The 43095-nt window shown below is 64.9% G+C and carries 47 protein-coding genes; 29 read left to right on the forward strand and 18 right to left on the reverse strand.

Features of this window, described 5'->3' with window-relative positions; genetic code table 11:
• Both AKL29_RS01425 and AKL29_RS01430 read left to right on the forward strand, forming a co-directional pair.
• Positions 1–1722, forward strand: a 1722-nt coding sequence (locus tag AKL29_RS01425; protein ID WP_152977385.1) for an acyl-CoA dehydrogenase family protein, incomplete at its 5' end; no start/stop codon positions are given.
• Between the two features lie 53 nt (positions 1723–1775).
• Positions 1776–2864, forward strand: coding sequence for a Zn-dependent alcohol dehydrogenase (locus AKL29_RS01430; RefSeq protein ID WP_018269116.1), 1089 nt, complete (start codon positions 1776–1778; stop codon positions 2862–2864).
• Between the two features lie 138 nt (positions 2865–3002).
• Here AKL29_RS01430 and AKL29_RS01435 read toward each other — a convergent pair whose 3' ends face one another.
• The 4 genes from AKL29_RS01435 to AKL29_RS01450 form a co-directional block, all read right to left on the reverse strand.
• Complete coding sequence (locus AKL29_RS01435; RefSeq protein ID WP_028336576.1) at positions 3003–3356, reverse strand: nuclear transport factor 2 family protein; 354 nt, start codon at positions 3354–3356, stop codon at positions 3003–3005.
• 118 nt (positions 3357–3474) lie between these two features.
• On the reverse strand, positions 3475–4947 hold the full coding sequence (locus AKL29_RS01440; protein WP_050382553.1) for an amidase: 1473 nt from the start codon (positions 4945–4947) through the stop codon (positions 3475–3477).
• Positions 4948–5046: 99 nt separating this feature from the next.
• Positions 5047–6018, reverse strand: coding sequence for an iron exporter MbfA (mbfA, locus tag AKL29_RS01445; protein ID WP_028336574.1), 972 nt, complete (start codon positions 6016–6018; stop codon positions 5047–5049).
• Between the two features lie 178 nt (positions 6019–6196).
• On the reverse strand, positions 6197–7351 hold the full coding sequence (locus AKL29_RS01450; protein ID WP_028336573.1) for an alpha/beta fold hydrolase: 1155 nt from the start codon (positions 7349–7351) through the stop codon (positions 6197–6199).
• 104 nt (positions 7352–7455) lie between these two features.
• Here AKL29_RS01450 and AKL29_RS01455 point away from each other — a divergent pair, with 104 nt between their 5' ends.
• Positions 7456–7962 (forward strand): hypothetical protein, encoded by a 507-nt coding sequence (locus AKL29_RS01455; protein ID WP_050382556.1) that lies wholly within the window; start codon positions 7456–7458, stop codon positions 7960–7962.
• 238 nt (positions 7963–8200) lie between these two features.
• Here AKL29_RS01455 and AKL29_RS01460 read toward each other — a convergent pair whose 3' ends face one another.
• Together AKL29_RS01460 and AKL29_RS01465 are read right to left on the reverse strand one after the other, a co-directional pair.
• Positions 8201–9745 (reverse strand): acyl-CoA synthetase, encoded by a 1545-nt coding sequence (locus AKL29_RS01460; RefSeq protein ID WP_050382559.1) that lies wholly within the window; start codon positions 9743–9745, stop codon positions 8201–8203.
• Between the two features lie 213 nt (positions 9746–9958).
• A complete protein-coding gene (locus AKL29_RS01465; protein WP_028336570.1) occupies positions 9959–11131 on the reverse strand; it encodes an acetyl-CoA C-acetyltransferase in 1173 nt (390 codons plus the stop codon).
• 174 nt (positions 11132–11305) lie between these two features.
• On the opposite strand from AKL29_RS01465, the gene AKL29_RS01470 reads away from it, so the two are divergent.
• The 9 genes from AKL29_RS01470 to AKL29_RS01510 all read left to right on the forward strand — a co-directional run bounded on the left by AKL29_RS01470 (position 11306) and on the right by AKL29_RS01510 (position 20859).
• Positions 11306–11971 (forward strand): TetR family transcriptional regulator, encoded by a 666-nt coding sequence (locus AKL29_RS01470; RefSeq protein ID WP_050382560.1) that lies wholly within the window; start codon positions 11306–11308, stop codon positions 11969–11971.
• Between the two features lie 46 nt (positions 11972–12017).
• Entirely contained in the window at positions 12018–12776 is a 759-nt protein-coding gene (locus AKL29_RS01475; protein ID WP_016847447.1) for an SDR family NAD(P)-dependent oxidoreductase, read from the forward strand.
• 182 nt (positions 12777–12958) lie between these two features.
• Positions 12959–13765: an enoyl-CoA hydratase/isomerase family protein gene (locus AKL29_RS01480; protein ID WP_050382707.1), complete on the forward strand. Its 807-nt coding sequence runs from the start codon at positions 12959–12961 to the stop codon at positions 13763–13765.
• A gap of 41 nt (positions 13766–13806) precedes the next feature.
• Positions 13807–15675 carry an AMP-binding protein gene (locus AKL29_RS01485; RefSeq protein WP_050382563.1) on the forward strand — a complete coding sequence of 623 codons (1869 nt, stop codon included), beginning with the start codon at positions 13807–13809 and terminating at the stop codon, positions 15673–15675.
• A 132-nt stretch (positions 15676–15807) separates the two neighbouring features.
• A complete protein-coding gene (locus AKL29_RS01490) occupies positions 15808–16935 on the forward strand; it encodes an acyl-CoA dehydrogenase family protein (RefSeq protein WP_050382565.1) in 1128 nt (375 codons plus the stop codon).
• A 117-nt stretch (positions 16936–17052) separates the two neighbouring features.
• A complete protein-coding gene (locus AKL29_RS01495; protein WP_050382567.1) occupies positions 17053–18300 on the forward strand; it encodes an acyl-CoA dehydrogenase in 1248 nt (415 codons plus the stop codon).
• A gap of 112 nt (positions 18301–18412) precedes the next feature.
• Positions 18413–19657, forward strand: coding sequence for an acyl-CoA dehydrogenase (locus AKL29_RS01500; protein ID WP_050382569.1), 1245 nt, complete (start codon positions 18413–18415; stop codon positions 19655–19657).
• A 2-nt stretch (positions 19658–19659) separates the two neighbouring features.
• A complete protein-coding gene (locus tag AKL29_RS01505) occupies positions 19660–20370 on the forward strand; it encodes a nitroreductase (protein WP_050382571.1) in 711 nt (236 codons plus the stop codon).
• A 78-nt stretch (positions 20371–20448) separates the two neighbouring features.
• Positions 20449–20859: a hypothetical protein gene (locus AKL29_RS01510; protein WP_050382573.1), complete on the forward strand. Its 411-nt coding sequence runs from the start codon at positions 20449–20451 to the stop codon at positions 20857–20859.
• On the opposite strand, the gene AKL29_RS01515 is transcribed toward AKL29_RS01510, so the two are convergent.
• A complete protein-coding gene (locus AKL29_RS01515) occupies positions 20856–21851 on the reverse strand; it encodes a helix-turn-helix transcriptional regulator (protein ID WP_050382576.1) in 996 nt (331 codons plus the stop codon). The genes AKL29_RS01510 and AKL29_RS01515 overlap by 4 nt on opposite strands.
• Before the next feature lie 84 nt (positions 21852–21935).
• Here AKL29_RS01515 and AKL29_RS01520 point away from each other — a divergent pair, with 84 nt between their 5' ends.
• Together AKL29_RS01520 and AKL29_RS01525 are read left to right on the forward strand one after the other, a co-directional pair.
• Positions 21936–22589, forward strand: a complete 654-nt coding sequence (locus tag AKL29_RS01520; RefSeq protein WP_050382578.1) for a glutathione S-transferase family protein — start codon at positions 21936–21938, stop codon at positions 22587–22589.
• Positions 22590–22603: 14 nt separating this feature from the next.
• Complete coding sequence (locus AKL29_RS01525; protein ID WP_028336559.1) at positions 22604–23038, forward strand: DUF6157 family protein; 435 nt, start codon at positions 22604–22606, stop codon at positions 23036–23038.
• 199 nt (positions 23039–23237) lie between these two features.
• Here the strand turns inward: AKL29_RS01525 and AKL29_RS01530 are convergent, their stop codons facing one another.
• Both AKL29_RS01530 and AKL29_RS01535 read right to left on the reverse strand, forming a co-directional pair.
• A complete protein-coding gene (locus tag AKL29_RS01530; RefSeq protein ID WP_050382708.1) occupies positions 23238–24023 on the reverse strand; it encodes an enoyl-CoA hydratase/isomerase family protein in 786 nt (261 codons plus the stop codon).
• Between the two features lie 14 nt (positions 24024–24037).
• Positions 24038–25150: a cyclic nucleotide-gated ion channel gene (locus tag AKL29_RS01535; RefSeq protein ID WP_050382580.1), complete on the reverse strand. Its 1113-nt coding sequence runs from the start codon at positions 25148–25150 to the stop codon at positions 24038–24040.
• 354 nt (positions 25151–25504) lie between these two features.
• Between AKL29_RS01535 and AKL29_RS01540 the strand changes: the two genes are divergently transcribed.
• Both AKL29_RS01540 and AKL29_RS01545 read left to right on the forward strand, forming a co-directional pair.
• Positions 25505–26173, forward strand: coding sequence for a Crp/Fnr family transcriptional regulator (locus tag AKL29_RS01540; RefSeq protein WP_028336556.1), 669 nt, complete (start codon positions 25505–25507; stop codon positions 26171–26173).
• 29 nt (positions 26174–26202) lie between these two features.
• Complete coding sequence (locus tag AKL29_RS01545; protein WP_082190437.1) at positions 26203–27078, forward strand: DUF6537 domain-containing protein; 876 nt, start codon at positions 26203–26205, stop codon at positions 27076–27078.
• Positions 27079–27314: 236 nt separating this feature from the next.
• Here AKL29_RS01545 and AKL29_RS01550 read toward each other — a convergent pair whose 3' ends face one another.
• From AKL29_RS01550 to AKL29_RS44125, 3 genes are read right to left on the reverse strand one after another with little or no spacing between them, the layout of a single operon-like run.
• The gene (locus tag AKL29_RS01550; protein ID WP_050382584.1) at positions 27315–27533 is read right to left on the reverse strand and encodes a hypothetical protein; all 219 of its coding nucleotides are present in this window, start codon (positions 27531–27533) and stop codon (positions 27315–27317) included.
• Between the two features lie 49 nt (positions 27534–27582).
• Positions 27583–27798: a hypothetical protein gene (locus AKL29_RS01555; RefSeq protein ID WP_050382586.1), complete on the reverse strand. Its 216-nt coding sequence runs from the start codon at positions 27796–27798 to the stop codon at positions 27583–27585.
• 25 nt (positions 27799–27823) lie between these two features.
• Entirely contained in the window at positions 27824–28336 is a 513-nt protein-coding gene (locus tag AKL29_RS44125; protein ID WP_244481668.1) for a hypothetical protein, read from the reverse strand.
• Between AKL29_RS44125 and AKL29_RS01565 the strand changes: the two genes are divergently transcribed.
• The 3 genes from AKL29_RS01565 (at position 28323) to AKL29_RS01575 (ending at position 29956) form a co-directional block, all read left to right on the forward strand.
• Positions 28323–28529: a hypothetical protein gene (locus AKL29_RS01565; protein ID WP_050382588.1), complete on the forward strand. Its 207-nt coding sequence runs from the start codon at positions 28323–28325 to the stop codon at positions 28527–28529. The genes AKL29_RS44125 and AKL29_RS01565 overlap by 14 nt on opposite strands.
• Positions 28530–28620: 91 nt before the next feature.
• Positions 28621–28983 (forward strand): PRC-barrel domain-containing protein, encoded by a 363-nt coding sequence (locus tag AKL29_RS01570; protein ID WP_016847466.1) that lies wholly within the window; start codon positions 28621–28623, stop codon positions 28981–28983.
• A 211-nt stretch (positions 28984–29194) separates the two neighbouring features.
• Positions 29195–29956 carry a Crp/Fnr family transcriptional regulator gene (locus tag AKL29_RS01575; protein ID WP_050382590.1) on the forward strand — a complete coding sequence of 254 codons (762 nt, stop codon included), beginning with the start codon at positions 29195–29197 and terminating at the stop codon, positions 29954–29956.
• Positions 29957–30115: 159 nt separating this feature from the next.
• Here AKL29_RS01575 and AKL29_RS01580 read toward each other — a convergent pair whose 3' ends face one another.
• Positions 30116–31522, reverse strand: coding sequence for a TAXI family TRAP transporter solute-binding subunit (locus tag AKL29_RS01580; protein WP_244481669.1), 1407 nt, complete (start codon positions 31520–31522; stop codon positions 30116–30118).
• A 425-nt stretch (positions 31523–31947) separates the two neighbouring features.
• On the opposite strand from AKL29_RS01580, the gene AKL29_RS01585 reads away from it, so the two are divergent.
• On the forward strand, positions 31948–32301 hold the full coding sequence (locus AKL29_RS01585) for a DUF3307 domain-containing protein (RefSeq protein WP_016847469.1): 354 nt from the start codon (positions 31948–31950) through the stop codon (positions 32299–32301).
• A gap of 173 nt (positions 32302–32474) precedes the next feature.
• Positions 32475–32876 carry a hypothetical protein gene (locus AKL29_RS01590; RefSeq protein WP_016847470.1) on the forward strand — a complete coding sequence of 134 codons (402 nt, stop codon included), beginning with the start codon at positions 32475–32477 and terminating at the stop codon, positions 32874–32876.
• 7 nt (positions 32877–32883) lie between these two features.
• Here AKL29_RS01590 and AKL29_RS01595 read toward each other — a convergent pair whose 3' ends face one another.
• Both AKL29_RS01595 and AKL29_RS01600 read right to left on the reverse strand, forming a co-directional pair.
• Positions 32884–33219: a YkgJ family cysteine cluster protein gene (locus AKL29_RS01595; RefSeq protein ID WP_028336550.1), complete on the reverse strand. Its 336-nt coding sequence runs from the start codon at positions 33217–33219 to the stop codon at positions 32884–32886.
• On the reverse strand, positions 33219–33917 hold the full coding sequence (locus tag AKL29_RS01600; RefSeq protein ID WP_028336549.1) for a helix-turn-helix transcriptional regulator: 699 nt from the start codon (positions 33915–33917) through the stop codon (positions 33219–33221). Before AKL29_RS01600 ends, AKL29_RS01595 begins: the two co-directional genes overlap by 1 nt.
• Before the next feature lie 206 nt (positions 33918–34123).
• Between AKL29_RS01600 and AKL29_RS01605 the strand changes: the two genes are divergently transcribed.
• Both AKL29_RS01605 and AKL29_RS01610 read left to right on the forward strand, forming a co-directional pair.
• Positions 34124–34357, forward strand: a complete 234-nt coding sequence (locus tag AKL29_RS01605) for a hypothetical protein (RefSeq protein ID WP_050382593.1) — start codon at positions 34124–34126, stop codon at positions 34355–34357.
• 64 nt (positions 34358–34421) lie between these two features.
• Positions 34422–35153 carry a glutathione S-transferase family protein gene (locus AKL29_RS01610; protein ID WP_028336547.1) on the forward strand — a complete coding sequence of 244 codons (732 nt, stop codon included), beginning with the start codon at positions 34422–34424 and terminating at the stop codon, positions 35151–35153.
• A 69-nt stretch (positions 35154–35222) separates the two neighbouring features.
• Here the strand turns inward: AKL29_RS01610 and AKL29_RS01615 are convergent, their stop codons facing one another.
• On the reverse strand, positions 35223–35864 hold the full coding sequence (locus AKL29_RS01615; protein ID WP_050382595.1) for a pyridoxamine 5'-phosphate oxidase family protein: 642 nt from the start codon (positions 35862–35864) through the stop codon (positions 35223–35225).
• A 119-nt stretch (positions 35865–35983) separates the two neighbouring features.
• On the opposite strand from AKL29_RS01615, the gene AKL29_RS01620 reads away from it, so the two are divergent.
• The gene (locus AKL29_RS01620) at positions 35984–36877 is read left to right on the forward strand and encodes a LysR family transcriptional regulator (RefSeq protein ID WP_050382597.1); all 894 of its coding nucleotides are present in this window, start codon (positions 35984–35986) and stop codon (positions 36875–36877) included.
• On the opposite strand, the gene AKL29_RS01625 is transcribed toward AKL29_RS01620, so the two are convergent.
• Positions 36874–37329 carry a PaaI family thioesterase gene (locus AKL29_RS01625; protein ID WP_050382599.1) on the reverse strand — a complete coding sequence of 152 codons (456 nt, stop codon included), beginning with the start codon at positions 37327–37329 and terminating at the stop codon, positions 36874–36876. The two genes, AKL29_RS01620 and AKL29_RS01625, sit on opposite strands and share 4 nt — an antisense overlap.
• Before the next feature lie 231 nt (positions 37330–37560).
• Between AKL29_RS01625 and AKL29_RS01630 the strand changes: the two genes are divergently transcribed.
• Positions 37561–37947: a DUF6632 domain-containing protein gene (locus tag AKL29_RS01630; protein WP_050382601.1), complete on the forward strand. Its 387-nt coding sequence runs from the start codon at positions 37561–37563 to the stop codon at positions 37945–37947.
• Positions 37948–38077: 130 nt separating this feature from the next.
• Here AKL29_RS01630 and pobA read toward each other — a convergent pair whose 3' ends face one another.
• On the reverse strand, positions 38078–39247 hold the full coding sequence (pobA, locus tag AKL29_RS01635) for a 4-hydroxybenzoate 3-monooxygenase (protein WP_050382604.1): 1170 nt from the start codon (positions 39245–39247) through the stop codon (positions 38078–38080).
• Between the two features lie 268 nt (positions 39248–39515).
• Between pobA and AKL29_RS01640 the strand changes: the two genes are divergently transcribed.
• The 4 genes from AKL29_RS01640 to AKL29_RS01655 all read left to right on the forward strand — a co-directional run bounded on the left by AKL29_RS01640 (position 39516) and on the right by AKL29_RS01655 (position 43025).
• Positions 39516–40538, forward strand: a complete 1023-nt coding sequence (locus AKL29_RS01640) for a TRAP transporter substrate-binding protein (RefSeq protein ID WP_050382605.1) — start codon at positions 39516–39518, stop codon at positions 40536–40538.
• Positions 40539–40669: 131 nt separating this feature from the next.
• Positions 40670–41236 (forward strand): TRAP transporter small permease, encoded by a 567-nt coding sequence (locus AKL29_RS01645; protein WP_050382608.1) that lies wholly within the window; start codon positions 40670–40672, stop codon positions 41234–41236.
• 6 nt (positions 41237–41242) lie between these two features.
• The gene (locus AKL29_RS01650; protein WP_028336540.1) at positions 41243–42559 is read left to right on the forward strand and encodes a TRAP transporter large permease; all 1317 of its coding nucleotides are present in this window, start codon (positions 41243–41245) and stop codon (positions 42557–42559) included.
• A 4-nt stretch (positions 42560–42563) separates the two neighbouring features.
• Positions 42564–43025: a DUF3237 domain-containing protein gene (locus tag AKL29_RS01655; RefSeq protein ID WP_050382610.1), complete on the forward strand. Its 462-nt coding sequence runs from the start codon at positions 42564–42566 to the stop codon at positions 43023–43025.
• Positions 43026–43095: the final 70 nt, after the last annotated feature.

Genomic DNA, 43095 nt, shown 5'->3' on the forward strand with positions numbered 1-43095 from the left:
CCCGATACGACGGGAATGAATTTCTACCGGGCCGATCCGGCGCTGACCGACCTTCTGAAGCTGCATCTGCCCGATGCATTGTTCCGCCATATCGAGCCGCACCTCGACCGCCTCGGTGGATTGGCCGGAGGCTATCTCGACGAATGCGCGCGGCTTGCCGACCGGCATACGCCGGTGTTGCACCAGCGCGACAAGTTCGGCCGCGACGTGCAGCACATCGAATATCATCCGGCCTATCGCGAGATCGAGAAGGCCGCGTTCGGCGAGTTCGGCATTCACGCGCTGTCGCTCCGCAAGGGCATCATGGGCTGGCCCGACAAATATCCTGTCGTCGCCAAGCACGCCTTCACCTTCCTGTTCAACCAGACCGAATTCGGCATGGGCTGCCCGATCAACGTCACCGACGGTTGCGCCAAGCTGCTGGCGAATTTCGGCAGCGAGGCGTTGAAGGCAAAATATCTCGACGGCCTGACCCAGACCGACATGAGCAAGCTGACACAGGGCGGCCAGTTCATGACCGAGAAGGAGGGCGGCTCTGATGTCGGCACGCTGACCACGCGCGCCGTGCAGGAGGGCGATCACTGGCGGCTCTACGGCGAGAAATGGTTCTGCTCGAACGCCGATGCCAAGGTGGTGATGCTGCTGGCGCGGCCGGAAGGCGCGGGGCCAGGCACCCGCGGCGTCGGCCTGTTCCTGATGCCGCGTTTCCTCGACGACGGCTCGCAGAACCATTACCGGATCGTGCGGCTGAAGGACAAGCTCGGCACCCGCTCGATGGCTTCGGGCGAGATCAAGTTCGATGGCGCGATCGCCTACGCCGTCGGCAAGCTCGACCGCGGCTTCGTGCAGATGGCCGAGATGGTGAACTCGTCGCGGCTCTCCAACGGCGTGAAGTCGACTGCGTTGATGCGCCGCGCCTGGCACGATGCAATGACAGTGGCGCGCGGCCGCGTGGTGTTCGGCCAGCGCATCATCGACCTGCCGCTGGCGCGGCGGCAGCTGATGAAGATCATGCTGCCGACCGAGCAGGCGCTGTCGATGAGCTTTCTGACCGCCGACGCGCTCGACCGCGCCGAGGCTGGCAGTCAAGACGCCGCGGCGCTGCTTCGCATCCTGACGCCGACCTTGAAATTCCGCGCCACCCGCGACGCCCGAAAAGTCTGCGGCGATGCGATGGAGATGCGGGGCGGCATCGGCTACATCGAGGAATTCGTCACGCCGCGGCTGCTGCGCGATGCGCATCTCGGCTCGATCTGGGAGGGCACCGGCAACATCGTCGCGATCGATGCGCTGAAGCGCGCGGTCGGTCGCCATGGCGCCGACAATGCGCTCGCCGCCGATCTGCATGCGCGGCTCGATGACAGCCCGAATGTTCCGCAAGCCTGGTGCAACCAGCTGCGCGACCTCAGCGACCGCGCGGTCGCGTTTGCGCGCGAGGTGGCGAGCCGCGTCGACAATGAGGGCGACGCGCGGCGCGCCACCAGCCTGCTCTATCATGTCGCAAGCGCGGTCGCGCTGGCGTGGGAGGGCGGGCGCATCCATGAGATGCGCGGCGATGCGCGCCGGCTGTTGCTGTCGCGAATGGTGGTCGATCACCGCGTGCTGCCGGGCGATCCGTTCCGGCTAACGGAAAATACCGTTCAGCGCAGGATGACCGGGCACCTGCTCGGCGATCGCGCGGTCGGCATGGCCGAGGTTGGCGAATTGCTTGACGCAGCGTAGGCTGCTGCGCGAGCGAACTTTTCAAACAATCAAAAACGTCAAGGGAGACCCCGATGAAGGCCGCCGTCCTGCATGAAGTCAATCAGCCGCTGGTGATCGAGGATGTCAGCGTGCCCAATCCGGGGCCGCGCGAGGTCCTGATCCGCACCGCGGTCGCGGGCCTCTGCCATTCCGATCTGCACTTCATGGAAGGCCTCTATCCGCACCCGCTGCCGGCGGTGCTCGGCCATGAATCGGCGGGCGTGGTTGAGAAGGTCGGCTCCGACGTCAATTACGTGAAGCCCGGCGATCACGTCGTCACCTGCCTCTCGGTGTTCTGCGGCACCTGCGACAATTGCACCACCGGCCGCACCGTGCTGTGCACCGACACCACGGTGAAGATGCTGCCCGGCGCCTCCAACCGCCTGTCATGGGGCAGGAAGGAGAAGCTCAACCAGTTCCTCAATCTGTCGTCGTTCGCCGAGCAGATGCTGGTGCACGAGAACGCCATCGTGAAGATCAAGAAAGAGATGCCGCTCGATCTCGCCGCGCTGATCGGCTGCGGCGTCATCACCGGTTATGGCGCCGTGGTGAACACCGCGAAGGTCACCGCCGGCGAGACGGTGGCTGTGATCGGCTGCGGCGGCGTCGGCATGGCGGCGATCAACGGCGCGCAGATCGCCGGCGCCGGCCGCATCATCGCGATCGATACAAATCCGGCCAAGCTGCAGCTTGCGACCAAGCTCGGCGCCACCGATATCGTCGATCCGGCCCGCGGCGACGTGGTCCAGCAGGTGCGCGAGCTCACCGGCGGCGGCGTGCAGCACTCCTTCGAGGTGCTCGGCCGCAAGGATACCGCCGAGCAGGCCTTTGCCATGCTGGCGGCGGGCGGCACCGCGACCATCGTCGGCATGATCCCGTTCGGCCAGAAGATCGAGCTGCACGGCTTCGACTTCCTGCGCGAGCGCCGCATCCAGGGCTCGTCGATGGGCTCCAACCACTTCCGCGTCGACATGCCGCGCCTCGTCGACTTCTACATGCGCGGCAAGCTGCATCTGGAAGACTGGATCTCGGCCAAGCTGAAGCTCTCCGAGATCAACGAGGGCTTTGCCAACATGAAAGCCGGCAAGACGCTGCGCAGCGTGATCATGTTCGACAGCTGAGCGTGTGTCGTTCCGGCGTGGGCCGGGACCCATACGCCGCGGCCTTGCTTTGGGCACGTGGGTGGACGACTTTCTTTACTCACCACAAGCTGCGGTGGTTATGGGTCCCGGCCTGCGCCGGGACGACACCTGAATCGCTCACCGCGCCACATGCGCGGACACCGCGAGCCATTTTCCGTTCTGCCGCGCCCAACAATCGGTATAGCGGCCGTGCGCCGGCTCGCCGTCCGCGTTGGTGTAGCTGGTCTGGGCGTGGATGATGGCGAAATCGCCGAGGATGCGGATTTTGACGTCTTCGGCCTTCAGCCCCTTGATCTTCACCGGGATCGCCGTCTGCTTCAGGAAGGCCGCGCGGTCGACCAGGCTCTTGTCGGGATTGGTGCAGTAGAAGTCCTGCGCCAGGATCTCATCGAAGCGCTTGACGTCGCAGTTCTGAACTGAATCGACGTAATCCTTGTTGAGCTTCGTCAGCTCCTCGAGGTCATTGCTCATTGGCTTTCTCCCGGTTTCCCCTCGTCACTGCGAGGAGCGAAGCGACGACGCAATCCACGCCTCCGCGCAGACGGATATATGGATTGCTTCGCTTCGCTCGCAATGATGATGGCAAGTATCAATCATCGAACATCTTCGGCGGCACGAAGCCGCCGAATTCGCGCTCGATCAGCTCGGCGAGCTTGAGCGGCGTGCGGTCCTCCAGCCAGGGACCGACGATCTGCACGCCGACCGGCAATCCGTCGGGCGCAAAGCCGGTCGGGATCGCAGTCGAAGGCAGGCCGGGCAGGGTCGCGATGCCTGGCCAGGCGAGCTGGTCGGTGTAGATGTGCGGCACACCGTCGATCAAAATCCGCCTCTGCTCCTGGTCGGGCGCATGATCGTGCGGATAGGCCGGCGTTGGCATGATCGGGCAGATCACCGCGTCGAACGAGTTGAACAGCTCGCGCCATTGCGCGCGCAACCGCGAGCGGGCGACCGTCGCCTGCACCCAGTCGCGGTGGCTGAGCGCGATGCCGCGCAGCCGCTCGGCCTGCAGGCTGGTGTCGCCGGCGGGCAGCGCGGCCGCCGCCGCGCAGGCGCCGGCATAGACCTCCGGCGGGAAGGTCGCGGCGAGGAACGACAGCAGCATCCGCATATAGAGCCGCGAGGACGCCGCGAAATCCGGTAGCAGCGGGCTCGAACGCGATATCTTCGCGCCGGCCTTGTCGAGATGGCTCGCGAGCTTGTCGATCCTGCCGCGCACCGCCTTGTCGGTCGGCAACACCGGATCGGTGTCGATGACGAGGATGCGGAAATCCTTCAGGCCGGCGTGGCGCGCCGCCGGCAGGTCGAGGCGATAGGCCTTGCCGGCATCGAGCGGATCGGGTGCAGCCATCACGTCGAGCAGCAGCGACAGGTCGGCCGCGCCGCGCGCCATCGGGCCGGTCACCGCAAGGTCGCGCTCATAGATGATGGGCGGCGCCGGCGGCGCGGTGTGGCCGCGCGACGGCAGCAGCGCGAAGGTCGGCTTGTGCGCATAGATGCCGCAATGAAACGCCGGGACGCGCAGCGAGCCGCCGATGTCTGAGCCGAGCGACAGCGCGCCATAGCCGGCGGCGAGCGCCGCCGACGATCCGCCGGAGGAGCCGCCCGGCGTGCGGCCGAGGTCGTAGGGGTTGTTGGTGGTGCCGTAGATCTCGTTGTAGCTCTGCCAGTCGGCGAGCCCGACCGGCACGTTGGTCTTGCCGAGGATGACGCCGCCGGCGTCCTTCACCCGCTGAATCGACAGCGCGTCCTCGGTCGGGACGAAGTCCTTTTGCGGCGGGAAGCCCCAGGTCGTCGGCAATCCCGCGACGTTGAAGGATTCCTTCACCGTCATGGGGATGCCGAGCAGCGGCCTGTGCTCGCCGCGCGCGATCGCGGCATCCGCGGCGCGGGCGGCGGCGAGGCCGCGCTCGAAATCGCGCACACAGACCGCGTTGACCTTGCCGTCGTGGCGCTCGATGCGGCCGATCGCGTCCTGTGCGAGCTCGACCGCCGAGACCTGCTTGTTGCGCAGCGCCTTCGACAGGTCGACGGCGGTCTTGAAGCTGTATTGCGATTTGGCCACGGCGTGCTCCCGGTTTGTTGTTGGCGCGATGATGGGCAGTTTGGTTGCCGCCCGCAAGCGCTGTAGCCGTGACGTTGTCGCCGTGTTTGATCGGAATTGCTACGCCGCGCCGATCAGTATGCCGACCGCGAGCACGATCGCGCCGCCGAGCACGATCTGGAACGCCGCCTGCAGGAACGGCGTGTCCATGTAGCGCGCGCGGATGAAGGCGATCGCCCACAATTCGAAGAACACCACGATGCCGGCGATCGCGGTCGCGATCCAGAATGCGTTCGGCCAGGCGTCGGGTACCAGATAGGGAATGGTGTGGCCGAGCCCGCCGAGCGTCGTCATCAATCCGCAGGTCAGGCCGCGCAGCCAGGGCGAGCCGCGGCCGGTCAGCGAGCCGTCGTCGGACAGCGCCTCGGCGAAGCCCATGCTGATGCCGGCGCCGATCGAGGCGGCAAGCCCGACCAGGAAGGTCTGCCAGTTGTGATGCGTGGCGAAGGCGGCGGCGAACAGCGGCGCCAGGGTCGAGACCGAGCCGTCCATCAATCCGGCGAGACCCGGCTGCACATATTGCAGCACGAACATCCGCCGCCGCGTGCGGTCTTCCTCGGCGCGCACGTCCGGCTTGAGGATCTCGCCGGTCAGCTTCACCGCGAGCTTCTCGTGGCCCTTCTCCTCCTCGGCGAGATCGCCGAGCAGCCGTCGCACGCCGACATCCTCGGCCTTCTCGGCGGCTTTGGCATAGAAGCGCTCGGCCTCCAGCTCCATGGTCTCGACTTCCTTGCGGATGGTGTCGAGCGGCAGGTTCTTGGTGAGCCAGATCGGGCGGCGGCGCAGGAAGCCTTTGACGTCCTCGCGCCGGATCGGCGGCAGATGCGCCCCGAAGCGCTGCTCGTAGGTTTCCAGCAGCCGGTGGCGATGGCCACGCTCCTCCTCGGCCATCTCCTCGAAAATCTTGGCGGTGTCGGGATAGCGCCCGGCGAGATCCTCCGCGAACGTCATGTAGATGCGGCTGTCCTCCTCCTCGGAGGCGATCGCGACCGCCAGCACCTCGCGCTCGGTCAGATCGGCAAAGTTCTTCACGGCAACGCCTTGTTCACGGAGTTTAGAATTAGAATAGTTCTAAACTATAGGGTTGCGGTGGCACCCGGTCAAATCCGGATCGGCCCGGATTCGCTGCTGCAGCACCGGCAAGCCGCGCGGATTGGGCGAGGAACACGCGTGAGATCAACGGGATGCGACGCGACGGCCGAATGGGCGTCTAGCGCTGCGCGCCGACCTCTCGCAGGAATGTGAGCAACAGGCGGCTCACCTCATCCGGCTGTTCCTGCTGCACCCAATGGCCGGCGCCGTCGACCAGATGGCAGCCGATCATGTTGATGCAGGCCTTGCGCTGCATCGCCTCGAACACGCCGGGCCGTTGATAGGTACCCCAATCCTGCTTGCCGGAAACGAAGGCGGACGGCTGGTCGATCGTGCGGTCGCTCCAGGTCTGTAGTTCCGGGACGAACGCCCCCGAGGTGCCGCAGCGATACCATTGCAGCCCGCCCTGGAATCCGGTCCGCTGATATTCGGCGCTGTAATAAGCGAGCTCGCTATCCGGCAGCCATGTGTTGGCGGCGATCGCCTCGCGTGACGGCATCTCCTCGGCGACGGTGGCGGCCATGTCCTTGGCGAGATCCATCACGTAATAGGTCGGCAGTTTTGCCAATTCGCCCGCCGACCAGGATTGCAGCGGATAAGGCTTGTTGTCTTTCCAGTCCGCGCTTTTGTGGTGGTAATAGGCGCGCAGGAAATCGTGCACGCCCTGCGGCGCGTGATGCATGTCGTCATTGGCCGGGCGCGTCGAATAGTACCATTGGTAATGCTTGCGCGGCTGCGGCAGCGCGGCGAGGTCGCGATGCACGGGGTCTTCGCTCGCGGGCTTTGCCGGCGCGCTCGCGGTGTTGAACGGCAGCGACGGCGGCCCCGAAAACGGCGCGCTCATCATCACGACCGCGCGGAACACGTCGGGCCGGATCAGCGCGCACCACGCCGCGACCGACGAGCCGAAATCGTGCCCGATCACGGCATCGACGTGCTTGTAGCCGAACGCTGCGACCAGCCCGAGCGCATCGCGCACCAGATTGGGCAGGCGGAATGACGCGAGATCGCCGTCATACTCCGCACTCCAGCCGGTGGTGCGGCCATAGCCCCGCTGGTCTGGCGCGATCACATGATAGCCGGCAGCGGCGAGCTTCGGCATCACCTTGCGCCAGGAAAATGCCAGCTCCGGAAAGCCGTGCAGCAGCAACAGACAGGGCCGGCCGGATGTTTCAAAGCCCGCTTCCAGCACATGCATGCGCAGGCCGTTGATCCCGTCGACATAACGCGAGCGGATGGTGGAGGGCAGCGGGACGTCGGGGAGCGTTTCCATCGTGCAGATCACCTGTTGGGCATCGCCGCAGAACCAGCGCATTTGGCTGTATGCTGGCGGCCATTGATTGACGATAGCAATTTTGCCCAGGGGATGCATACCGCATGCGCCACGCGAGGATTGCAGAGCTGCCCGGCTGGATGTCGCGTCTCGGCGTGATGATCGTGGCGGCAAGTCTGGTGCTGATGTCGGCGGTGCGTGCCGCCGACATCAAGCAGCTCACCGAGAAACTGCCGCGCGCCTATGTCGGCGAATTCCTGTGGGACGGCGACAACGCGGTGCAGAACGTCGTCATTACCTTCGACAAAGTGCAGGCCCTGAACGAGCAGAACGCGGAAGCGCGCGGCTGCGGTTCATATGAGGTCGGCCGCCACGTGACCAAGATCGGCGTGCAGATGTTCATCCGGCTGTCCGATCTCGAGGTCGAGATCTTCGAACGCTCGCCCGATGGCAACGGAGCGTTCGAAACCGACGGCAGCCATCGCGGCAAGCTGTCGGAAGATCTTCAGCAGATCGATGCGCAATGGACCACCACGGCATCAGGCAAGCACGGCCAGCTGCATCTGCGTGCCGTGGCATCGGTCGCGTGCGCACCGGCGGAGGATTTGTAGTGCTGCATAACGGCAGAATTGGAGACGGGGAAGCGTCGTCCGTCCTTCACCCTCCCCTGGAGGGGGAGGGTCGGCTCACGGCGAGCGCAGCGAGATGTGAGGCGGGGTGGGGTGATCTCTCAACACGGGCAGAGGCCGAGCCGACAGGCTGTCACCCCACCTCGGTTCGCATTTCATGCGAACCGATCCTCCCCCTCCAGGGGAGGATAAGAGGCACCTCCGGTGGAAGGTCGAAGATTCACGCCTTTGCTGCTGCCTTCGGCCAATAGCGGTCGCGCAGATGGCGCTTCACCAGCTTCCCGGTCGGCGTGCGCGGCAGCTCTTGTTCGAAGTCGATGCTCTTGGGGCATTTGATCGGCGACAGATGCTGCCGGCAGAAGGCGATCAGCTCGGCCTCGAGCTCCTTGCCGGCCCTGGCGATGTCGTGCGGCTGCACCACGGCCTTGACCTCTTCGCCCATCTCCTCGTTCGGCACGCCGAACACCGCGACGTCGGACACCGCGGGATGCGTGATCAGCACGTCCTCGGTCTCCTGCGGGTAGATGTTCACGCCGCCGGAGATGATCATGTAGCTCTTGCGGTCGGTGAGATAGAGGAAGCCCTCTTCGTCGAGGTAGCCGACATCGCCGAGCGTCGACCAGCCCTTGGCGTTGTAGGCCTTCTTCGTCTTCTCCGGATCGTTGTGGTAGCTGAACGCCGGCGCGTCGGCGAAATAGACCTGGCCGATCTGGCCGGTCGGCGCCTCCTCGTCGTTCTCGTCGAGGATCTTGACCTTGCCGACCACCGCGCGGCCGACCGTGCCGCGATGGGTCAGCCATTGCTGCGAGGTCGAGACGGTGACGCCGTTGCCTTCGGAGCCGGCGTAGTACTCGATCAGGATCGGTCCCCACCATTCGATCATCTTCGCCTTGACGTCGACCGGGCAGGGCGCCGCGGCGTGGATCGCGCCCTTCAGCGACGAGACCTTATAGCGGCTCCGCACCTCGTCGGGCAGCTTCAGCATGCGCACGAACATGGTCGGCACCAGCTGCGACTGCGTCACCTTGTGCTTCTCGACCTGCTTCAGAAATTCCTCGGCGTCGAAATGCTCCATGATGACGGAGGTGCCCCCGAGCACGGTCGCCATCATGTTGAAGCGCAAGGGAGCCGCGTGATAGAGCGGCGCCGGCGACAGATAGATGCTGTCGGCGTTCATGCCGCACATGTCTGCGGTGAGGATCCGCAGGAACGGGTTCGGCACGTCGATCCGGTTGCCTTCGAACTCCTTCTTGATGCCCTTGGGCCGGCCGGTGGTGCCGGAGGAATACAGCATGTCATAGCCGGCGACCTCGTCGGCGACCGGCGTGGTGGGCTGCGCGGCGGCTTCCCTGTCATAGGAGCGGAAGCCGGGGGCGGGCTCGTCCATCATGTAGAACAGCGGTTCGCCGGGCTCGCCCTTGATCAGGCCCTTCACCTTGTCGGCGCATTGCGGCGTGGTGATGAACACCTTCGCGCCGCAGTCCTTGATGATGTAGGCGATCTCCTCTTCCGTCAGATAGCGGCTGATCGCCGTGTAATAGAGACCTGAGCGCTGCGCGGCCCAGCAGATCTCCATGAAGGCGAGCCGGTTTTCCATCAACAGCGCGATGTGGTCGCCCGCCTTCAGGCCGAGCGAGCGGAACAGATGCGCGCCCTGGTTCGAAAGCTCGTCGAGCTCGCGATAGGTGATGGCCTTGCCGCTGCCCGCCATCTGGTAGGCGATCTTGTTCGGATGGGTGCGCGCGTGGATGGACGGATGGGTCACAGACGTTTCCTCGGGTGTTGCCTCAGGCGATGCGTCGTCCCGGCGAAAGCCGGGACCCATAACCACCGCTTTGTGTTGTTGGAATGAGTTGGGGCCGCAGCCCGGCATAACCACAAGCACCTGTGGTTATGGGTCCCGGCTCAAGGCCGGGACGACACCTTTTGTATGGAGGTTCTTGCGGCCTCTCACCGCTTCCTAGGAGTCAGGCGCTTCTTACAGCCGCTCGACAATCGTCACATTCGCCATGCCGCCGCCTTCGCACATGGTCTGCAGGCCGTAGCGCTTGTTGCGCTGCTTGAGGGCATGCAGCAACGTCGTCATCAGCTTGGTGCCGCTGCCGCCGAGCGGATGGCCGAGCGCGATCGCGCCGCCATTGACGTTGAGCCGGGCCGGATCGGCGCCGGTGGTCTTCAGCCACGCGGTCGGCACCGAGGCGAAGGCCTCGTTGACCTCGAACAGGTCGATGTCGTCGATCTTCATGCCGGCCTTCTGCAGCGCGCGCTGGGTTGCCGGCAGCGGCGCTTCCAGCATGATCACGGGGTCGCCGCCCATCATGGTGAGGTGATGGATGCGCGCCATCGGCTTGACGCCGAGCGCCTTCAGGCCCTTCTCGTTGACGACCATGACGCCGGAGGCGCCGTCGCAAATCTGGCTGGCGCTCGCCGCGGTGAGCTTGCCGTTCTCGGCGATCAGCTTGACGCCCTTGATGCCTTCGAGGCTGGCGTCGAAACGGATGCCTTCGTCGATGTGATGGGTGTCGGTCGAGCCGTCAGCGCGGGTGATCTTGACCGGCACGATCTCGTCCTTGAAGTGGCCGGCTTGCGTCGCCGCGATCGCTCGCTGATGGCTGTTATAGGAGTATTCGTCGAGCTCATCCTTCGACAGACCGTACTTCTCGGCCATCATCTCCGCGCCGGTGAACTGGCTGAACACGATGTTGGGATACTTCGCCTCGATGCCCGGGCTCTTGTAGTGGCCGAAGCCGTTCTTGGCGGGTAGCGAGGAGGCAAGGCCCATCGGCACGCGGGTCATCGATTCCACGCCGGCGGCGATCACGCAGTCCATCGTGCCGCTCATCACCGCCTGCGCTGCGAAGTGCAGCGCCTGCTGCGAGGAGCCGCATTGGCGGTCGATCGAGGTGGCCGGCACGCTCTCCGGCAGCTTCGAGGCCATCACCGCATTGCGCGCGATGTTGGTGGACTGCTCGCCGGTCTGCATCACGCAGCCCATGATCACGTCCTCGACCTGCGCGGGGTCGGCGCCTGATCGTTCGACCAGCGCATCGAGCACGGTCGCAGCCAGATCGGCCGGATGCCAGCCGGCGAGACGCCCTCCCTTGCGGCCGCCCGCGGTGCGAGCGGCGGCGACGATATATGCCTCGGCCATGTCTGATCTCCCTGATGTTTCCGGATTGGGCGGTCTGAAAGTTGGGCCGGATTTAAGGGGTGGCTCAGCATTTAGTCAATCAATCAATTAACTCTTGAGTGCGGCCCCGCCATGGGCTTATGTGCGGCCTCGATTTACCGTCGAACCCTGACCTGAAGCGGGACCAGAGCGCAGTTGAATACCAGCGTACCGACGAGACTTCCGGCCGGCAAAAATGCCACCGCCGACAAGCTATTGGTTGCGGCCAGCGAGCTGATGATCGAGCGCGCCTCGATCGAGGTCTCGTTGTCCGACATCGCGCAGAAGTCGGGCGTCAACGCCGCGCTGGTGAAATATCATTTCGGCAACAAGGACGGGCTGTTGCTGGCGCTGCTGGCGCGCGACGCCGCCACCGAGATGTCGCAGCTCGAATATCTCATCAGCCAGCCGATCACGCCGTCCGCGAAACTGCGCCTGCATATCGGCGGCATCATCCGCGCCTATCACCAGTTCCCCTATATGAACCGGCTGATTCATTACCTCCTGCACGAGAGCTCGCCGGCCGCCGCGAACGAGGTGTCGAAATTCTTCGTCGCGCCGCTCCTGGACTTTCACCGCCGGCTGCTCGCCGAAGGCATCAAGGCCGGCGAATTCCGCAAGATCGATCCGGTGCTGTTCTACACCAGCCTGATCGGCGCCTGCGATCATCTGTTTTTCGGCCGCCACGCGATGTCGCGCGCGGTCGGTGTCGGTCCGGTCACCGATGAGGTCTGCCGCGATTACATCAAGCATATGGAAGCCTTGATCTTCGGCGGCGTGCTCAATCCCGATAAGGAAACGGCAGCAGTCGCCGCCGGATAACAAGTTCGAAGTCTAGAGAAGAAACGCCCAAGGAAAGGTTGTATCCATGCAGTTGAAAGACGTTGCCGTTCTCATCACCGGCGGTGGCTCCGGCCTTGGTGCCGCAACCGCGCGCGCCATGGCCGCCAAGGGCGCCAAGATCGGCGTGATCGACCAGAACAAGGAAAATGCCGAGAAGGTCGCCGCCGAGGTGAAGGGCGTTGCGCTGCATGCCGACGTCACCGACGAGGACGCGATCAAGGCGGCGATTGCCAAGGCTGAGGCCGCGCACGGCATCGCGCGCGTTCTGATGAACTGCGCCGGCATCGGCGGTTCGCAGCGCATCGTCGGCAAGGACGGCGTCTATCCGCTGGCCAAGTTCGTCCGCATCATCAACGTCAATTTGATCGGCACCTTCAACGTGCTGCGCCTGTTCGCCGAGCGGCTGGCGACCGAAGCCCCGATCGGCGAGGAGCGCGGCGTCGCGATCAACACCGCGTCGGTCGCGGCCTATGAAGGCCAGATCGGCCAGATCGCCTATTCGGCCTCGAAGGGCGGCGTCGTCGGCCTCACGCTGCCGGCCGCGCGCGACCTCGCCAGCCTGAAGATCCGCGTCAACACCATCGCGCCGGGCCTGTTCCTGACGCCGCTGTTGATGGGTCTGAACGAGGAGGCGCGCAAGAGCCTCGGCGCCCAGGTGCCGCATCCGGCCCGCCTCGGCGACGCCTCGGAATACGGCAACCTCGCCGTCCACATCGTCGAAAACCCGATGCTCAACGGCGAAACCATCCGCCTCGACGGCGCCATCCGCATGGCGCCGCGCTAAGCCACAAGCTCGACTGTCGTCCCGGCCTTGCGCGCAATTGCGCGCTGGAGCAGGGACCCATACTCCGCGGCGTCTGTAACAGGCAAACCTGGCAGACGCCGCGCAAGACAACAACAGCCTGTGGTTATGGATCCCGGCTCGCGCTTCGCTTGGCCGGGACGACGGTCGGGAGGACCATGCGCGTGTCTCAGCCGCTGCTGATCGAACATCACGAAGGGGTCGATTGGGTCACGCTCAATCGCCCCGAGAGCCTCAACGCACTCGATCCTCCGCTGATCGACGCGCTCAACCTCTATTTCCAGGGCCTGCAGCGCAATCGCGACACCCGCGTCGTGGTGCTGAAGGGCGCCGGTGCGAATTTCTGCGCCGGGCTCGACCTCAAGCACGCGATGGCGCGCCGTGGCGGGCAGGCCGAGCCGCCCGGCGTGACGGAGTCGCTGGACTCGCAGCGCCGCATAGCCGACATCGTGATGCTGATGCGGCGTGCTCCGCAGCCGATCATCGCGCTGGTGCAGGGCGCCGCCGCCGGCGGCGGCTTCGCGCTGGCGCTTGCGGCTGACATCCGCATCGCGGCGAAGAACGCACGGATGAACTGCGCCTTCATCAAGCTTGGTCTCGGCGGCTGCGATATCGGCACCAGCTATTTCCTGCCGCGCCTCGTCGGCGTGTCGGTTGCTTCCGAATTGATCCTCACCGGGCGCTTCATCCAGGCCGACCGCGCGCTTGCGGTCGGCCTGGTGTCCGAGGTGGTCGAGGTCGCCGATCTTGATGCTGCGGCCAATCCTTATGTCGAGGCCATGATGACGGCCTCGCCGGTCGGTCTCCGCCTCTCGAAGGAATGCATCAACATGAGCGTCGATGCCGGCTCGATCGAGGCCGTGATTGCGATGGAGGATCGCAATCAGGTGCTGTGCAGCCGCTCGGAGGATTTCCAGGAGGGCATCAGGGCCTTTCTCGAGAAACGAAAGCCTGTCTATATCAGGCGCTGAGAACAGATCCTTTTAAGGACAGAAATTCCGGGAGACGCAAAATGGATGGAGACGCGGCGATGCTGACGAAACCTGCCTTTCGCAAGGTGGATTGGCTCGCACGTGACATCGCGGTCGAGCAGCGCGACGACGGCACCGTCGTCCTGAAGTCGCGGATTCCGCTCCAGACCTACGAGACGCATATTCCGGCCTATCTCGCCAAATGGGCGGCGCAGGCGCCGGAGCGGATCTGGCTTGCGCAACGCGGTGGTCCCGACCGGCAATGGCGCAAGGTCTCTTATGGCGAAGCCAAGCGCACCGTCGATGCGCTGACGCAAGGCCTGCTCGATCTCGGCGTTGGCGACGGCCGGCCCGTCGCGATCCTCTCGGGCAATTCGATCGAGCACGCGCTGATGACGCAGGCCGCGATGCAGGCGCGGCTGCCGGCCGCGCCGGTGTCGCCGGCCTATTCGCTGATGAGCCAGGATCATCTCAAGCTCAAATACCTGTTCAACCTGATCAAGCCGGCCGTCGTGATGGTGCAGGACGGCCCGACCTTCGGGAAAGCGCTCAAAGCGCTCGATCTCACCGGCATCACGGTCGTCCACGTTCTGCGTCCCTGCGAGGGGATCAAGAGCACGGCCTTTGCCGATCTCGCGGCAACGCCGGTGACGGCCGCGGTCGGCGCCTCCATTGCGAAGATCACGCCCAAGACCGTCGGCAAGCTGCTGTTCACCTCAGGTTCGACCGGGATGCCCAAGGCCGTCATCAACACCCAGGAGATGATGTGCGCCAACGCGGCGATGATGATGCAGGTGCGCCCGCGTGAAACGGAGGGACCGATCCCGACCGTGCTCGACTGGATGCCGTGGAATCACACCATGGGCGGCAACGCCGCGTTCAATCCGGTGCTGGTCGACGGCGGCACGCTCTATATCGACGACGGCCGGCCGATGCCGGGCCAGCTCGAGGAGACCATCAGGAACCTGCGCGAGGTGTCGCCGACCTATTACGCCAACGTGCCGGCCGGCTATGCCGCGCTCGCGGCCGCAATGGAGAAGGACGAGGCGCTGTACGCGAGCTTCTTCAAGAACCTCTCGATCATGGCCTATGGCGGCGCCCGGCTGCCCGACGATCTCTATGACCGCATGCAGGCGCTGGCGGTGAAGACCACCGGCGAGCGGATCGTGTTCTACACCGGCTGGGGCTCGACCGAGACCGCGCCGACCTCGACCGGCACCTATTGGGACACCGAGCGCGTCGGCCTGATCGGCCTGCCGTTCCCCGGCGTCGAGCTGAAGATGGTGCCGTGCGGCTCGAAATACGAATTGCGGCTGCGCGGCGTCAACGTCACGCCCGGCTATTTCGGCCAGCCGGACCTCACGGCGAAGATGTTCGACGAGGAGGGCTTCTACTGCATCGGCGATGCCGGCGTGTTCGTGAACCCCGAAGACCCGCTGCAGGGCATCATCTTTGCTGGCCGCGTGGTCGAGGATTTCAAGCTGACCACCGGCACCTTCGTTCATGTCGGCTCGCTGCGCACCGATGCCATCGCCGCCGCGACGCCGGTCGTACATGACGCGCTGGTCGCGGGGCAGGACCGTGAGTTCATCGGCCTGTTGTGCTGGCCGAACCTGCATGCCTGCCGCCAGCTCGTCGGCAATGCCGACGCAAGCTATGAGGACGTGATCCGGCATCCCGACGTGGTCGCCTGCCTCAGAAAGGGCTTGCAGGCGCACAACGCCTCCACCACCGGCAGCAGCATGCGCATCGCGCGTGCGATGCTGATGGTCGAGCCGCCGTCGATCGACGGCAACGAGCTTACCGACAAGGGCTACATCAACCAGCGCGCCGGCCTCGAACGCCGCGCCGCACTGGTGGAGAAGCTGTATGCCGGCAAGCCCGGCGACGACGTGATCATCTTGAACTGATCATACGAAAGCAAACACGTCATTCCGGGGCACGCGAAGCGTGAACCCGGAATCCAGAGGTTCCTTACGTCGAGATTCCGGGTTCGATGCCGCGCATCGCCCCGGAATGACAGCAAGTAAAAGGTAAGCGCCATGAATTTCGATTTCTCCGACGAACAGAAGCAGATGCGCGACGAGGCGCGGAAGTTCCTCAGCGAACAGTGCCCGCCGAAGGCCGTGCGCGAGGTGCTCGACGGCAAGGCGCCTTACGACAAGGCGCTGTGGAAGGGCCTCGCCGAGATGGGTTTCCTCGGCGTCGCGATCCCGGAACAGTTCGGCGGCGCGGGCGCCGGCCATCTCGAACTCTGCGTGATCGCGGAGGAAATGGGCCGCGCGCTGGCGCCGGTGCCGTTCTCCTCCACCGTCTATCTCGCCGCCGAAGCGATCCTGATCGCAGGCAGTGACGCGCAGAAGCAGAAGTGGCTGCCGAAGATCGCCGCGGGCGAAGCCATCGGCACGCTGGCGCTGTTCGAGGGCAAGGGCAATCCGTCGCCGAAGGCGATCAAGGTCACGGCCAATGGCGGTGTGCTCAACGGCGTCAAGAAGCCGGTGTCGGATGGTGCGATCGCCGATTTCGCCGTGGTCGCCGCGCGCACCGGCTCGAGCGGACGCGAGTCCGATATTTCCTTGTTCATCGTCGACCTCAAGGCCGGCGGCGTCGAGGTCAAGTCGCTCACCAACATCGACCTGACCCGCGGCCAGGCCGAATTCAGCTTCAAGGATGCGAAGGCCGAGCCGCTCGGCGCGGTCGGCGAGGGCTGGAGCGTCATCACCCAGGTGCTGGATCGCGCAGCCGTATTGACGGCGTTCGAGCAGGTCGGCGGCGCCGACCGCGCGCTGGAGATGGGCCGCGACTATGCGCTCGACCGTATCGCGTTCGGCCGTCCGATCGGCTCGTTCCAGGCGGTCAAGCACATGCTGGCCGACATGTATGTCTCGGCGACCCTGGCGCGCTCGAATTGCTACTACGGCGCCTGGGCGCTCTCGACCAATGCCGGCGAATTGCCGGAAGCGGCCGCCGCCGCGCGCATCAGCGCGACGCAGGCGTTCCAGCATTGCGCCAAGAACAACATCCAGGTGCATGGCGGCATGGGCTTCACCTGGGAGTTCGACTGCCACATGTACTACCGCCGCGCCAATGCCGCGGCGCTCGGTCTCGGCAGCCTGTCCTATTGGGAAGACGCGCTGATCGACCGCATGCGCAAGAAGAACGCGGCGTAACGCTACGATTCGTCGTTCCGGGGCGCGCGTAGCGCGAACCCGGAATCCAGAGGTTGGGAATTGAGATTCCGGGTTCGATGCTGCGCATCGCCCCGGAATGACGGAAAGAAAGCCACCATGAATTTCGACGACACCCCGCAGGAGGCCGCATTCCGCGCCGAGGCGAAAGCCTGGATCGCGGCCAATGCGCCGAAGCAATATGAGGACGAGCTGCGCAAGGCCTCGCTCGGCCGTGTTGCGCTCAAGGGCGCCAACATCCTCGAGGTCGCAAAGGCCTGGCAGAAGAAGAAGGCCGATGCCGGCTGGGCCTGCCTGCACTGGCCAAAGGAGTATGGCGGCCGCGGCTCATCGCCGATCGAGCGCGTGATCTGGCAACAGGAGGAGGGCCCGTTCGGCCGCCTCAGTTCGATGTTCATCATCGGCCACGGCATGTGCGGCCCGACCATGATGGCGTTCGCCGGCGAGGAGCAGAAGCGCAAATATCTGCCGCCGCTTGCCTCCGGCGAGAAGATCTGGTGCCAGCTGTTCTCCGAGCCGGCAGGCGGCTCCGACGTCGCCGGCCTGCGCACCCGCGCCGAGAAGCACGGCGACGAGTGGGTGATCAACGGCCAGAAGATCTGGACCTCGGGCGCGCATTACTCCGACTACGGCATCCTGCTCACCCGCACCGACCCGACCGTGCCGAAGCACAAGGGCCTCACCATGTTCTTCCTGGACATGAAGAGCCCGGGCGTCGAGGTCAGGCCGATCAAGCAGGCGAGCGGCGCCTCCGACTTCAACGAGGTCTATTTCACCGACGTGCGCATTCCGGACTCGCAGCGGCTCGGCAATGTCAATGACGGCTGGAACGTGTCGCTGACCACGCTGATGAACGAGCGGATGTCGATCGGCGCCGGCGTCGCCACCGGCTTCCCCGAACTGTTCGACTTCTGCAACAGCCTGATGCTGGAGGACGGCCCCGCGATCGAGAACCGCGCGGTGCGCTCCAAGCTCGCGAACTGGGCGGTGAAGGCGAGCGGGCTGAAGTACACCAGCATGCGCGCGATCTCGGCGCTGTCGAAGGGCGAGCGGCCGGGACCGGAGAATTCGATCGGCAAGCTGGTCGCCGGCTCGATGATCCAGGACGTCGCGACCTACGCGCTCGATCTGCAGGGCGCGGCCGGCGCGCTGAGCGGGATTGAGGATGCCGAGGTCGCCGGCAAATTCCAGGCGATGCTGCTGCGCGCGCCGGGCACCCGCGTCGAGGGCGGCACCGACGAGATCATGCGCAACATCATCGCCGAGCGCGTGCTGGGCCTGCCCGGAGATATCCGCGTCGACAAGGACGTTCCCTTCAACAAGATCCCGACCAAGGGAAGAGCTTAACCGTCGTTCCGGGGCGGCGCGAAGCGGCGAACCCGGAACCTCGAGCGACATAACTTCTAGATTCCGGGTTCGCACTGCGCGCGCCCCGGAATGACAAAGAAAAGGAGCCGCCATGAATTTCGATGACACGCCGCAGGAAGCCGAATTCCGCGCCGTCGCCCGCAAGTGGATCGCGGCCAACGCGCCGAAGGAGTTCGAAGAGGAGCTCTCGAAGTCGTCGCTCGGCCGCATCCGGCTCGCCAGGCACGACATGGTCGAGGTCGGCAAGGCCTGGCAGAAGAAGAAGGCGGAGGGCGGCTGGGCCTGCCTGCACTGGCCGAAGGAATATGGCGGCCGCGGCGCCACCCCGATCGAGCGCGTGATCTGGCAGCAGGAAGAGGGCGTCTACGGCAAGCTGACCCAACCGTTCCAGATCGGCGAGGGCATGTGCGGCCCAACCGTGATGGCCTGGGGCAGCGAGGAGGCCAAGCGCCGCTATCTGCCGAAACTCGCCTCCGGTGAGGAGATCTGGTGTCAGCTGTTCTCCGAGCCGTCAGCCGGCTCCGACGTCGCGGGACTGCGCACCCGCGCCGAGAAGAAGGGCGACAACTGGGTCGTCAACGGCCAGAAGATCTGGACCTCAGGCGCGCATTACTCCGACTACGGCCTGTTGATCGCGCGCACCGATCCGAATGTGCCGAAGCACAAGGGTCTGACGATGTTCTTCCTCGACATGAAGAGCCCCGGCGTCGAGGTGCGGCCTATCAAGCAGGCCAACGGCATGCAGGAGTTCAACGAGGTCTATTTCACCGACGTCGTGATCCCGGACAGCCAGCGGTTGGGGGCGGTCGGCGAGGGCTGGAGCGTGTCGCTGACCACGCTGATGAACGAGCGCATGTCGATCGGCGCGCGGCTCGCCACCGGCGTGCCCGAGATGTTCGAGTTCTGCTCCAATTTGATGCTGGAGGATGGTCTTGCGATCGACGATCCGGCGGTGCGCTCCAGGCTTGCGAGCTGGGCGGTGAAGGCGAGCGGGCTGAAATACACCAGCTACCGCGCCATCTCGGCGCTGTCGAAGGGCGAGCGACCGGGCCCGGAAAATTCCATCGGCAAGCTCGTCTCCGGCCTGATGCTGCAGGATATCGCGACCTATGCGATGGACCTCGAGGGCGCGGCGGGCAGCCTCACCGGCACCGATGAGGAGCAGGCCAACGGCCAGTTCCAGCAGATGCTGCTGTCGTCGCCCTCGATGCGCATCGCCGGCGGCACCGACGAGATCCTGCGCAACATCATCGCCGAGCGCGTGCTGGGCCTGCCCGGCGACATCCGCGTCGACAAGGACGTGCCCTACAACAAGATCCCGACCAAGGGGCGCTGAGCATGGATGCCACCACCAAGCCGCGCTACCCGACCGAGGACCGTATCGGCGCGCTCGAGGAATTGCTCAACGAGCGCTACTCGGTGCGCGCGTTCCAGCCGCGCGAGGTGCCGCGCGAGGTCATCGAGCACATTCTGTCGACCGCGCAGCGCACCGCATCCTGGTGCAACAGCCAGCCCTGGCAGGTGCTCATCGTCTCCGGCGAGGCGAAGGAGCGGTTTCGCAAGGCGATCTATGCCGAGGCGTCGCGCGGCCTCGGCGAGGATTACGACTTCACGCCGCCGCGGGAATATGTCGGCGTCTATCTGGAGCGCCGCCGCGAAAGCGGTTTCCAGCTCTACAACACGCTCGGCATCGCGCGCGGCGACAAGCCGGCCTACGCAAAACAGGCGCTGGAGAACTACAATTTCTTCGGCGCGCCGCACATTGCCGTGGTCCACACCAATGAGCCGCTCGGTATCTATGGTGCCATCGACTGCGGCGGCTATGTCTCGAACTTCATGCTGGCGGCGCAGGCGCTGGGGCTCGGCACCATCCCGCAGGCGGCGATCGCGCGCCATTCCGGGCTGATCCGTCGTCATTTCAACCTGGCCGACGATCGCCGGGTTGTCTGCGGTATCTCGTTCGGCTATGCCGATCATGCGCACAAGGTGAACAGCTACCGCACGTCGCGCGCGACCGTGGAAGATACTGTCACATTCGTCGATGTATAATTTCCTCAAGGCGGGAAGGTCGGTTCACCCTCCCGCCGAGGACAAGAAGAGCTGCAAGAAGAAACGACAAGAACAACAATGGCGAATAACGCCTCCCTGACGCCGGCGGAGATCAGCTGGCAGCTGCACCGTCTGCCTGCGCTCGAGCGCGACGCGTTCATCGCGGCGCATTATGTGGGGCAGCCCGTCGCCTGGAAGACCCGCTTCTTCGACGCGATCGACTGGGGCGCGGGCTCGGTGCTGCAATTCAGCTTCCTGCAGCGCGGCTGGCATCGCCATTCCCGGCTCGACAATCCGATCTATGCCTATGTCGACATCGAGCAACATCCGGAAACCCGCGGCCTGCGCCGCGGCCGGCGGATCGACCTTGAGGGCACCATCAAGGGCGTCGACTTCGTGACCGGGATTACGCTGACGCTGGACAAGTTCGAGATCCTGCCGATCAATTTTTTCGATCGCTTCGTCATCAGCTCCGATAGCCGGTATTAACGGCGGGCAGCGCGGCGGGCCGGCGCGTCGGCATAGCGGGCGGCCATCGCGCCCGTCAGCTCGGCCATCTTCTCGCGCAACTCTGGCGGCGCGACCACTTCGGCCTCGGCGCCGAGCCGCAGCAATTCGGTCGCTGCATGCCACACCGTCTTGCCGACCGGCATGGTGGCGAGCCGCCAGCCGTCGGCGTCGGTACCATCAGCGAGCTGCATCCGCGCCTTCACGTAAGGGTGGGCCAGCGCATCGAACAGTTTCAGCCCGAGCGGCGACAGCCGCACCGTGGCCTCGTTCGGATGCAGCTCGGCCTCCAGCCGCTCGATCGAGGCGCGCCAATAGGCGGCGAGGTCGAACTCCGCGGACCGCGCGAACGGCGTCTCCAGCACCGCGCAATCCAGCACGCGGGCGACGCGGTAGGTGCGCACATTGCCGTCGACGAGGCCGGCGAGATACCAGCTGCCGCCCTTCAGCACGAGGCCGAGCGGCGCCACGCGCCGCCGCTTCTCGGCCTTCCAGCTCTGGTAGCGGATCTCGAGCATGGACTCGCGCAGCACGGCGCCGGCGATGGCGCGCAGATGCTTCGGCTCCTCGGTCTCGCCGAACCAGCCGGGCGCGTCGAGATGGAAGCGCTGCTGCATCCCTCGCGCGTTGGGCCGCAGGTTCTCCGGCAGCGCCGCCATCAGCTTGGTCTGCGCCGCCACCATCGCGGCATCGAGGCCGAGCGCTGCGGCGGGCCCCGGGAGACCGGCCATGAACAGCGCCTCGGCCTCGCCCTGCGACAGGCCGTTGAGCCGCACGCGATAGCCGTCGAGCAGGCGATAGCCGCCCTCGGCGCCACGGTCGGCGTAAACCGGAACGCCGGCGGCGGCCAGCGCGTCGATGTCGCGATAGATCGTGCGCACCGAGACCTCGCAAGCTTCCGCCAGCTCAGGTGCGGTGACCTGCCCCCGCGCCTGCAGGGTGGTGAGGATGGAAAACAGCCGGCTCGCGCGCATGGCCAAATCATACCTGACACAAGATGTCAGGTATAGGCAGTCATTAAAGAGGCCATGCCCCCGACGGCGCCAGGAGACCCGACCATGAGCACCGCTGCCCCCACCGACCGCGTCACGCTGTATTATTCGCCGCAGAGCCGCGCCACCGGCACCCGCGTGCTGCTGGAGGAACTCGGCGCGCCCTATGACCTGCAGGTCCTGAACATGAAGGCCGGCGAGCAGCGCAAGGCCGCCTATCTCGCCATCAATCCGCTCGGCAAGGTGCCGGCGATCCGCCACGGCGACGCGCTGGTCACCGAGCAGGTCGCGATATTCATCTATCTCGCCGATCTGTTTCCGCAGGCCGGCCTGACGCCGGCGCTGAACGATCCGCGCCGCGGCCCGTATCTGCGCTGGATCGCCTACTACGGTTCATCGTTCGAGCCGGCCGTGATCGACCATTTCATGAAGCGCGAGCCCGCGCCGATCACGCAGTCGCCCTATGCCGATTACGACACCATGCTGGGCGCGCTGGAATCGCAGCTGGCAAAGGGGCCCTATCTGCTCGGCGAGGAGATCACGGCGGCCGACATCCTCTGGGGCATCGCGCTCTCTTGGACCATGATGTTCGGCATCGTGCCGAAAAGGGACGTGTTCGTCCGCTATGCCGAGCGCATCGCCGCGCGCCCGGCCTTCCAGCGCATATCGAAGGCCGACGACGAGATGGCGGCGCAGCATGCCGCGGCCGCCGGAGTGTGATACGGATCGGGCCGATGGCGAAAGTCCTGCACAGCACCAACTGCTTCAACACCTTGATCCGCGTCGCGGAGGACTGCCCGGCGCAGCGCGGCGAGGAGCCGCAGTTGCGCGGCGGCCAGCCGACGGTCGCCGTGTTGCAATACCGGATGATCGCGGGCGCGCCCTACAAGTACACCTCCGACGACGTCGTGTTCGCGACGTCGGCGGCCGGCCGCGCGCTCGATGCGAAAGCCGCGAAGAAGGCGCGCTGCCTCGCCCGCGAGACGTTCTTCTCGCGCGGCCAGGCCTGCATGCGCGCCTCGCCGCTCGGCAAGCGCTTCGGCTGGGGTGTCCATGCCGACGCCGAGGGGCGCATCGCGCTCTACGCCGTCGACAGCAAGCGCTACCAGGCACTCGCCGCGGATCCCGACATCGCGCAGGTCCGCGCGATGCGGAGCAAGCGGGCGTGAAGAGGCACTGCTCTCATCCTCCTCTGGAGGGGGAGGATCGGTTCGCATGCAATGCGAACCGAGGTGGGGTGATCTCTCCACTCGGGCACCGTTCGTGCTGAGAGATCACCCCACCCCGTCTCACATTCCACTGCGCTCCATGTGACCCGACCCTCCCCCTCCAGGGAGGGTGAAGGGGAGTGTGCCCTGCGACCAATCGCTAAAACCGCGGCGCCCGCTTCTCGGCGAAGGCCTTGATGCCTTCCTTGATCTCGTCGCCGCGCATGCTCTCGCGGTGACGGGCGTCGGCGGCGGCCTCGTCCAGCTCGCCGCGGGCGAATTCGTTGATCGCGCGCTTCATGCCGGCCATCGCCTCTGGCGCATTGCCGGCCAGGATCGTCGCGACCTTGTCGACCTCCTCGTCGAGCAGGTCGAGCGATACCATCGCGGTGAGATAGCCGATCCGCAGCATCTCGGGCGCCGATATCTTCTGCGCGGTGAGGAACAGCATCTTGGCGTTGTCGACGCCGAGCCGCGTGACGTAGCGCTGGATGCCGCTCTTGTAATAGTGCAGCCCGAGCCGCGCCGCCGGCATGAACATCTCGGCGGTATCGACGCCGATGCGGAAGTCGCAGGCGAGCGCGAGGTCGGTCGAGCCGCCATAGACGCCGCCATTGAGCCGGCAGATCGTCGGCACACTGAGATCCTCGAGGCGGTTGACCACGACCTCGAACGCCGAGCCCGCGCTCTGCTGTTCGCTCGCGCTCACCGCGCGCTCGGCGACCGAGTTGAGGTCGTAGCCGGCGGAGAACGCGCGGCCGGTTCCGGTTAGCACCAGCACGCGGATCGCGGGATCGGCCTCGATCCGGTCGAACAATTTCAGCAGCTCGCCGAGATCCTCGGCCTGCAGGCGGTTGAGGTGCTTCGGCCGGTTGAGGCGGATCGTTGCGCGCGGGCCCGCGATTTCGAGCACGGGTCCGCTGGCGGTGTCGGCCGCGTCAGCCATCTTGGTCTCCATCATTATTGATTCTCACGTTCGCGCCGCTTGGCCTCGGCGTCGATGGTCTCGGCGAGATCGGGATGCCTTGCCATCAACAGGCGGAAATCGACCAGGTCAAGCACCAGCAACCTGGTCACCTTGCTGGTCGAGACGCTGGCGCCGCGCTTGGCGTTGCCGAGCAATGCCATCTCGCCAAAGAACTCGCCTTCGCCAAGCTTCACCTTGCGCCCGGGCAGGTCGACCTCGACCTCGCCGGCGGCGACGAAATACATGCAGTCGCCATTGGTGTCCTTGCGGATGATCATGGTGCGCGGCGGCAGGTCCATGGTCCGCAGCATTTGGGTGACGTCGGCGATCGCGGCCGGGCCGAGATGCGCGAAGAACGGCACCTTGCTGACGGTCTCCCAGGTTCTCAAGAAATTGTCGCGACGGGTTTCTGCGGCAAAGCCGGTCGCCAGGATACCGGTCCACAGTCCGAACACGCCGAGGCCCGAGATCATCACCATGGCGGCGACCACGCGGCCGAGCGGGGTGATCGGCACCACGTCGCCATAGCCGGTCGTGGTCAGCGTCACCACCGCCCACCACAGCGCCGCCGGCACGCTGCCGAAGGTCTGCGGCTGGACGTCCCGCTCCAGGAAATATTCCGCGACGGAGGCCAGGAACACCACCATCAGGAAGATCACGAGCACGCTGAGCAGCGGCCCGGATTCCACCACCAGCACGCGCCGGAGCTGGCGCAGGCCGGGAATGCCCGGCACCACCTTGAGCACCCAGAGCACGCCGAGCAGCCAGGCGGTCTTCGGCTCGACGCCGGACAGCAAGGCCACCGGCACGGCCAGCGCGCCGATCGCGTCGACCACGCCGGCGCTCGACAGCGCGTAGAACCAGAATTTGCCCTGCCGCCCCATGTGGCGCAGCCGCACCAGCCATTCGAATACGAAATAGGCAAGGCAGGCCCACAGCAGCGCATCGACCCAGCGCGGCGCCGCCTCATGGGCCGGCGCGACCGTCAGCAGCGTCATCATCGCGACACCGGCCGCGACGGCGACATAGGCCGCCGTGGTCATGTTGCGGCCGGCGGTGGCGGAAACGAAGCGCGTCAAGGCCGGAAGGACGAGCCGCTTGGACATCGGAACGGAGCTTGCCTGTCGATGAACTGCTGGAATTGAGGCCCTGCGAACGGCGGAGCCGATGTCACAACGTGCCTCTCCCGGTTGAGGCCGTCAACGCGCAGGCCATGGCGGGATGCTCGCGGCGAAAGACCCATCAGTTGGACGAAAGGCCTAACCATGTTGGCCCGATTTTGCGCCCGCGAATGTGAGAAATCGGACAAAACGTCGCTTTTTCCCCGTATATCAGGGATGCTGGTTCGCCGCTGCGACTCCTGTGTGACTAGGCAGGCGATTCGGGCAGGCAAACCAGGGCAGGAATGAAGCGACTAATAAGACGATCTTATTCACTTCTTGAGAATTGGCTGGTTTCCGATGGATACCTCACATCTCGCGCAGCACGCCGGCGCCGCCGGGAGTCTCTTCGCTTCGATCTTCGTGGTCGCCACGCTGTCAATGCGCACCATGATCCCGTTGCGCGTGTTCGCCATCCTGACCAACATCATCCTGATCGCGACCGCGATCCCGACGCACAATTACGCGACGCTGATTCTGCATGCCGTGCTGCTGCCGGTGAACACCTATCGGCTGCACCAGATGCTGCAACTTGTCCGCAACGTGAAAAGATCGGTCAACAGCGATCTGTCGATGGATTGGCTCAGGCCGTTCACGACGGAGCGCAAATGCACCGCGGGGGAAGTCCTGTTCTACAAGGACGAGAAGGCCGACAGCATGTTCTACATTGTCAGCGGCCGCTTCCGCCTGGTCGAATCGGGCATCGAGCTGCCGGTCGGCGCCCTCGTCGGCGAGTTCGGCATGCTGTCGCCGTCGAACACGCGAACCCAGACGCTGGAGTGCGTCGAGACCGGCATGGTGCTGTCGGTGACCTATGACCAGGTCGAGCAGCTTTACGTCCAGAACCCGGCCTTCGGCTTCTACTTTCTGCGACTCGCCAGCGCCCGTCTGTTCCAGAATATCTCGACGCTCGAGCAGCAACTCGCGCAGCACACGACCCCACAGGTTGCGGAGCCAAAACCTGCATGAGCCCCGTGACGAGTTCTGGAGGCGCCGCAGTGCCGGATGACGACGGTCTCCTGGCTTCGCTCCGTTACCTCTTTGCCGACATCATCGGCGATGAGGACGAGGGGCCGCCGGTGCTGCCCGACGCCTGCCCGGACCATCTCGGGCCGGCCGTCACCAAGGCCATCAATCTGTTGATCGCCTATCAGGGCACGAGCTACGCCCAGCTCTATATCGACCGGCTCAAGCGCTTCGTCGGCCGCCGCGGCGTCGACGACGCCCTGCTTGCCGAGATCGCCCGCTTGATGGCGGAGCGCATGGCCTATGAGGACGCGATCCGCATCGCGCAGCTCAAGCTTGGCGAAGTCAACGCGGTGGGCGGCCTTGCGGCGCGCTCGGCCGACGACGTCAAGAAGTTTCGCCTGGACGAGTTGATCGACGCCCTGCCGGCAGTGGTCGCCGATCCGGTGCTCGGCGTGCTGGATCAATTCGGCTGGCGGCGTCGCCGGATCTCGATCCGCTTCAGCGCCAACAACCGCTTCAGCGTTCGCCGGCTCAGGATCGAGGCGGGCCTGAAGCGCTGGCGGCTGTTCTCGGGACGCTATGCCAGGGAGCGCGTCTGGGTCGAGCGTTGGCTGCACATGATCGACCGCAGCCTGACCAAGCAGCCGGGCGCCGCCCCGGCGCTCGTGCAGACCGCGACCATGGTCCAGGGCTACGGCGATCCCTACCGCCAGGGCATCGCGGACTGGCACGTGATCATCGACGGGCTCGCCAAGCCGACCTTCGACGGCGTGCTCGTGCTCCCCGACCTTGCCGGCGCCATTACGGAAGCGCGCGCAGCCTCCATGCCAGATCCGCGGCAGGCAGCGCTGAAGCGCAAGATCGCGGAAATCCGCGCCCGGGCACCGGCGGTTGGCTCGCATTGAACGGGATTTCCAGTGCTGGACCCGTCATCCCCGCGCAAAGGCGAAGCCTTTGTCGCTGGAGGTGCGAGCCTTGCGGCGCAATTGCGCCGCTGGGCGAGCCTCGAAGGATGCACGGCCACAGATGGGCCCTCGCCCTTCGAGACGGCCGCCTTGCGGCCTCCTCAAGGTGACGGTGATAGCTCCCGCGTCATTGCGCGCGAAGCGAAGCAACCCATAGCGCCGCAAGCGGAGAACACCTACCGCTTGATGTGCGGCGGCTCGTCGTAGCCGCGGCGGCTGGAATAGAACAACAGGCCCATCAGGCCGATGCAAACCGCAGCCAGAACCGCAATGCCGATCGTGAACACCACGATGCCGTAGGCCGGCACCGGAGCGTCCACAGTCAGGCCTTCATAGGCGTAGGCGCCGACGGCGGCCAAAAAGGCCAGCAGGCCGATGCTGATTGCAATGCGCATGCGTAGCTGCCTCTGCTGAGGGCCGAGGGCAACAGGGCAGTTGCGCCGGTTATCCCGCCGCGGCGGTGGCCTTGGCCAGCGCCTGCTGTCCGGCTTCGGTCAACTCGGAGAGCGTCGTCCTGCCGCTCTTGGCGCATTTGATGATGTATCTGGCAACGCGGCGGCGGGTGTCATGTTCCTCGCCGTGAGCTGCGTCTGAACAAACGCGATCGAGCGCAGCGTTCATGGCGAAGAGCGTGCGTGAGTCAAACCGTTCCTCGATCATCGCAGCTCTCCTTTGCGACTCGCGGCTACTTGCGGAACGTCAGCCATTCGCTGACTTCCATCACAGTCTCGGTCTGTCTGGCCTTCTTCATCAGCATTTCGCGTTCCCGTCCCGGCGGCAGCTTGCGCGCCGCAATGCGCGAATCTTCGGCGAATTTCTGCAAGCGGTTTTCGAACGATCCGGGAGGCCGCGACCTGTTGCGCTTCTTCTTGATCATGCCGTCTCCGAGCTGGAACAGCAATACTAGGCTTGTTCCCCGGACGCCGTCGTTAACCCATGACATCGGTCGAATTGAAAAACCGCGCGCCCCGAAATCGCGACCCAAAATCGCGACCCAAGATCGCGACCTGGGATCGCGAAGATCGCAGGAACGATCTTCGGCGCTCTGCGTAACACCCGTGCGTTCGCTGCTTTGCTCCCCGAAAGGCGGTGGACCACTCCGGTGACGGGCCTCGGCGAATTTGATCGCCGGGGCCCGCATGTCTTCCAGCAAGGCAGCCAAGGAAACAATAAGGACATAAGCAATGGTACATTCCAATCAGGGCATCGTGAAAGACAACAAGGGGCAGGAGCAGCCGGCCGACAAGCAGCGCGCGCAGGCCGCGCAGAAGACCGACCCGCGAAAGTCGAATGCGCGCGAAGCGACGCGTGATCCGAAATTGAACGATGCCGACAAGACGCCGGGATCCGGCATGACATCGGACGACCGCGGCGATCCTCCAACGGGCTGAACGTCGTTCCGCTCTGCAGCAATCGCGGCAATGCGGCAGGAACGATGACCCGGGTCGACCGTTGGCGTCGAAGGATCAATGGAGAATTGACATGGCGATGGACGAGAAGGAGGTCGGAAACCTGATCGGCAGCGACAAGGTCGAGGGCACCGCGGTCTATGGCTCCGACGAGCGCAAGATCGGCTCGATCGAACGGGTGATGATCGACAAGAAGAGCGGGCGGGTGTCTTACGCCGTGCTTGGTTTCGGCGGCATTCTCGGTCTCGGCAACGACCATTATCCGCTGCCCTGGCAGTCGCTCAAATACGACACGAGGCTGGGCGGCTATGTCACCGGCGTCACCGAGAGCCAGCTGCGCGGCGCGCCGAAATACGGCAGCGAGCGCGAGTGGAATTGGTCCGATATCGGCACCACGCGCGCGGTGAACGACTACTACGGCGTGCCGTTCGTCTGAACGTCCCTTAGACGTCCCCTTGAGCGGGGGACCCGTATTTCACCGGTGGTACCCACCGGGAGCCGAGGTGTGTGTGATGCTCGGGGATGTAACCGTCGCATCGTTGGGACGTCTGTACACTAGTGAACATACGTCAATAGCTGTGCAAGGTAACATACGTAATTGAAGTCGGTCCTGCAGTTGCCCGATTAAACATGCGGGAGACCAATCGTTGGCGTCGCTAGTCCGGAAATTGGAGCAGTTTGCACGGCTTTCGCCGGTAGACCAGGTCCTTCTCAATCGCGCGTCTACCGAGCGCGTCCGCCATTTTGGTCCGCGGGTCGACATCGTCCGCGAGGGCGAGAAGCCGAAGGACGTCCATCTGATCCTGTCCGGCTGGGCCTATCGCTACAAGCAGCTCGAGGACGGCCGGCGTCAGATCGTGGCTTTCTTCCTGCCCGGCGACATTTGCGATGTGAACGTCTTCATCCTGCGCGAGATGGACCATTCGATCGGTACCGTCACGGCTGTGTCGATCGCCGACCTCTCCCGCGAATTCTTCGACAAGGTCGCAGCCGGACATCCGCGCATCGTGACCGCGTTCTGGTGGGAAACCCTGGTCAACGCGGCGATCCAGCGCGAATGGACCATGAGCCTCGGCCAGCGAACGGCGCTGGAGCGGATGGCCCATCTGCTGTGCGAGATCTGGCTCCGGCTGCGTGCCGCAGGCCTGACCCAGGGCGACAGCTGTGATTTCCCGCTGACCCAGGGCGATCTCGCCGATGCCACCGGGCTCTCCAAGGTTCACGTCAACCGAACGCTGCAGGAATTGCGCGCCGGCGGCCTGATCGTACTCAAGGGAAAGACCCTGGTCGTCCCCAATCTCGAGCGGCTGATGCAGGCCGGCCTGTTCAACCCGAACTACCTGCATATGGATCACGAGGGACGGCAGCTCGACGCCGCTGCGACGCCGACGGACACGGCGGTCGGGTAAGTAGCCCGCTCCGCTGCATGTCGCGAGAGCGCGGATGTATGGTTCACCGGCCGTTCAATATAGGCGGTGTCGTCCTGGCGAAAGCCAGGACGACAGTGGTGCATGTGGCGCGACCGCAGGGACGACAGTTGTATTTGTGGCGTGACCAACGGCCTGGTTTCACCCATTCGCCGCCTTCACCACCACGAGGTTCTCGTCCGGCGTCGCCGGGTGGCGCTTGAGGTGATCGCGGCGCAGTGCGATCTCGTCGCGGACCAATTCGTAGCCGAGCTTGAACGTGTCCATTCCGTCGCCGGAAACGGTGCCGTCGCGCAGGCCGGTCACCGCGCCGCGCAGGATCGCCTCGAGCTCGTCCTGCAATTCGTCGAGATGCTCGGCGCAGGTAGCGTGCTCGACGCGCTCGCCGATGTCGAGGATCCTGCCCGCCAGCTCGCTGGCCTTCTCGGGTGCAACGCGGGTGATCTTGGTGTAGATCGCGGCGAAGATCGAGCCGATGATGCTGAGCGCGGCGGCGCCGAGATACATCACGTCGCTGTAGCGATCCATGAACGACTTGGTATCGTCGTTGATGTATTCGGCGGCGCCCTGATGGGCGACGATGAAGGCGTCCTTGTCGGTCGCCGCCGGCTCGATCTTGGAGGCGAAGCCGTCGTCGAGCGCGAGTTCCGACTTGTTCTCATAGATGATGCGCGCGAGCTCGGCGGCTGTCGTCGTGGACATCGAGGATTGCGCGACCAGCAGCCATTCCAGTCCGATGGTGTCGACCTCGTCATCGGGGATCACCGGCGAGGACGACAGCATGCCGGTCGAGACCGTCTCCTCCGAAATCGCCGGGTATTTGCGCGCCAGCGCCTTGGCCGCGTCGATTGCATTCAGCGTGAAGCCGCCGGCGCGCTTGGCATATTGCTCGTAGGTCTTGTCCTTCACGATCTTCGAGGCATGCTCGATCGCGATCACGGCGGCGAAGCCGGAGGCGAACAGCTTGTCGAAAGATGTGTTCGGCGGCGCCTGCTGTACCCGCTGCGCCGCGTCGGGGCTGTCGGCAATCTCGAGCGCGCTGCGGACGAAATTGACGCTGTTCTCGCCGTCGCCGACGACCGCGATCCGCTTCTTCTTGAGCTCGCTCAGCGATTTGATCTTCTTGCCGCCGGGGCTGAGCACCAGCACCACGTCATGCTCGAGGATCGCGATGGCGCGGGCACGCGGCGGCACCCTTGCATCGGTGCGCAGGATGGCAAGCGAGGCGTCGCGGCGATCGAATTGCGCCAGCGCCTTGGCGTTGTCGGGGTTCGGCGTGATCTTCAGCCGCAGCCGTGACGAATTGTTCTTCAGCACGGTGGCGAGCTTGGCGGCGAATTTCGCCTCCGGGCCCTTGGCATCGCCGACCGCGAACACCAGCGTTTCGGAATTGCGCAGCCAGAGGCGGCCGCCGATCACGGTGACCGCGCTCAGCAGCAGCGTCAGCAGGGTGAAGATGATGATCTGCGCGCGGTTGGTCTTGACGACCGGTTTGGCGACCGGTGGGCGCGGCGGCATCGGCGCAGGCGAGGGGGCTTCGGCACTCATGGCTGATTACCTGGCTCGTCACCCGTCCGGGACGGCCCGTTGCCGTAACCCGATCGGCGCGGCGCTGCCCGGTGAATCCGTAAATGGCTATAAAAGAAAGAAAATTTCCTATGTTGCCGACGATATACCTCCCCGGGGGGAATGCAAACCGGCTGCCGGCCGTAACCTTAATCTCGGCCGGCCTGCGCCGCGATGCCACATGACCATTGCCACTATCGACGGTCGGACCGAGATGTGATTTTCGAGGAGGCGCAGGTGCATTCCGGCGCCGGAGATGTCATAAATGAGACACGCTTCGGTTTGCGGAATTGTGCTGACGGCCTGACCCGGATTTCTTGCAATCACATTCATCGAAGTAAAAGGGCGTCAGCTTGTTGTTTCCCTCCATGTCATCGTCGGTGTCGGTTGGTGCCCTGGTGGGATGGATGTTGCTTCTCACCGCAAAGCACATCATCGCCGACTTCATGCTGCAGAACGCCTGGATGGCGATCGGCAAGGATCAGAAGACCGGCTGGGCGCTGCCGCTGCTGGCGCACTGCCTGGTCCATCTCGCGGTTGCCCTGGCGCTGATCCTGGTGGTGGCGCCGCGGTTCTGGTACGTCGCCTTCATCGACTTCGTGATCCACATCATCGTCGATCGGGCTAAGGGCATCTGCGCCTCGCATTTCGGCGTGACGCTGGAATCCGGCCATCCCTGGTTCTGGACCCTGATCGGGGTCGACCAGGCGCTGCACCACCTCACCGGCTTCGCGCTGTCGATCTATATGGCCGCGAACTGAGCGGGTTTCGCGCGCCTTTCCTCACATCCTGGGACCAGGAATCCAGATGCCCGCGACGCGGGCGGATGTGATTCGCGCGCAACGGGCAAGGCCCTCCGGAAGCGACCGGAAGCCGTGGTTAACCTTTCGTTAGAGGATTACGCGGCATCTTCCCGATCGAGGGGGATTTGCAAATGTTTTCAAGCCGCGACGCCTTCGAGAACGATGCCTGCCCGGTTGCCGACGATCTGCTCGGCCAGATGTACCGCGCCAATCCGAACGGGCTCTCGTTGCTGGTTGCCAATGTCGCGCCCGACGTCAGGGCGAGGCTCGCGCTGTTCTGCTATCGCCGCAGCCATCTGCACGCGCTCGCGGTGGCGATTGCTTCGAGCTGCAGCGAGTGGGAGCTGGCGAATTCGGGTGGCCGTGTCGGCTCGACGCTCTACGCGCTGTCGCGCGAGCCGGCCCGCGCCGCGACCGTTTCGCATGGTGGCCGCAAGCCGATCACGCTGTCGACCAAGCCGCTGACGACCTTCGCGCCGATCGTCGATGACGAGCTCGACGACGAGGACGTCAGCGACAGGGTCACGGCGTAACGTCTGGTCAGATCGGCTGCGCGCTCGCGATGAGCGGCAGCCCGTGCCGGCGCCGCGCCATCGCGCATTCCGCGTCGCCCGGCTGGCAGGTCCGGCATACCTCCGGCCGCACCGCATAGACTTCGCAGCGCGTTGCTTCTCCGACCCGGCCCGCTAGCGCCGAGCAGCGATCGCCCTCGCAGCGCATGCCTGATTGTCGCGCGTTGACGAATTGCGGTGGGATCAGATCGAGCTGCGCGTCGTCCTCGATGGTGAAGCGCGGCCAGTTCTCCGAATAGCTGCAGCAGGCGCCGCAGGACTGGCAGGGGTTTGCGTCGGCTGCGTCGGTCGCGTTGTCAGCCATCAGGTGTCCCTCGGCGCTTCCCAGACCAAGCTGCGGCGCCAGCGCGCCCTGAGCAGGTCGCGCCGCTCCGGATATTTCTCGTCGTGATAGACCGCCGTGACCACGCGGTCGGTGCGGAAGCTGCGGAAATCCTTGCGCAGCTCGCACCAGGCGGCGAGCAGCCGCACCGCCTCGTGATAGCCGACCGCGATCGGCCAGATCGTGCGCTCGCTATCGCGGCCATGCTCGTCGCGATAGTTCAGCGTGATCTTCTTGCCCTCATGGATCTGGCTGCGGGTCCTGACCATGTCGATGCGGTCGGGCTCCCGGTTCCAGGCCGAGCGGGCCCGGCTCGCCGGCTCCAGCACGAACGGCCGCAGCCGGTCGGGCACGGTCTCGGCGATCTTGGCCATCAGGTCCTCGGCCGCGCGCGCCAGCGCCGGATCGGCGTGGCCGACCACCCATTGCGCGCCGAGCACGCAGGCCTCGATCTCGTCGGGTGTCAGCATCAAGGGCGGCAGGTCGAATCCCTTCTCCAGGATGTAGCCCATGCCGGCCTCGCCGCGGATCGGCACCCGCTGCTCGATCAGGCTGGCGATGTCGCGATAGATCGTCCGCTTCGATGTCTCGAGCTCGGCTGCGATTGCATCGGCAGTCAAAGGCTTACGGGTGCGTCGGAGCACCTGGATGATCTGAAACAGCCGGTCGGCGCGTCTCATGGCAACTCTCTCGATCGCTCTCTTGGCACGTGTCTGGTCGAGTGTCTCGGTAGCTGTTTCGGCAGCCGTCTTGACGAGTGTCTTGACGGGTCTCGTCTCTCTCGGTGCGCAGGCTTTTCTGGGCCCCGGCCGGCTACTGCTGACAGCATGTTGGCAGCAGGTGGGGGCTATATCAGGACAACACCTCAAGTGAAGGGAATTTGTCCATGACGAATCTTGACGAACTCGGTTTCCGGCAGGCGCAAGACTTTGCGCTGGAACAGCTGGTCACGGTCTACTCCACTTCCGGCGACCTGCGCTGGGCCCTGGTCGCGCTGATCGCACAGTCGATCAGCACGGTCTGGTCCTACGGGCGGGCACGGCTGGTCAAGCGCGTTCGCGAGGCGGTTCGCCGCCTCGCACCCGTCGGCCCGTTCGACAGTGAATGCCACTACTGCTGACACCATGCTGGCAGCAGGGGACGGCTAGCTTCAATTCACGACCACAGGCGATCGGGAGCTTCATATGATTACGCTTTTTGGCTTTGGCACGGGCTTCGGCTTGCCGGAAATCAGCCCCTTCGTGACCAAAACCGAGGTCCAGCTCAAGATGGCCGGGCTCGACTATCGCAAAGAGAAGGCGATGCCGCCGGCCTCTCCCAAGGGCCAGCTGCCGTTCATCGCCGACGATGGCGAGACGATCGCCGATTCGACCTTCATCCGCGCCCATATCGAGGGCAAATACGGCTTCGATTTCGACGCGCCGCTCAGCCTGCAGGCGCGCGCCCAGGCCTGGGCCTTCGAGCGCATGATCGAACATCACGTCTACTGGGCGCTGGTCGGCGCGCGATGGGTCGACGACACCAATTTCGCCAAGGGGCCCGCGCATTTCTTCGACGGCGCGCCCGACCATATGCGCGACAAGATGCGCGAGGACGCCCAGTTCCGCGTTGCCGAGAATTATCTGCTGAGCGGGCTTGGCCGCCACGGACCTGACGAAGACGTCGATCTCGCGATCCGCTCGCTGTTCGCGCTGGCGGTCCAGCTCGGCGACAAGCCGTATCTGATGGGTGATGCGCCGTGCGGCACCGATGCCACCGCGTTCGGCGCGCTGGCGGGAATCCTCACCCCGTTCTTCGATTCGCCGCTGCGCGAGCGCACCGAGAAGTTCGACAATCTCACCGCCTATGTCGGCCGGATGATGCGGCAATATTATCCGGAATTCGCCTGGGCGCCGCTGCAGCAGCAGGCGGCCTAAAGCGCGATCGCGCTTTAGGTTTAGTTCGGGGCATGATCCTTCCGAAAAACCGCTTCGCACTTTTCCGAATCATGCCTGGGCCGGCGCGGCAGGAGCGGGCTGGCCCTTCAATGCGGCGAGCTCCGCCTCGAGCTCGGCGATGCGCTGGTCGCGCGAGGCCAGCGCCGCCGCCACATCGGCCGCGTCGAACTTCTGCGGAATGTGCTGCGGGCAGTTGGTGTCCCACGCCGCGACCTTGAACAGGATCACCTGCTCGGGCCGCGCCCGGTAACCCTGCGGCATCAGCGCGCGCGTCAACGCCGGATCGTCCTCCACCACATTCGCCTCACCCCACAGCTTGACGCGGCGGCGGTGCGCGTAATCCATCACGAAGATATAGGCCTTGGCATTCTCCGAGAGATTGCCCTGCGTGATGAACTGGCGGTTGCCGCTGTAGTCGGCGAACGCGATGGTGTGCTTGTCGAGCACCTTGATAAAGCCCTTCGGCCCGCCGCGATGCTGGATGTAGGGCTGGCCGTCGACCGATGCGGTCGCGAGATAGAAGCTGTTCACCTCGCTGAGGAAGCCGGCGAGGTTCTCGTCGATCTCGCTGCGCCAGCCGCCATGCGCCTCGAGCTCGGCGTAGGTGGCGCGCGAGCCCTTGCGGGTCTGGATCGCCTTCACCGCCGGACTGAATGCGACGTCGCTCGGATAGCTGTGACCATCTGACATCGGTGCCTCCCGTGACGGGCGCCTTAAGCGGTTGTCCTCACTGCTTAAGATGGACATTCCTAGATCGTAAGCAATCTTGTGCATTGACACTTCACTGTTGCCAATTATGCAATAGTGCCATGGACCGGATCGACGCCATGCAGGCCTTCGTCGCGGTGGCGGACCTCGAGGGGTTTGCCCCCGCCGCCCGCAAGCTCGGCCTGTCGCCGTCCGCCATCACGCGGCTGATCGCGGCGCTGGAGGAGCGGCTCGGCGCGCGGCTGCTGCAGCGGACCACGCGGCAGGTGACGCTGACCGACGCCGGCTCGCGCTATCTGGAGCGGGCGCGCCGGATCCTCGCCGATGTCGAGGAGGCCGAGGACGCGGTCGAGAACGAGCGCACCCGCCCCGAGGGGCGGCTGGTGATCTCGGCACCGTTCGGCTTCGGGCGGCTCCATGTCAGCCCGGTGGTGAGCGCCTATCTGAAGCGCTATCCCGGCGTCGGCGTCGATCTGCGGCTGTCCGATCGCAGGATCAATCTGGTCGAGGACGGCGTCGACCTCGCGGTCAGGCTTGGGCACCTGCCGGATTCGACGCTGGTGGCGCGGCATGTCGGCCGGATGCGCCGCATCGTGGTGGCGTCGGCCGGCTATCTCAAGCGTCGCGGCGAGCCGAAGCGACCGGCGGACCTCACCGCCCACGACACGATCCAGTTCGGCGCCATGACCGCGACGCCGGATTGGCGTTTCATGGAGGATGGCCGCGAAGTCCGCATCACCCCTACGCCGCGCTTCACCAGCAACAGCTCGGACGCCGCCATCCAGTACGCCGAGCAGGACGGCGGACTGACCCGGGTGATGGCCTATCAGGCCGCCGAATCGCTGAAGGCGCGGCGGCTCCAGATCGTGCTCGCCGAGTTCGAGCAGCCGGCGGTGCCGATCCACGTCGTCTATCCGACGACGCGGCTGTTGTCGGCCAAGGTGCGGACCTTCATCGATATCGTGACCGAGATCACCGACTGGTATTTCGACTAGCTCACCGGCGGCTTCTTCGGCACCACGCGGAAGGTGCCGCTGGCGCGCGCGATGGTCACGCCGTCGGCCTTGATCAGGCTCTGCGCGAAGCAGATCGTGCTGCCGGTCTTGATCACGTCGCTCTCGATCGCGAGCCATTGCCCGACATTGGCGGAGCCGACGAAATCGACCGCGAGCGAGATCGTGACGAACGAGGTGGTCCAGCCGGTCGCCTGGCCGCAGCTATAGCCCATCGCGTTGTCGGCAAGGGCTGCGATCAGACCGCCATGGATCAGGCCGCGGCCGTTGGTATGTGGCCTCGCCAGCCGCAGGCCGATGATGACGGCACGCTCGGTCTTCTTTTGGTAGAGCGGCTCCCAGGGCTCGGTGAGCGGGCTCTTGCGGAACAGCGGCTCGAAGCCTTGAGGGACGTCTTGGGGATTGTCGGGCACGACTTGCGTATCGGTGGTCATCTGAAGCTCGCATATGACGTTGCGTTGATGCCATTGAACGCGATGTCGATGACGGTTTCACCGCCTACAAAGTTTTAAACGGGATTTGCACGGCTGTTTGAAGCTCGCTCGCGCCGGGTGCGGGATACAATATCAGCATCGCGGCCGCTTCCCAACCGTGACGCAGTTCACGCGCATCCCGCCGCAGTTTGTGACATGCTTCGCGCCGCGTCCATGGCATGAGGAGAGACCATGTCGGCCGTGACCCGCCTGACCTATCTTCGCATCGCGCTCGTCGTGGTCGGTCTGATCGCGATTTTCGCCGTCTATCCGCTGTTCCAGCTCTGGCCGTCCGGCTGGTCCTGGGGCCACGGCCATTCGCATTACCCGATGATGATCGTCGGCATCTATGCGACGCTCGGCGTATTCCTGCTGCTCGCCGCGCGGGATCCGCTGCAGCACCGCAGCCTGATCTGGTTCACGGTGTGGTCGAGCGTCGTGCATGGCGGCATCATGGCCGTGCAGGCGGTCAGTGACGAGGCCGAGCGCGGTCACCTGCTGGGCGACGTCCCGGCGCTGTTGCTGATCGCGCTGGTGCTGGCCTGGCTGATGCCGAAGCCGGCCGTGGCGGCTGCCTAAGCACAGGCATCACGTCCCGTCATCCTAGGAGGCGCGTAGCGCTGTCTCGAGGGATCGACGGCCACCGGCCGGGCCGTGCATCCTTCGAGGCTTGCTGCGCCGCCGGGATGACGAAGCCGGCAGTCGGTGATCAGAACGGCAGTCCCACATAATTCTCCGACAGCGAGGTCGAGGCCGCCTTCGAACTGACGAGGTAGTCGAGCTCGGCGATCTGGATGCGCGCGGCGAATTCGCCCTCGTCGGGGAATTTGTGCAGCATCGAGGTCATCCACCAGGAGAAGCGCACCGCCTTCCAGACCCGCGCCAGCGCTTTCGCCGAATACCCATCGATGCCGGCGGAGGATTTCTCGTCGTAATATTCGCGCAGCGCCTGCGACAGATAATGCACGTCGCTGGCGGCAAGGTTGAGGCCCTTGGCGCCGGTCGGCGGCACGATGTGCGAGGCGTCGCCGGCCAGGAACATGCGGCCGAACCGCATCGGCTCGGCGACGAAGCTGCGCAGCGGCGCGATGCTCTTTTCGATCGAGGGGCCGGTGACGATCTCGTCGGCGGCCTTCTGGTCGAGGCGCCGCTTCAATTCGTCCCAGAACCGCTCGTCCGACCATTGGTCGACATGATCGTCGAGCGGGCACTGCACGTAATAGCGGCTGCGGTGGGTCGAGCGCATCGTGCACAGCGCAAAGCCGCGCGCATGGTTGTTGTAGATCAGTTCCGGCGAGACCGGCGGCGTCTCCGAGAGGATGCCGAGCCAGCCGAACGGATACACCCGCTCGTAGCTGGTGATCGCCGACGCCGGTACGCTGGCGCGGCTGACGCCGTGGAAGCCGTCGCAGCCGGCGATGAAGTCGCAGGCGATCTCGTGGGTGACGCCGTCCTTGACGTAGCTGACGCGCGGATGATCGGTGTCGAAATCAAGCGGCTTGACGTCGGCCGCCGAGTAGATCGAGGTCAGGCTGGCCGCCTTGCGGGCATTCATCAGGTCGAGCGTGACCTCGGTCTGGCCGTAGATGGTCACGGTCTTGCCGGTCGAGCCATGCAGATCGATGCGGTGCCGCGCGCCGCCGAACGCCAGTTCGAGACCGTGATGGATCAGGCCCTCCTGGTGCAGCCGGGAAGCGGCACCGACGCTCTCGAGCAGCGACACGGTGCCTTCCTCGAGCAGCCCGGCGCGAATCCGTCCCAGCACATAGTCCGGGGTCTGCCGCTCAAGAATGATGTTGTCTACGCCGAAAGTATGAAGTAGTTGCCCAAGCAACAGTCCGGCCGGACCTGCACCAATGATTGCTACTTTTGTCCGCAATACCTTGTCCTCCCGATCGGATAGGCTTTTAGCCGGTGCCCGCGCCGTCAACTTGCCAAGGCAACTATATCATATAACGGTTTTGGCAAGACGGATTTGCGCGCGACGCACGTTCGCCGCAGCGCAAGATGCGGCGGCGTGGGACCGGGGCGGAGGGTGCGACGAGGCGTCCGCCCGGCGGATTTCGTCTTGAATATCCGTCTGAATTAGATAACATGTTAAGTAATGAGGCCGGGCACCAAGCTCGCCCTGGAGAGGAGGAGACGTGATGAGGAAAACAGTGTTGGCGGTGTTGATGGCCGCCGCCATCGTGCCGGCTGCGCGACCTGCTGTCGCGCAGGACAAGACCGTCAATCTCAAGGTGTCGCTATGGGTGCCGCCGGCGCATCCGCTGGTGCCGGCGACCCAGGCCTGGGCCGCCGACATCGAGAAGGCATCGGGCGGCACCATCAAGGTCACCGTGTTTCCGTCCGAGCAGCTCGGCAAGGCGTTCGACCATTACGACATGGCGCGCGACGGCATCGCCGACGTCACCTATGTCAATCCCGGCTATCAGCCCGGCCGTTTCCCGATCGCGGCCGCGGGCCAGCTTCCGTTCACCTTCTCCGACGGCAAGAAGGGCACGCTGGCGCTGAACGAGTGGTACCACAAATATGCGCCGACCGAGATGAAGGACACCAAGCTGTGCTTCGCCTTCATCCACGATCCGGGTGCGCTGCACGGCAAGAAGAAGATCGTGCTGCCGAGCGACCTCTCCGGCGTCAAGGTGCGGCCCGCGCAGAGCACCATCGGCGAGATGGTGAAGATGTTCGGCGGCACCAATGTGCAGGCCTCCGCGCCGGAATCGCGCGATGCGATCGAGCGCGGTGTGGCCGACGAAATCACCTTCCCCTGGGGCTCGATCTTCCTGTTCGGCATCGACAAGGTGGTGAAGTACCACATGGACGTGCCGCTCTATTCGACGGTGTTCACCTACAACATGAACCTCGCCAAATATAATTCGATGTCGGCTGCCCAGAAGAAGGTGATCGACGACCACTGCACGCCGGAATGGGCCTCCAAGGTCACCGACCCCTGGACCGATTTCGAAGCCAATGGCCGCACCAAGATGAAGGCGCTGGAAGGCCACGAGGTCTATCCGCTGACTTCGGATCAGCTCGCCGAGTGGAAGAAGGCGGTCAAGCCGCTGCGCGATAGCTGGGCCGAGGCGGTGAAAAGGGCCGGCGGCGATGCGGCAAAGATCGGCGCCGATCTGGAGGCCACGCTGAAGAAGTTCGAGGCGGGGATCTAAGGCGCTGCCGAGGCAAATGAGGTCGTCGTGCCCGGGCTTGTCCCGGGCATCCACGCCTTACTGCTGAACGGTAACGAAGACGTGGATGGCCGGGACAAGCCCGGCCATGACGCGGGGTGGGATCTCGAAGCATGGCTGCCAATTCCGAAGTCTCCCAAGACGGCGTCATCACCGGCCCACCCGAGCCGGCGCGCAAGAATTTCATGGATCGCTTCATCGATTCGATCGAATGGGTCGCGGCCTTCTTCGTCGGCGTCGTCGCGCTTAATACCTTCACCGCGGTGTTCATGCGAAAATTCTTCGCGGTGACGATCCCCGACTACTACAATTTCGGCCAGTTCCTGCTCGGCATCCTGATTTTCTGGGGCATTGCGGCGACGAGCTATCGCGGCACCCACATCACCGTGGATCTGGTCTGGGCCAACGCCTCGCCGCGCTACCAGCGCTGGATCGACATCTTCGCGACGCTGGTGCTGCTGTTCGTGGTGAGCGTGCAGACCTACACGCTGGTCGACAAGGTGATCGACACCAGGAACAGCCATATCGTCACCATGGATCTCGGCGTGCCGGTCTGGCCGTTCTTCCTGGTGTCGTGGATCGGCGACGTCTCCGCGGTGCTGCTGATCGCGATCCGCACCTACCGCCTGATCTTCCATCCGGAAGATATCCATGATGCCAAGATCAAGACCGCGGAGTAGACGGCCATGAGTCTCGACCTCAGTCCCGAGACCGTCGCCGTTATCGGCTTTGTCAGCCTGTTCGTGCTGATGCTGCTCCGTGTCCCCGTCGGCATGGCGATGGGCCTCGTCGGCATCACCGGTTTTGGCTATCTCACCGGCTTCGCGCCGGCGCTCAAGCTGGTCGGCCAGACCACGATGCGCACGGTGACGGATTATTCCTTCGGCGTGATCCCGATGTTCTTGCTGATGGGCGCCTTCGTGTCGGTCTCGGGCATCAGCCGCGAGCTGTTCCGCGCCGCCAACACTTTCGTCGGTCATTGGAAGGGCGGGCTCGGCATTGCGACGATCGCAGCCTGCGGCGGCTTCGCCGCGATCTCGGGCTCGTCGGTCGCGACCGCCGCGACCTTCTCGGCCGTGGCCTATCCCGAGATGCGCCGCTTCGGCTATCCGCAATCATTCGCCGCGGGCGTGATCGCGGTCGGCGGCACGCTCGGAGCGATGCTGCCGCCGTCCACCGTGCTCGCGGTCTACGGCATCATCACCCAGCAGGACATCGGCAAGCTGTTCATCGCGGGCGTGGTGCCGGGCCTGCTCGCGATCCTGATGCACATGATCACGATCGGCATCATCGGCGTGACGCGGCCCGGCTTCCTGCCGGCGGGAAAGAAGGCGTCGTGGCACGAGCGCTTCGTCGCGCTACGTGACGTCTGGTCGCCGCTGCTGCTGTTCCTGTTCGTGATCGGCGGGCTCTATGGCGGCTTCTTTGTCCCGACCGAAGCCGGCGCGGTTGGCGCGGTGGGCGCCTTCATCATCGGTATCCTGCGCGGCAAGCTGACCAGGGAAGGCATCCTGCAATCGCTGCTGCAGGCGACGCGCACCGCCGCCGCCGTGTTCACGGTGTTGATCGGCGCGCTCTGCTTCGGCTATTTCCTCACCATCACCCAGACGCCGCAGCACGTCACCGAATTCCTCACCGGGCTCGGCATCGGCCCCTATGGCGTGCTGGCGCTGATCCTCCTGATGTATCTGGTGCTCGGCTGCCTGATGGACGCGATGGCGATGGTGATCCTCACCGTGCCGATCGTGTTTCCGGTAGTGACCGCGCTCGGCTTCGATCCGATCTGGTTCGGCATCATCATCGTCATGACGGTTGAGCTCGGCCTGATCCATCCTCCGGTCGGCATGAACGTGTTCGTGATCAAGAGCGTGATCAAGGACGTCAACATGTCGACGATCTTTGTCGGCGTGCTGCCGTTCGTCATCACCGACCTGATCCGGCTGGTGATCCTGATCCTGTTCCCTCTGCTCGCGACCTGGCTGCCGCAGCGCATGATTGGTTAGGCCCATGAATCCCGAGCTTGAGACCAGATACGTCTTCACCATTACCGCCCGGATCGCCGAGGTGACGTCCGCCGGCGACATCGGCACCGGCGTCCGCCGCATCATTCCGATCATCGGCGGCGAGGTGAGGGGCGAGAAGGTCAACGGCAAGGTGCTGGCGTTCGGTGCCGACTTCCAGATCATCCGGCCCGATGAGCTGATCGAGCTAGAGGCGAAATACGCCTTCGAGACCGACGACGGCGCCGTCGTCTATGTCGAGAACAAGGGCATCCGCTTCGGGCCGTTCGAACTGCTGCAGAAGCTGAAGCGCGGCGAGGCCGTCGATCCGAAGCTGATCTATTTCCGCACCGTGCCGAAATTCGAAACCGGCGCCGAAAACTACCGCTGGCTGATGCAGCACATCTTCATCGGCTCCGCCGCCCGCCACGCCGACCGCGTCGTGATCGACGTGCATCAGGTGCTTTAGTTTCGCACACTTGCAGTCTCACCTGCCGCGATCCGCCCCAACATTCGGTGTCGTCCCTGCGAAAGCAGGG

Origin of the sequence: Bradyrhizobium pachyrhizi (genome assembly GCF_001189245.1) — a bacterium.
GTDB classification, from domain to species: domain Bacteria; phylum Pseudomonadota; class Alphaproteobacteria; order Rhizobiales; family Xanthobacteraceae; genus Bradyrhizobium; species Bradyrhizobium pachyrhizi.

Bases quoted from the DNA above. Each gene is read 5' to 3' on its own strand.
- AKL29_RS01530 (WP_050382708.1), bottom strand. From the start codon at position 24,023: ATGGCTGACGCGGCCGACACCGCCAGCGGACCCGTGCTCGAAATCGCG.
- AKL29_RS01490 (WP_050382565.1), top strand. From the start codon at position 15,808: ATGAATTTCGATTTCTCCGACGAACAGAAGCAGATGCGCGACGAGGCG.
- AKL29_RS01500 (WP_050382569.1), top strand. From the start codon at position 18,413: ATGAATTTCGATGACACGCCGCAGGAAGCCGAATTCCGCGCCGTCGCC.
- AKL29_RS01465 (WP_028336570.1), bottom strand. From the start codon at position 11,131: ATGGCCGAGGCATATATCGTCGCCGCCGCTCGCACCGCGGGCGGCCGC.
- AKL29_RS01645 (WP_050382608.1), top strand. From the start codon at position 40,670: ATGGCTGCCAATTCCGAAGTCTCCCAAGACGGCGTCATCACCGGCCCA.
- AKL29_RS01630 (WP_050382601.1), top strand. From the start codon at position 37,561: ATGTCGGCCGTGACCCGCCTGACCTATCTTCGCATCGCGCTCGTCGTG.
- AKL29_RS01625 (WP_050382599.1), bottom strand. From the start codon at position 37,329: ATGACCACCGATACGCAAGTCGTGCCCGACAATCCCCAAGACGTCCCT.
- AKL29_RS01590 (WP_016847470.1), top strand. From the start codon at position 32,475: ATGTTTTCAAGCCGCGACGCCTTCGAGAACGATGCCTGCCCGGTTGCC.
- AKL29_RS01515 (WP_050382576.1), bottom strand. From the start codon at position 21,851: ATGCGCGCGAGCCGGCTGTTTTCCATCCTCACCACCCTGCAGGCGCGG.
- AKL29_RS01495 (WP_050382567.1), top strand. From the start codon at position 17,053: ATGAATTTCGACGACACCCCGCAGGAGGCCGCATTCCGCGCCGAGGCG.
- AKL29_RS01580 (WP_244481669.1), bottom strand. From the start codon at position 31,522: ATGAGTGCCGAAGCCCCCTCGCCTGCGCCGATGCCGCCGCGCCCACCG.
- AKL29_RS01435 (WP_028336576.1), bottom strand. From the start codon at position 3,356: ATGAGCAATGACCTCGAGGAGCTGACGAAGCTCAACAAGGATTACGTC.
- AKL29_RS01600 (WP_028336549.1), bottom strand. From the start codon at position 33,917: ATGAGACGCGCCGACCGGCTGTTTCAGATCATCCAGGTGCTCCGACGC.
- AKL29_RS01555 (WP_050382586.1), bottom strand. From the start codon at position 27,798: ATGATCGAGGAACGGTTTGACTCACGCACGCTCTTCGCCATGAACGCT.
- AKL29_RS01535 (WP_050382580.1), bottom strand. From the start codon at position 25,150: ATGTCCAAGCGGCTCGTCCTTCCGGCCTTGACGCGCTTCGTTTCCGCC.
- AKL29_RS01570 (WP_016847466.1), top strand. From the start codon at position 28,621: ATGGCGATGGACGAGAAGGAGGTCGGAAACCTGATCGGCAGCGACAAG.
- AKL29_RS01525 (WP_028336559.1), top strand. From the start codon at position 22,604: ATGGCGAAAGTCCTGCACAGCACCAACTGCTTCAACACCTTGATCCGC.
- AKL29_RS01510 (WP_050382573.1), top strand. From the start codon at position 20,449: ATGGCGAATAACGCCTCCCTGACGCCGGCGGAGATCAGCTGGCAGCTG.
- AKL29_RS01485 (WP_050382563.1), top strand. From the start codon at position 13,807: ATGGATGGAGACGCGGCGATGCTGACGAAACCTGCCTTTCGCAAGGTG.
- AKL29_RS01565 (WP_050382588.1), top strand. From the start codon at position 28,323: ATGGTACATTCCAATCAGGGCATCGTGAAAGACAACAAGGGGCAGGAG.
- AKL29_RS01475 (WP_016847447.1), top strand. From the start codon at position 12,018: ATGCAGTTGAAAGACGTTGCCGTTCTCATCACCGGCGGTGGCTCCGGC.
- AKL29_RS01610 (WP_028336547.1), top strand. From the start codon at position 34,422: ATGATTACGCTTTTTGGCTTTGGCACGGGCTTCGGCTTGCCGGAAATC.
- AKL29_RS01615 (WP_050382595.1), bottom strand. From the start codon at position 35,864: ATGTCAGATGGTCACAGCTATCCGAGCGACGTCGCATTCAGTCCGGCG.
- AKL29_RS01605 (WP_050382593.1), top strand. From the start codon at position 34,124: ATGACGAATCTTGACGAACTCGGTTTCCGGCAGGCGCAAGACTTTGCG.
- AKL29_RS01520 (WP_050382578.1), top strand. From the start codon at position 21,936: ATGAGCACCGCTGCCCCCACCGACCGCGTCACGCTGTATTATTCGCCG.
- AKL29_RS01655 (WP_050382610.1), top strand. From the start codon at position 42,564: ATGAATCCCGAGCTTGAGACCAGATACGTCTTCACCATTACCGCCCGG.
- AKL29_RS01430 (WP_018269116.1), top strand. From the start codon at position 1,776: ATGAAGGCCGCCGTCCTGCATGAAGTCAATCAGCCGCTGGTGATCGAG.
- AKL29_RS01650 (WP_028336540.1), top strand. From the start codon at position 41,243: ATGAGTCTCGACCTCAGTCCCGAGACCGTCGCCGTTATCGGCTTTGTC.
- AKL29_RS01550 (WP_050382584.1), bottom strand. From the start codon at position 27,533: ATGCGCATTGCAATCAGCATCGGCCTGCTGGCCTTTTTGGCCGCCGTC.
- AKL29_RS01450 (WP_028336573.1), bottom strand. From the start codon at position 7,351: ATGGAAACGCTCCCCGACGTCCCGCTGCCCTCCACCATCCGCTCGCGT.
- AKL29_RS01595 (WP_028336550.1), bottom strand. From the start codon at position 33,219: ATGGCTGACAACGCGACCGACGCAGCCGACGCAAACCCCTGCCAGTCC.
- AKL29_RS01620 (WP_050382597.1), top strand. From the start codon at position 35,984: ATGGACCGGATCGACGCCATGCAGGCCTTCGTCGCGGTGGCGGACCTC.
- AKL29_RS01540 (WP_028336556.1), top strand. From the start codon at position 25,505: ATGGATACCTCACATCTCGCGCAGCACGCCGGCGCCGCCGGGAGTCTC.
- AKL29_RS01505 (WP_050382571.1), top strand. From the start codon at position 19,660: ATGGATGCCACCACCAAGCCGCGCTACCCGACCGAGGACCGTATCGGC.
- AKL29_RS01640 (WP_050382605.1), top strand. From the start codon at position 39,516: ATGAGGAAAACAGTGTTGGCGGTGTTGATGGCCGCCGCCATCGTGCCG.
- AKL29_RS01585 (WP_016847469.1), top strand. From the start codon at position 31,948: ATGTTGCTTCTCACCGCAAAGCACATCATCGCCGACTTCATGCTGCAG.
- AKL29_RS01455 (WP_050382556.1), top strand. From the start codon at position 7,456: ATGCGCCACGCGAGGATTGCAGAGCTGCCCGGCTGGATGTCGCGTCTC.